Raw genomic sequence first — 57,671 nt, forward strand, 5'->3', positions numbered from 1 at the left:
GAAAATAATATTTTATCAGTTTAATAAAAAAAGTTTTATAAATATAATTATATAATTTTTTTAAAAAATTAATATTAAAAATATGTAAAGATAACTTAAAAAATATATTTTTATGAAAAACTTACACTTTATAAAAAATTCAATTAAAGTATAAATAAAATTTTTTTAAAAATAGAATATCTAAAATATACTGATAAAAGTAATCGTTTGAGGTAATAAGATGAAATTTTTTATGGAAAAAAATAAAGATGCAGGTCATCGTGTTACAATTAAGATTCCAAAAATAACAGTGAATGATTCTCTTATGAGAGAATTTATAAAAATCAACAAAACGACTAAAATTAATGGATTTAGAAAAGGTAAAACTCCTGTAAAAGTTATACAAGAAAAATATGGTGATTCTATTTATTATGATATATTTAAACAACTAATGCAAAAATTTTTTCATGAGTTCATAAATAAAGAAAAAATAAAAATTATTGGCTCTCCAAAATTTTACATGCATCAAAATGATAATAAAAAAAAAGAAGATTTTGAATATTCTGTGATTTATGAGATGTATCCAGAATTTAAAATAAAAAATATAAAACAATTAAAAGCTAAAAAAGTTAATGTCACAACAACAGATAAAGATATCGAGGAAAATATAAAAAAATATCAAAAAAAAGATATTTGGAACTCAGTGAATAGAGCAATCAAACCCTATGATCGTATAACAATTAATTATTCTATTTATGAAAAAAATATAGAAATAAAAAAATTCAAAAAAGAGAATATTGTCTTTATTGTATCTCAAAACACATTGATACCTCAATTAAATTATAAAATAATTAATCATTTTATTAATGATATTATTTTTTTTAACATTAAATTTCATCAATTTCATCCAGAAAAAGAACTTCAAAATAAAGATATAACATTTAAAATAAAAATCGTTAAAATAGAAAAAAAACAAGACGTAGAAGAAAATAGAATAAAAAATAAAACAGAAAAAAAATTAACTAAACCAGATTACCAAATCATTAAAAATAATCTAGATACTCAAATTAATATCATAACTGAAAAATATTTAGAAGATCAAATCATACAAAAAATAATCGAAAAAAATATTATATTAATACCTCAACTTTTATTTCAAGAAGAAGTGAATATTTTATATAGAGAATATAAAAAAAAATATAAAGAAGAAAGTTCTAATATTTTAGAAAAAAAATACCATTTTAATATTGATTTGCAAGCAAAAAAAAGATTATATCATCGCATGATAATCGAAAAAATAATTTCTGATAATCAATTGTTTATAGACGAAGATAAGATACAAAAATTAATTAAAAAAATATCCTTAAATCACAAAAAACCAATAGAAATTATTAATTTATATAATAAAAATAAAAATTTAAAAAACACGGTAAAAAATATAGAATTAGAAAATCAAGCCATGAGTTTATTGAAAAAAAGCATTCAAATTGAAAAAGAACATTGGACTTTTGATAAATTCATAAATTACAACTGGACAAATCATGAAGAACTAATTCTATAACTAATAATAAGATTGTATGGTAACAGAAAATTTTTTTAATTTATCAATCTTAAAAAATAATAATTAATATTATTAAATAATTTAAAAAACAAATTATTACAAAATGATATTGGGTATTTTCAGGAATAAAACATGCTATATAATAATCAAAAAAATTTGTGCACAACTTTAATTCCGATGGTTGTAGAACAGCATTCTAAAGGAGAACGCTCATATGATATATACTCAAGATTATTAAAAGAACGTATAATTTTTATGATAGGAACTATTGAAGATAATATGGCTAATAATATTGTAGCTCAAATATTATTTTTAGAAGCTGAAAATCCAGAAAAAGATATATTTTTATACATTAACTCTCCAGGAGGCATCATTACATCAGGCATGTCTATTTATGACACGATGCAATTTGTTAAACCAGAAATAAGTACTATTTGCATGGGTCAAGCATGTTCAATGGCTGCCTTGTTATTAACATCTGGAACTAAAGGAAAAAGATTTTGTTTACCTAATTCGAAAGTTATGATTCATCAACCATTAGGTGGATATCAAGGACAGGCTTCAGATATCGCTATTCATGCTAGAGAAATAATGGAAATGAAAAAAAAATTAAATAAACTAATGTCATTTCATACCGGTCAATCTATAAAAAAAATAAATAAAGACACAGAACGTGATTGTTTTTTATCAGCAGACGAATCTGTAAAATATGGACTAATCGATTTTATTTTAACTCGGCGTCAATAAAAAATTAAATTCATAAATTTTTTTATAAAACATTATATAAAAACATATAGAATCTATTTACTCAGAAATATATAACGTGTACAAAAAGAGGTTAAACATGACAGATAAGAGTAAAGAAAATTCTAAAAAGCTAATTTATTGTTCTTTTTGTGGTAAAAATCAACAAGAAGTACAAAAGTTAATAGCTGGTCCAACAGTATATATATGCAATGAATGTGTACGATTATGTAATGATATCATTACTGAAGAAAATTCCAAAAACAAAATAACTGATTCTGAAAATAAAATCAATTATTTACCGACACCACGTGAAATAAAAAAACATCTTGATAATTATGTAATTGGACAAGATCATACAAAAAAAGTCCTATCTGTTGCGGTTTATAATCATTATAAACGTCTTTATAACTTTAATAAAAACACAGATTTAGTTGAATTAGGTAAAAGTAATATTTTATTGATTGGCCCAACAGGTAGTGGAAAAACACTATTAGCACAAACATTAGCTAAATTATTAGACGTGCCCTTTACTATTGCAGATGCAACAACTCTAACTGAAGCCGGATATGTAGGAGAAGATGTTGAAAACGTAATACAAAAATTATTACAAAAATGTAAATATAATGTGAAAAAAGCAGAATTAGGAATTGTTTATATTGATGAGATAGATAAAATAGCAAGAAAATCTGATAATCCTTCTATTACTAGAGATGTATCTGGAGAGGGAGTACAACAAGCTCTATTAAAGTTGATCGAAGGAACATTAGCTTCTGTTCCTCCTCAAGGAGGACGAAAACATCCACAACAAGAATTTTTGCAAGTTAACACATCAAATATTTTATTTATATGTGCTGGTGCATTTTCAGAATTATCTAAAATTATCTCTAAAAGACTCGATACAGGAACAGAGATAGGTTTTAACGCTGATGTTAAAGGTAATAAACAAAAAATATCAGAAAATGTTTTATTAAAACAAGTAGAACCTGAAGATTTAATAAAATTTGGATTAATTCCAGAATTTATTGGCCGTTTACCAATAATAACTATATTAAAAAAATTAACTGAAGATGCATTAGTCAATATATTATGCAAACCTAAAAACGCATTAATTAAACAATATCAAACGTTATTTGACTTAGAAAAAGTACAATTGGAATTTAATACAGAATCTATTATAGCCATTGCAAGAAAAGCTATGAATAAAAAAACAGGTGCAAGAGGATTAAGATCTATTATTGAAAGTATATTACTCAATATAATGTACGAATTGCCATCTATGGTTAATGTAGAAAAAGTATTAATTAACAAGTCTGTTGTAAACGCTAATTCATCACCAGAAATAATATATGGAAAGAACAAATCAAAAAAAGCATCAGGTGAATAAAGAAAACATCTGATGATCTAAAAAATAAAAGCAATGAGCTTTTATTTTATCAAACGCTTAGCATTAAACGTCAAGCGACCATTCCGATATACTTGGCTGATCATAAGTGTAACTGCATGTTTTATTATATCGTGCAGTTTTTAAATATTATTAACATCAGTAAATCCAACTAAGAGAGAGCTCTATGAATTCTGAGCGTTCTGAACGCATTAAAATCCCTGTCTTACCATTAAGAGATGTAGTTATATATCCTTATATGGTGATTCCATTGTTTGTAGGTCGTAAAAAATCAATCCAATGCATTGAAACATCTATGAATAATGATAAAAAAATTATGTTAATTGCACAAAAAGAAGCCTCTAAAGATGAACCTACTACAGATGATTTATTTAATATAGGAACTATCAGTTCAATTTTACAAATGTTAAAATTACCAGATGGTACAGTAAAGGTACTAATTGAAGGATTACAACGTGCCTGTATTAAAAATTTAAAAAATAATGGAAAACATTTTATTGCAGAAGTAGAATTAATTGTTTCTCCTACTATTTTAGATAAAGAACAAGAAGTATTAATTCGTACAACAATTAATCAATTTGAGTCTTACATTAAACTTAATAAAAAAATTCCATCGGAAATATTAAACACTCTTAATAATATTAAGAGTTCAGAAAAATTAGCAGATACTATTGCTGCTCATATGCCATTAAAATTAAACGATAAACAATCAGTTTTAGAAATACATAATATAAATGAGAGATTAGAGTTTTTAATGGCTATTATGGAAACTGAAATAGATTTACTGCAAGTTGAAAAAAGAATTAGAAACCGTGTTAAAAAACAAATGGAAAAAAGTCAAAGAGAATATTATTTAAATGAACAAATAAAAGCTATACAAAAAGAACTTGGTGATATGGATGAAATTCCAGATGAAAATAAAATATTAAAACGTAAAATTAAAGCCTCAAAAATGCCAAAAGAAGCAAAAGATAAAACAGAATCAGAACTTCAAAAATTAAAAATGATGTCACCTATGTCAGCAGAAGCAACAGTAGTACGTAGTTATATTGATTGGATGATACAAGTGCCTTGGCATGTCAGAACAAAAATAAAAAAAGATATTCAACAAGCTAAAAAAATTCTTGATATTGATCATTTTGGTCTTGAAAAGGTTAAAGATCGAATCTTAGAATATTTAGCGGTACAAAGCCGAAAAAATAAAATCAAAGGTCCTATTTTGTGTCTGATTGGACCACCTGGAGTAGGAAAAACATCGTTAGGAAAATCTATTGCGAGATCTACAGGTAGAAAATATGTAAGAATGGCTTTAGGAGGAATAAGGGATGAAGCAGAAATTAGAGGACATAGACGTACATATATAGGTTCTATGCCTGGAAAACTAATTCAAAAAATGGCAAAAGCAAAAGTTAAAAATCCTCTTTTTTTACTAGATGAAATTGATAAAATGTCTCGTGATATAAGAGTGGATCCAGCATCTGCTTTATTAGAAGTATTAGATCCAGAACAAAATGTAACTTTCAATGATCATTATCTAGAAGTAGATTATGATCTTTCAGATGTTATGTTTGTAGCCACGTCAAATTCTATGAATATACCCGCACCATTACTTGATCGCATGGAAATTATTCGTCTCTCTGGTTATACTGAAAACGAAAAACTAAATATAGCTAAACGATATCTATATCCTAAACAACTAGAAAGAAATGCACTAAAAGAAGATGAATTAACAATTACTGATAATGCAATAATGAGTATTATTCACTATTATACTCGTGAAGCAGGTGTCAGAGCTTTAGAACGTGAAATTTCTAAAATATGTCGAAAAGTAGTAAAAAATTTACTATTAGATAAATCTTTAAAACACATCGAAATAAATAGAAAAAATTTAAAAAAATTTTTAGGAATCAAACGTTTTGATTATGGAAAAAGCAATAAAACTAATCAAATCGGACAAGTAATTGGATTAGCATGGACTGAAGTAGGTGGAGAATTACTAACAATTGAAACAGCATGCGTATCAGGAAAAGGGAAGCTTACATATACAGGTTCTTTAGGCGAAGTTATGCAAGAATCAATTCAAGCGGCATTAACTGTCGTTCGCTCCCAAGCTAATAAATTAGGAATCAAAAAAGATTTTCATGAAAAACATGATATTCATGTTCATGTTCCTGAAGGTGCGACACCAAAAGATGGTCCAAGTGCCGGTGTAGCAATGTGTACAGCTATAGTTTCATCATTAACAAAAAATCCTGTTAAATCTAATGTTGCGATGACAGGTGAAATAACTCTGCGTGGACAGATATTGCCTATCGGAGGATTAAAAGAAAAACTATTAGCAGCACATCGTGGAGGAATACAAAAAGTATTAATACCCTATGAAAATAAACGTGATCTAGAAGAAATACCTCAAAATATTATTAAAGGATTGCAAATATATCCAGTAAAAAAAATCGAAGAAGTTTTAAATTTAGCATTAGAAAATGCACCTTATGTTTTAATGCAGAAAAATAATATTATATAAATAAAATAAAATTTGGCTGACAAAAAATTGTCAGCCTTTATATTTAATAACAATAAAAAATTTTTTATTTTTACTCAATATTAAAAACATATAGGATCGTTATATCATGACAAAATATTTACAAGCGCGATCAACTCGTATTATAGTTAAATGTATTTTAGGGATAATTATTTTATCTTTAATATTGAGTACCATGACTAGTTATATCAATAAAGATTTTGAAAAATATATAGCAACAGTAAATGGTGAAAAAATTAGTTTCAATGTTTTTAAAAAAATGTATTTCATCGAAAGAGAGAAACAAAAAAAGATACTGGGAAAAAATTTTTTTGAACTTAGTCATAATGAAATATTTATAAAAGAAACTTATAATTACATTTTATCTCAATTAATTAATAACGTTCTTTTGGAACAATACGCAAAAAAAATGCAATTTCAAGTTGATGATGATAAAATAAAAGAAATAATATTAAATGCTCCTATATTTCAAAAAAATCAAAAATTTAGTAAAGAACGATATTTTAATTATCTAACTTCTGTAAACTTAAATAATCATGACTATATAAATATAATTAAGAGAAAAATTAATACTGAAAATTTAATAAATACCATTAATAACAGTAATTTTATTTTAGAAAATGAAGAAAAAAACATTATCAAACTACTGTCTCAAAAAAGAATAATTAAAAAATCAATAATTAAAATAAGTTCTATGATTGATAAGCAAAATATAACTGATGTGGAAGCGAAAAATTATTTTCATAAAAATAAAAAAAATTTTTACGATCCAGATAAATTTAAAATTAATTTTGTTCAATTAAAACTAGATAATTTTAAAGCAACTTGTAATAATAAAGAAATTCAGGAATGGTATTTAAAAAATCTTACACGATACTCAACACAAGAAAAAAGAAAATATAGTATTATTCAAACTAAAAATAAAAATGAAGCATTATCAATATTATCCAGACTACAGAATACACCAGAAGATTTCTCAAGAATAGCCAAAGAAAAATCGACAGATCCTATTTCATCAAAAAAAGGTGGAGATATCGGATGGCTATCAATCGATGTCATACCTAATGAAATTAAATATGCACATTTAAATAAAAAAAACCAAATATCTAATATTATCCCATTTCATGATGAATTTTTAATAGTCAAATTAAATGAAATTTTAATTGGAAAACAAAAAAAAATACATGAAGTATTTGATGTTATTAAAAATGAAATACTAGCTAAAAAATCATTAGATTTGTATACAAGAATAAAAAATCAAATATCTAATAATATCAAAAAAAATCCAGATAAAGTTGAATTCATTCTTAAAAAAAACAATATATCAAGTGAAGAAACTGATTGGTTTGATAAAAAATCAATTCCTACAGTCTTAAACATGCCTGTTTTAAAAAAAATTATTTTTAATAAAAAATTATTTCAAAAAGATATAAAAGTAAAACCAAAGCTACATTTTGTCATTTTAAAAAACAATCAATCTTTTTTAATCAAACATCAAGATTTTAGAAATAAAACAATGCAAAAATTTAAAAATGTTAAAAAAAATATTATAAAAAAATTAAAATTTATAAAAGCAGAACAAGAAGCAAAACAAAAATCAGAAAAAATTATTGATCAATTAAAAAAAGGAAAAAAAGATTTATTTCACAAATTAAATCTTCATTTTTCCAATCCTGAAATTATATCTCGTTACGATCAAAATTCTATTACGCCAATAGTTTTTTCTTTACCACATCCAGAAAAAAATAAAAAAATATATACTGTATATCAAGACAAAAATAAAAATTTTATAATTATTTCATTTGAAAAAATATATAATACAAATTTCTCAAAAAAAGAAAAAAATATTATTATTGAATATTTAGAAAAAAATAATACTGAAATAATTTTTAATTCTATTCTCAAAGATCTTCGTGAAAAATCAACTATTAAATATGAAAAAATAGAAACAATATAACCCACACCTAAAAAAGTTATTCGATATAAATATATTTTCTATCAATACGAATAACTTTACAAAAAACTATAACTTAATTGAAAAAACATTTAAAATTAATTATAATATTTTTCATTTTCTTACTTTTTATAGATAGAAAAAATAATTCAGTTATCATTTTTTCAAGTTTTTCCTTTCTAAAGAAAAACTATTAAATATTTTAATACAACCTTTTTTAATTAAATACTATTATAAAAGTAATTATCTTTTTTAAAAAAATATTACCATTAATATTTAATATAATAATATCATTTATTATTTTAAAAAATTCATCTCTAAAATTTAAATAATCAAAAAAATTATTTTTACTTATATCTAAAACTACTGATTCTATTTTCTTAATAGAAAGTATATATACAAGATACAGTTAAAAATATAATATTACGAATAATTATAAGATAAGTATCTAATAAAAAAATGCTATAAATTAGTATATTCTTAATCAAGATGCTTCTAAATACATTTTAAAAATCGTTAATATATCAAACTATATATTTTTTTTTAATAAAAACGAAAGAGATATATTTCAAATTTCTATAATTTTTTATAATTTATTGTTTTTTTAATTAGTATTATTCTATAAAATAAAAAATATATAATATTAACTATAAATTAATAAAAAATTAATATTAAGATTAAAAAGATAAAAATATTTTTTAATTTAAAATATTTCAGTTTTAAAAACACCTTTTTAATATTTAAAAATTAGGATTTTTTGTGAAATTGTTTAATCAGTTAAGATGGTTTTTCGTACGAGAATGGAAAAGATATTTAGGGGCAATTTTATTATTAATAATAATTGCTACTTTACAGTTATTACCACCTAAAATAGTTGGTATCTTAATAGATTTAATTATAAAAAAAAATATGCATGGCTTGCAAATATTGCCTTGGATTTCGATTATTCTTTTAGTAGCCATAACTGTATATATATTACGTTATTTATGGAGAATACTACTATTTGGAGCTTCTTATAAATTAGCTACAGAACTTCGTGTAAAATTTTATTCTTATCTTAGTCAACAAAGTCAAATATTTTTTTTAAAAAATAGAACTGGAGATTTAATAGCTAGAGCAACTAACGATGTTGATCGTGTAGTTTTTGCTGCAGGAGAAGGTGTTTTAACACTTGTAGATTCATTAGTTATGGGTTTTTCTGTTTTAATAGTCATGAGCACTCAAATTAGTTTTTTATTAACAATAATTTCTTTAATACCGATGCCAATAATGGCTATATTAATCAAAAAATATGGAAAAGAACTACATGATACTTTTCGTCATGCTCAGATTGCTTTTTCTTCATTGAATAATCAAACACAAGAAATATTTACAAGTATTCGAATGATTCGAGCCTTTGGACTAGAAAAAAATCAATCAAATAAATTTGATACAATTGTAACTAAAACAGGAAAAAAAAACATGGAAGTAGCTAAAATAGATGCTCGTTTTGATCCAGTAATTTATTTATCAGTAGCTTTTTCTAATTTATTAGCAATAATAGGCGGAGGATGGCTTGTATGGAATAATCAGATTACTATAGGACAACTAACCAGTTTTATTATGTATCTTGGACTAATGATTTGGCCAATGTTAGCGCTTGCATGGATGTTTAATATCGTTGAAAGAGGCAGTGCGGCTTGGGATCGAATATATTCGATTATAAATAAAGAATTATATATTAAAGACGGAAATAAAACTATTCCGCTATCTCCTGGGATATTAAGTATCAATATTAATAAATTCTGTTATCCAAACAATCACATTCCATCTTTAAAAAATATAAATATTATTATCAAACCAGGCAATACTCTAGGTATTTGCGGTCCTACAGGATCTGGAAAAAGCACTTTATTGAAACTTATCCAAAGACAATTTCATTTTAATAAAGAGGAAATAGTTTATCATTCTTCATCATTATTAGAACTAAAAATTGATGATTGGAGAAGTAGAATTGCAGTGATAAATCAAACTTCTTTTTTGTTTTCCGAAAGTATAGCTAATAATATTTCTTTAGGAAAAACTAATGCCTCTCAAAAAGAAATTGAAGAAGTAGCGAAATTAGCTGACGTGCATGAAGATATTCTCTGTTTACCCAAAAAATATGAAACACAAGTAGGAGAACGTGGTGTCATGTTATCTGGTGGTCAAAAACAGCGTATTTGTATAGCTCGTGCATTATTATTAAATTCAGAAATATTAATATTAGACGATGCACTCTCTGCTGTTGATGCTCAAACTGAAAATAATATCTTAAAAAATATTAATAAATGGAAAAAAAAGGGACACTCATTAATTATTACAGCACACCGTCTATCTTCATTAATTAACTCAGATGAAATTATAGTAATAAAAAATGGTTTAATTATACAAAGAGGGAATCATTTTAAATTAATTCAAGAAGAAAATTGGTATAAATCGATGTATAATTATCAAAAATTAACAACAGAACTTGAGGATAACTAAAAAACAGGTGAAAAATTTATAATATGGATCATTTAATTCAGTTTTGGCCGATTTTAAAACGTTTACTAATTTACTTAAAACCTTATCAAAAAAAACTAATTTTAGCATTTGTTTTACTCTTAAGTGGATCAATATCAGAAGTTTTAGGTCCGATTTTAATAAGTTATTTTATTAATAATATTTTATCTAAACATAAATTAGACTTAATAATAATATTAACAATAATCATATTATTTATAATGTTACAAATATTATCAGTTTTTATGAATTATTTTCAAAGTATTTTATTTAATCAAATAGCAGTAAAAAGTATTAATAAATTGCGTCAAGATGTTATGTATGCCGCATTACGACAACCTATTAGCGAATTTGATTCTCAACCTATTGGGCAAATGATTTCAAAAGTAACTAACGACACTGAAGCAGTTAAAGAACTATATGATACAGTTGCACCTACATTATTTCGCAGTACAATATTAATTTTCATTATATTATGCGCAATGTTTGCTCTTGAATGGCATATGGCAATGATAGCTTTATTTATTTTGCCATTAGTAATTACGATCATGTTAGTTTATCAAAATTATAGTACTCCACTTTTAAGAAAAGTAAGATATCACTTAGCTGATATTAACAATAAATTTAATGAAACTATTAATGGAATGAATGTAATTCAACAATTTCGTCAACAACGTAGATTTGAAGAGAAAATAAAAAAAAGCAGTCATTTGCATTATATTTCACGAATGAAAATATTAAGATTAGATGGTTTTTTATTAAGACCATTACTTAGTTTATTATCTGCTATAATATTATGTAATTTTATATTTTTATTTAGTTTTTTTCCTATTGGAGCATTTGAAGTAGGTGTTTTATATGCATTTATCACTTATCTTGGACGACTTAATGAGCCTTTAATTGCTATTACTATTCAGCAATCAGTATTACAACAATCTATTGTTGCGGGAGAAAGAATATTTTCACTTATAGATTCACCAAAACAAAAATATGGAAAAAACAAAGATGTATTAAAAAGTGGGAAAATAAATATAAAAAATGTTAATTTCCACTATCCAAACTCTAAAAAAAATATATTAGAAAACATCAATATTAATATTCCGTCTAAAAGTTTTGTAGCATTCGTAGGACATACTGGTAGTGGAAAAAGTACCTTAGCGAATTTGCTAATGGGGTACTATCCAGTAAAAAACGGAAGAATATATTTAGATAATAAATCTATTGATTCAATAAGTCATGGTACATTAAGAAAAAATATATTAATGGTACAACAAGATCCAATAATTCTCTCAGATACTGTATTATATAATATAACCTTAGGAAGAAAAATATCTACAGAAAAAGTGTGGAGCATATTAGATACAGTTCATCTTTCATCTTTAGTAAAATCTATGCCAAACGGCATTTCTTCTGTATTAGGAGAAGAAGGTAATAATTTATCTGTTGGTCAAAAACAACTACTAGCTATTGCCAGAATATTAGTTGCATATCCTAAAGTACTTATACTAGATGAAGCGACTGCTAATATTGATTCTGGTACAGAACAACTAATTCAAAAAACATTATTATCAATTAGAAAAAATTGCACGTTAGTAGTTATTGCTCATAGACTTTCGACTATTATTGAAGCAGATTTAATCGTGGTATTAAAAAAAGGAAAAGTAATTGAATTTGGTACTCATCAACAATTATTAAAGAAAAAAAATTGTTATTGGAAAATGTACAAATTTCAACTATCTAAATTTTAAGAGTTTCTGTTAGCTTTATCATAACACCTGTATTAACTGATGTGGCTGCTTCCTTCCGAACCTGACCAAGTGTTCAACTTTACAGTGTTTGGAGCTAACAGAAAACTCTACTTATATTTTTTATAACAGAAAAAATTAGAATTTCTATTGTATAGGTCAAATTTAAAATTTACAACTAATATTTACGGTTAAATTATATATTCTAAAAAATATTTATTAAATAAAACAAGAGTACTTTCATAATATAATAAATATTGATAGCATAATAATATTTTAATAAAATCATTATAAGATTTATATGAACTATGAAATATTAGCACGAAAATGGCGTCCACAATCTTTTCAAGATATAATTGGTCAAAAACATATTGTAACTGCTATATCCAATGGATTATCTCTTGGTCGTATTCATCATGCATGGTTATTATCTGGTACTAGAGGAATAGGAAAAACTACCATTGCGCGGTTACTTGCTAAAAGTTTAAATTGTCAAAATGGCATTACATCAAGCCCTTGTAGAAAATGTATTATTTGCAAAGAAATAGAAAAAGGATTATGTTTAGATGTATTAGAAATAGATGGCGCTTCTCGTACTAAAGTAGAAGATATACGAGAAATGTTAGATAATATTTATTATGCTCCAACAAAAAGCCGTTTTAAAGTGTATTTAATTGATGAAGTTCATATGCTTTCTCGTCATAGTTTTAATGCACTTCTTAAAACGCTTGAAGAACCTCCTAAACATGTTAAATTTATTTTAGCAACCACAAATATAGAAAAAATTCCCAAAACTATTATTTCTCGTTGTTTGTATTTTAAGTTGCAGATAATATCTGAAGAAAAAATTTTTAATTTTTTAAAAAAAATTTTAATTAAAGAATCTATTAATACTGACGAATATTCTTTAAAAAAAATCTCTTATCATGCTAAAGGGAGTATACGAGATGCACTTAACTTACTAGAACATGCTATAAATCTCGGAAATGGTCATGTTTATATAAAAAACATAAATGAAATGTTAGGAATTCCACCTGAAAAATATTCTTTTTTATTGACTGATGCTGTTTTAAAAAAAGATTCAAAAAAAACAATGCTATTGTTAAATAAAATAAGTGCTATAGGAGTAGAATGGGAGGAAGTTTTAATAGAAATGTTACATTTTTTATATCATATTTCTATATCACAAAATTTTCCATTAGTATGGGAGAAATTTTTTTCTGGAAAATATCAGAATCAGATAAAAAAAACAGCTCAAGATATCAACAAAAAAGATATTCAGTTATGTTATCAAGTGCTATTAAATGGAAGAAAAGAACTTAAGTTTGCTCCAAGTCAAAAAATAGGAGTAGAAATGTCTTTATTACGTGCAATTACTAAAATAAAAAAAAATAAAAATATTTTATTAAGATAATTTGAGTATTGAAAAAAATGAATGAAACAATAAACTCGGTATTAAAAAATAGAAAAGAATTGCTTGAAAATAAAAAAAAAATAACAGCTCTAAAAAATAGCAAAAAAAAAGAAACTTATATGAAAAAAATAAAATCAATATCTAAAAAAAATTATTTTTAGTTAAACATTGAAAAAAATAAAAAATCATTAATTATATTAAAAAAAAAATTAAAAACCAGATTCTTGATATACAGAAACATACAGCTTAAACAATTTAACAATCAATGCCAAACAATTAGTAATGCATACCTTACATGAAAATTTCTTAAAATTTTAGTATGTGCATTTAAATAATAAAAAAAATCTAATACAGTTGAATATATAAATAATTTTAAAAGAGAACTTCATAAAATAACTAAAAAAAATTCAACTAATCATAAGAAAAAAGAAAATATATACATTAAATCCTTATAAATAGTTTTGCAAAATATATTAAAAAAAGAATATTAAAAAAAGTATTTATTATTAAAAAAGTATCTTAATATTAAAACATTAAAAAAATTCTTTAACATAGAGTTTCATAAGAAAATATTATTCTAATTTAAATCGACTAAAAGAGAAAAAATATCATTTTTATATCATAAAAAGAGAGATCAAAATATATGTTTACTAAAGGTGGTTTAGGTAATTTAATGAAACAAGCGCAACAAATGCAAGAAAAAATGGCAAAAATACAAGAAGAAATAGCTCAAATGGAAGTTACAGGAGAAGCAGGAGCTGGATTAGTTAAAGTAACTATTAATGGAGCACATAATTGTAGACGTGTCGAAGTAGATCCTAGTTTGCTTCAGGATGATAAAGATATGCTAGAAGATTTAGCCGCAGCTGCATTTAATGATGCAACCAGAAGAATATCTGAAGTACAAAAAAAGAAAATGTCTGCTATATCTACAGGTATGCAGCTTCCAAATGGATTTAATATACCAGTTTAAATTATATAAAAAAATAATATAAAGTAAAAAAATATTATTAATAAAATAATTATAAATTAATTTAAAATTATTAATTTTGTTATAAAAGAAATACTTGTAGAACTATACTTTTTATATTTTAAAAAAAATCACTTTTATGTAAATTTAAAAAGAGATGTCTGTATGAAAACACAAAAAAAAGAAGTCTATAATTTTCAATCAGAAGTAAAACAATTATTACATTTAATGATTCATTCACTATATTCTAATAAAGAAATTTTTTTAAGAGAATTAATATCTAATGCATCAGATGCAATAGATAAACTACGATTTGAATCGATATCATCACCAGAATTATATGAGAATGATAGTAATATAAAAATTCAAATATCTGTTAATAAAGCACAACGAACATTAACTATTAGTGATAATGGTATTGGAATGACTAAACAAGATGCCATTGAAAATCTCGGTACGATTGCTAAATCCGGGACAAAATCATTTCTCAAATCTCTAGAAAAAAAAGAAAATAATAAAAAAAATGAATTAATTGGAGAATTTGGAGTTGGTTTTTATTCGTCCTTTATTGTATCAGAAAAGGTATCAGTTAGAACTAGATTTGCTGGTTTACAATCTGATAAAGGAATATTATGGGAATCTTCAGGAGAAGGAGAATATAATGTTACAAATATTATAAAAAAAACTAAAGGAACGGAAATTACTTTATTTTTAAAAAAAGAAGAAGAAGAATTTTTAGAAATATGGCGTATTAAAAGTATAATTAGCAAATATTCTGATCATATCACTGTTCCAATACATATACAAAATTATGATGAAAAAAATAAAACGTATTTTTGGGAACAAATTAATAAAGCTAAAGCGTTATGGACATTAAATAAATCTTCTATTACTGATAACGATTATAAAGAGTTTTATAAACATCTTACTAATGATCAAAATAACCCGCTTACATGGAGTCATAATCATGTGGAAGGAAATCAAGAATATATTAGTTTATTATATATTCCTGAAAAAGCGGCTTGGGATATATGGAATAGAGATAATAAACATGGTTTAAAGTTATATGTAAAACGCGTCTATATTATGGATGACTCTCAATCTTTTCTTCCTAATTACCTACGTTTTATAAGAGGTTTAGTAGATTCTAGCGATTTACCCTTAAATATTTCTCGTGAAATATTACAAGATAATTCTATAACAGAAAAATTAAGAAAAGCACTAATAAAAAGATCGTTAAATATGCTAGATAAACTAGCACGAGATAACAATGAAAAATATCAAATTTTTTGGAATCAATTTGGTCTTGTGTTAAAAGAAGGTCCAGCAGAAGATCATGAAAATTTAGAAAAAATTGCTAATCTATTACGTTTTGCATCCATAAAAAATAATAATTCAGAGCAAAAAATATCGTTAAAAGAATATATATCTAATATGAATGAAAAACAAGAAAAAATATATTATATTACTGCAGATAGTTATTCAGCTGCAAAAAATAGTCCTCATTTAGAACTGTTTAAAAAAAATAATATTGATGTTTTATTATTATCAGATCGAATTGATGAATGGATGATGAATTATCTTTCTGAATTCGAAGGTAAAAAATTTCAATCTATTAGCAAAGAAGATTTATCATTAAGTAAACTAACAAAAGAAAAAAAAATAAAAAATAATGAAGTTTCAACAGAAATGATTGAGTTTTTAAAAAAAGTAAAAAAAATACTTGGAAATAAAGTAAAAGATGTAAGACTAACTTATAGATTAACAGAAACTCCTTGTGTTTTGCTTAGTGATTCTACTGAAATGACCACACAGATGGCTAAACTTTTTTCTGCAGCAGGACAATCTGTTCCAGAATTAAAATATATTTTTGAAATAAATCCAGAACATCTTTTAATAAAAAAAATATGTTTAATTGACAATGAAGATGATCTTAATCAATGGATTAAATTATTACTAGATCAAGCTTTATTGGCTGAAAAAGGTAATCTAGAAAATCCACATAAATTCATTTCTAGAATAAATAAATTACTCCTCAAATAAAAAAATATGATTACTACTATCATATAGTAGTAATCTTACTATTAACTGATATATCAATAAGAAATAATTATGCGTATTGTTTTACTAGGAGCACCTGGAACAGGAAAAGGAACACAAGCAAAATTTATTATGGAAAAATATAATATTCCTCAAATATCTACAGGTGACATGCTAAGAGAAAGTATTCATTCAAAAAACAAAATAGGGATGATTATTAAAAATATTATTGAAGAGGGAAAACTAGTTTCTGATAAAATTGTATGCAATTTGATAAAAAAGAGAATTAAAAGAGAAGATTGTATTAATGGTTTTTTATTAGATGGTTTTCCAAGAACTATTGCGCAAGCTTTTTACTTATCAAAAAATCAGATCAAAATAGATTATGTATTAGAATTTATAATGCCATATAAATCTATATTAGAACGTATATCAGGTAGACGAATACATGTTCAATCAGGACGTGTCTATCATATAAAATTTAATCCTCCAAAAATTCAAGATAGAGATGATGTAACGGGACAATTATTAATTACAAGAAAAGATGATGCAAAAGAGAGTATTAAAAATAGATTGGAAGAGTATGAAAAAACACATTATCCATTAGTGAAATACTATAGAAATGAAAAAAAATTGGGAAATATAAAATATTTTCGAATCGATGCAACACATTCGTTATCTTTAATTAAAGAACAAATCGAAATAATTTTAAATAAGTAATTTCTGCGTTCTACAGGATTCGAACCTGTGACCTACGGCTTAGAAGGCCGTTGCTCTATCCAACTGAGCTAAGAACGCATTAAATAATTATATTAAAATCTAACATTAATATAATATATATGCAACTAAATTACTATTAATATTATTAAATAATATTAAATTTAATAATGCCAATATGTATTATAGTGATATTTTTATATATAATAATAAACAAAAAATAATTGAGTCACTTGCCAATGCCAGCAATAATTATAGATGGGAACAAAATAGCAAAACAATTACAATTAAATATTTTAAAAAAAGTAAATAAAAGAAAAAAAAATGGAAAAAAAATACCCGGATTAGCTATGATTTTAGTAGGAACTCATACTCCTTCACAAATATATGTCAATAAAAAAAAAATAGCATGTAAAAATGTAGGTTTTTTTTCAGAATGTTGGAATTTTCCTGATAATGTAAGTGAAATAGAAATATTAAATCTTATTTCTAAATTAAATAAAAATAAAAATATAGATGGAATTTTAATACAATTACCCCTTCCAAAACAAATAAATCATATGAAAATTTTAAGTAGTATTGTTCCTGATAAAGATGTAGATGGATTTCATCCATATAATACAGGTTCTTTATGCCAAAGAACACCGAAATTAAGAGCCTGTACACCTAAAGGGATTATTACAATGTTAAAATATAATAAGATAAAAACTCATGGATTACATGCAGTAATGGTTGGTGCATCTAACATAGTTGGAAGACCTATGAGTTTAGAATTATTATTAGCAGGATGTACTACTACTGTCACACATCGTTTTACTAAAAATCTAAAAAATCATGTTCAAAATGCTGATTTATTGATTGTCGCAGTTGGAAAAGCAAATTTTTTAAAAGGAAATTGGATAAAAAATGGATCTATAGTTATAGATGTTGGAATTAATAGATTAAAAAATGGAAAAATAGTAGGAGATGTAGATTTTAAAAATGCATATTTAAGAGCATCTTATATAACCCCTGTTCCAGGTGGTGTTGGTCCTATGACAGTTGCAACATTACTACAAAATACATTAGAAGCCTGTGAAAATTATCATGATTGTTAAAATTTTTTATTTTTACGCCATATAGTCTTATCAGGAAAATCTTCTAAGATAATATCTAAAGACATTAATTTTTTTCGTATGTTATCTGCTTCTTCCCATAATTTTAACTGTCTTGCAAGATTTCTTTTTTTGATTAAAAATTGTATTTTTCTTAATGTAGATGAGTTTAATGTAGTTTTTTTTTGTAAGAAATCTTTTGGGTTTTGTAATAAAAAACCTAAATTGTTAGCTAAATATTTTAATCTAAAAGCAAACTTATTGCTTTTTAATACATCTTTTTTTTTAAAAAAATTAATTTTTCGTGCTATTTTAAAAAAAACAGAAAATGCTTTAGGCGTGTTAAAATCATCATTCATCGCCTGATAAAACTCAAATTCAAAATCAATGCCTTCTTCGTCGTTAGAACAAGGATTAGTATTATATAATGCTGTATATAAATATTGTAATGATATACATGCTTGATCTAAATTTTTTTTACAATAGTAAATAGGATGACGATAATGTGTCAAAAGAAAAAAATACCGTAATACTTCAGGATTATAATCTTTTAAGATACTTCTCAAAAAATAAACATTGCCTAAAGACTTAGACATTTTTTGATTATTTATAATTACCATCCCAGTATGCATCCAAAAATTTATCATTGATTTATTATTAAAGCATATAGATTGAGATCTTTCATTTTCATGATGAGGAAAAAGAAGATCAGAACCACCTCCATGAATATCTATAGAATTATTAAAAAAAACAGTAGTTATAGCACTGCATTCAATATGCCAGCCAGGTCGTCCTTTTCCCCATGGAGAATTCCAAGAATATTTTTTGTCATCAGAAATTTTCCAAAGAATAAAATCTAATGGGTTTTTTTTCATCTCATTTATAGGAATGCGCACTCCAGATTTTAATAATATTAAAGATTGATGAGATAAAGTTCCATAACTAGAATCGCTATCTATAGAAAAAACAACATCACCATTTTTATTTATATATGCATGTTTTTTTTGTAGTAATTTTATAATTATTTTAATTATATTTTGAATATAATCTGTAACACGTGGTTCTTCGTCAGGACGTAAAATTCCTAATAAATCAAAATCTTTATGCATTTCTTTTATCATGGCATTAGTAAAAGAACTGATTTCAGTTTTTTCTTTAACTGATTTTAAAATAATTTTATCATCTATATCAGTGATATTTCGAATATATTTTACTTGAAAACCAGAAAAACGTAAATAACGAACTATTGTATCAAAAACTGTAAAAGTACGTCCATGTCCAATATGACAAAGATCATATACAGTAACACCACATACATATAAATTAATTTTATTGTTTTTAATAGGTTTAAAAATTTCTTTTTTACTAGTAAGTGTATTAAAAATTTTTAACATAATTTATATCCTATAAAATATATTTAAAGAAAATAATATAAAATATGTTATTTTCCATATTACCAATGTGATAAACTGATTGAGTTCTTATTTACTAAAAATATTAATAATATAATATTTTAAAATAAATAAAATAATTATTTATAATATATTTAAAATTAATTGTAATATACATAATAAAACATTAAGATTTTCATAAATTTTATAAAAATAAAAAAATTTTTTATTATAAAAAAATTGGGAATTAATCATGAAAACACAATTACGAGAAATGTTGAAATTCCCTTGTTTTTTTACTTATAAGATTATTGGCTTAGCACAGCCTGAACTTATTGATCAAATAATAAAAGTAATTCAAATACAGATTCCTGGAGATTATACACCTCAAGTAAAATCGAGTAACAGAGGCAACTATCTTTCTGTTTCAATTACAATATGTGCTAAAAATTTTGAGCAAATTGAGATTTTATATCATGAAATTAGTAAAATTAATATAGTTAGAATGGTTTTATAAAAAATTTACAATATATATAAAAAAAATATTTTGTACTAATATAGTACAGCCCTATTAAAGAGCCGTACTATAAAAAACATATTTTTTTACATCAAGAAATATTAACTTATTTTATAAGCTAATAACATTGGCGGCAGATGGCCCCTTTGCTCCTTCAGTGATTTCGAATTCAACACTTTGACCTTCTGCTAAAGTTTTAAACCCATTACTTTGTATAGCTGAAAAATGAACAAAAACATCTTTACTACCATCTTCTGGAGTAATAAAACCAAAACCTTTAGATTCATTAAACCACTTAACATTACCTTTAATCTTGGACATCTATATTACCTTACATGAAAAAATATACTAAATTAAAAAAAATTGATCAATCATTATTAATGATAATATGATTTTAAAATCATAATATAAAAAATTTAAATTCTCAATAGATTAACATGTAAATCTATTGTTAGCTAGAAAGTAATTGAATTTTAAAAAAAATTGTATGATTTTCAATAAAAAATTTTTTATATTTAATAAATACTATACTATTGATCAATAAAAATTGTAATATTCTTTTAAAAATAATTTATTTTAAATATAAAAAAACCCGAAAAAAATTTCGGGTTTTTTATGCCTGGATTTGACCTACTCTCACACGGGGAGACCCCGTACTACCATTGGCGTTATAGCGTTTCACTTCTGAGTTCGGAATGGATTCAGGTGGTACCACTACACTATTGTTACCAGGCGTTTTAATATATTTTTATGTTATTAAAATGCTTTAATAAATTAATTAATTCAGTAAAAACAAGCTTTTTATTAAATTTATTTTAAAAACACCTCTGGTGTTGTAAGGTTAAGCCTCTTGGGTCATTAGTACTAGTTAGCTCAACATATCACTATGCTTACACATCTAGCCTATCAACGTCGTAGTCTTCAACGTCCCTTCAGTAAACATTTCTGTTTCAGGGAAGATTCATCTTGGGGCAAGTTTCGTGCTTATATGCGTTCAGCGCTTATCTTTTCCGCATTTAGCTACCGGGCAATGCCATTGGCATGACAACCCGAACACCAGTGATGCGTCCACTTCGGTCCTCTCGTACTAGAAGCAGCTCCCCTCAATCTTCCAACGCCCACGGCAGATAGGGACCGAACTGTCTCACGACGTTCTAAACCCAGCTCGCGTACCACTTTAAATGGCGAACAGCCATACCCTTGGGACCTGCTTCAGCCCCAGGATGTGATGAGCCGACATCGAGGTGCCAAACACCGCCGTCGATATGAACTCTTGGGCGGTATCAGCCTGTTATCCCCGGAGTACCTTTTATCCGTTGAGCGATGGCCCTTCCATTCAGAACCACCGGATCACTAAGACCTGCTTTCGCACCTGCTCGCGTTATCACGCTCACAGTCAAACTGGCTTATGCCTTTGCACTAACCTCACGATGTCCGACCGTGATTAGCCAATCTTCGTACTCCTCCGTTACTCTTTGGGAGGAGACCGCCCCAGTCAAACTACCCACCAGACACTGTCTCTGTGCCGGATTACGGCACTAGGTTAGAATACCGCATTTTAAAGGGTGGTATTTCAAGTTTGGCTCCATTATAACTAGCGTTTTAATTTCATAGCCTCCCACCTATCCTACACATTAAAATTCAGAATTCAGTGTCAAGCTATAGTAAAGGTTCACGGGGTCTTTCCGTCTTGCCGCGGATATACTGCATCTTCACAGCAAATTCAATTTCACTGAGTCCCAGGTGGAGACAGCCTGGCCATCATTACGCCATTCGTGCAGGTCGGAACTTACCCGACAAGGAATTTCGCTACCTTAGGACCGTTATAGTTACGGCCGCCGTTTACCGGGGCTTCAGTCCAGAGCTTTAAGTTTCCTTTGACCCCTTCGATTAACCTTCCGGCACCGGGCAGGCGTCACACCGTATACTTCCACTTTCATGTTTGCACAGTGCTGTGTTTTTAATAAACAGTTGCAGCCAGCTGGTATCTTCGACTAACTTCAGCTACAAGAGTAAATCTTTTCACTTAATGTTAGCGTGCCTTCTCCCGAAGTTACGGCACTATTTTGCCTAGTTCCTTCACCTGGGTTCTCTCAAGCGCCTTAGTATTCTCTACCTAACCACCTGTGTCGGTTTAGGGTACGATTTAATTTTACCTGATGCTTAGAGGCTTTTCTTGGAAGCGTGGTGTCAGTTACTTCATTACCTTAGTAATTCGTCATCATGCCTCAGATTAAAGATAACCGGATTTGCCTAATTATCATACCTACACATTTAAACCAGGATAACCGTCACCTGGATAACTTAACCTTCTTCGTCCCCACTTCGCAGTAATATTAAGCACAGGAATATTAACCTGTTGTCCATCGACTACGCTTTTCAGCCTCGCCTTAGGGATCGGCTCACCCTGCCCCGATTAACGTTGGACAGGAAACCTTGGTTTTTCGGCGAGCAGGTTTTTCACCTGCTTTATCGTTACTCATGTCAGCATTCGCACTTCTGATACCTCCAATATACTTTACAATATATCTTCTTTGGCTTACAGAACGCTCCCCTACCCAGCAAAAAAATATATTTTTGCTGCCGCAGCTTCGGTGCATAGTTTGAGCCCCGTTATATCTTCCGCGCAGGCCGACTTGACCAGTGAGCTATTACGCTTTCTTTAAATGATGGCTGCTTCTAAGCCAACATCCTGGCTGTTTATGCCTTCCCACATCGTTTCCCACTTAACTATGACTTTGGGACCTTAGCTGGCGGTCTGGGTTGTTTCCCTTTCCACAACGAACGTTAGCACCCGCTGTGTGTCTCCCGTGATAACATTCTACGGTATTCGGAGTTTGCATCGGTTTGGTAAGCCGGGATGGCCCCCTAGCCGAAACAGTGCTCTACCCCCGCAGATGAATTCACGAGGCGCTACCTAAATAGCTTTCGGGGAGAACCAGCTATCTCCCGGTTTGATTGGCCTTTCACCCCTAGCCATAGGTCATCCGCTGATTTTTCAACATCAGTCGGTTCGGTCCTCCAGTTGGTTTTACCCAACCTTCAACCTGCCCGTGGCTAGATCACCGGGTTTCGGGTCTGTACCCTGAAACTTAACGCCTATTTAGGACTCGGTTTCCCTTCGGCTCCCCTATTTGGTTAACCTTGCTACAGAGTACAAGTCGCTGACCCATTATACAAAAGGTACGCAGTCACAAATTATTTAAAAAAAATGCTTCCACTGCTTGTACGTACACGGTTTCAGGATCTATTTCACTCCCCTCGCCGGGGTTCTTTTCGCCTTTCCCTTACGGTACTAGTTCACTATCGGTCAGTCAGGAGTATTTAGCCTTGGAGGATGGTCCCCCCATATTCAAACAGGATTTCTCGTGTCCCGCTTTACTTTTCGAACTCACAATATAAATTATTTTGTATACAGGGCTATCACCTTGTATCGCTGAATTTTCCAAATCATTCTACTATAATTTATATTGATTTTAGTTCTGGGCTGTTCCCTTTTCGCTCGCCACTACTTAGGGAATCTCGGTTGATTTCTTTTCCTCAAGGTACTTAGATGTTTCAGTTCCCTTGGTTTGCTTTATTAACTTATTTAATTCAGTTAATAATGATGCATAAAATTGCATCGGGTTTCCCCATTCGGATATCGACGGTTATTACGCTTCATATCAGCTTACCGACGCTTTTCGCAGATTAGCACGTCCTTCTTCGCCTCTGACTGCCAAGGCATTCACCATGTACGCTTATTTGCTTAACCTTACAACCCACAGGTGTTTTAAAAAATAAGTTATGTGCTTGTTTTCCGAATTTTTAAAGAGCTTATTATTAAATTTTAAATTTACTTTAAAAGTTAAATTTGAGAATAACACAATAATTTAAATTAGTATATAATATTTTAAAAATATTTTTATTTATCGTCCCCTAGGGGATTTGAACCCCTGTTGCCGCCGTGAAAGGGCGATGTCCTAGACCTCTAGACGAAGGGGACTTTTACATAAAATTATTTTCTTAAATTTGATAATATAATAAATAACAGATCAAAAAAAAGAGTCAAGTATTTTCTTTGTTATTAGTTAAAATATTAAAAAAATATAGATTAAATTATTTATTATGTAAAAGATCATTTTATTTCTTTAAAATATCAATAATATAATCTGTCTTTGGAAGTATATTATGCCATAAAAAAAAAGAATGAGCTGCTTGAAAAGCTAACATACCTATTCCATCAGAAAAAAGATTATTTCCCATTTTCAAACACCAATTCATAAACATTTTTTTATCTTTTTGATAATTCATATCATAAAAACATGTTTTTGAAGATACTAACGATACAGGAATAAAATTATTTTTTCTTTCAATAAATTTTGATGTAGCGTTAATAATTAAATCAAAGGATTTTATTTTTGATGAATTTTCATCAAAAACATCTATATTCCCATATTTATAAAATTGTAAAACTAATTTTTTAGCATTTGAAACAGTTCTATTTAAAATAAAAATTGAACACCCAAAAGATAAAAGAGGAAAAAGAACTCCTTTAACAGCACCACCTGCACCAATTATTAATATTGAATAATTTTTTTTTATAAAATTTAATCTTGTTAAATCAGATAATAATCCAATTCCATCTGTATTATCTCCTAAAATGTACTTATTATCTATTTTTTTTAATGTATTAACAGATTGAGCAATCTTAGCTCTTTTAGTTAATTTGTCACAAAAAAAATAAGCTTCTTGTTTAAATGGTGCAGTAATATTTGCACCTTGACCGTCTTGTTTAAAAAAATCTTGTAAAAAAACATTAAACTTATCTAACGGAACGTTAACGGATTTATAAATATGAAGAATACCTGTTTGTTTTGCAAATAAACTGTGAATAATAGGAGATTTGCTATGATTAATAGGGTTTCCGAATACAGCATAATTAAAATTTTGGCATTTAAACATGACGAATTAACTTTCCATTAATAATATTAATAATTTTAGAAGGATTTTTTTCATTACCTATTTTCCCATGTAATAAAGGAAAATCTTTACCAAAACATTTTAATACTTCTTCGGGAGTAAAACATGGAGTAAAATTTGAAATATTAGCACTTGTAGATATTAAAGCTCCTTTAAAAGCATTACATAGTTTTATTATTTCAATATGAGCACTTATACGTACAGCCACAGTGTTAAATTTACCAGTCAACCAATAAGGAACATCAGGATTAGCTGGTAGTAAAAAAGTAAATGGTCCAGGCCAATGAAAAAAAATTTTTTGTTTTTGCTTATTAGATAAGTTATTTTCATTCACATACATTTTTATCTGATTAAAATCTGAAGCTACTAATATAAATCCTTTTTCTATACTTCTTTTTTTTAAAATTAATAATTTTTTTATAGCTTTTTTACTATTAGGATTGCACCCTAATCCAAACATTGATTCTGTAGGGTAAGCAATTACATTATCATCATGTAACATCTTTATACAATGAAGCAGTGAATTTAAAAAACAATGTTTATCCATTAACATCTTCTCATGATAAAAATTATTATTATTCTTCAATTTAAAATAATATTTTTTTAATGAATAATATCTTCTTTAAAATTAAATAATAAATTTTCAAGTTTACGATATACTGGTTTACATCCAGGAATATTAAACAATACAATTAATATAATCCATTTTAAATCTTCAAGATTTAATTCATTAATGTCTAATTCCATAATTCTTTCAATTATTATTTCTCGTGTATCCAATGTTAATATCTCTAACTGTTCTAAAAAAAGTATAAAGCCACGACAATCAACATTTAATTTAAGAGATTCTTCTTGAGTATAAATTCGAGTAGAAATCTGATTCGACAATAAATTCATAGATGGAATAATATTTTTTTTATAAAACGAAAGATTTTTTAACCAACGTAAAGCATTATAAATATCTCGTTTTTGAAAACCTATATCAGACAAATCATTAGTTAAACTATCGTAATCAATAGAATTTTTTGATTCACTATGTACATAATTTTCAAACAAATATATTAATATATCAAACATTACGTCCTCAATCACATATTAAAAAATTTAAATATTTAATAATATATTCTACATATAAGATTATTATGAGTATTTTTAATAAATAATATGCAAAATGTCATAATATAAATAAATTTCTACTAAAAAATATAATATATTTTTTGATTAAAAAACAAAAAACAATAATAGTAAACTTTTAATTATAATAAAAAAGTCTATACTAATATATAAAATTCAACTATTTTACATCTAAAATATATATGTCTTTGTTAAAAATACTATATTATCCTGATACACGTTTAAGACTTATTGCTAAACCTGTAAATGAAGTTAATAAAAAAATAAAAAAAATCGTAAATAACATGATAGATACAATGTATCAAGAAGAAGGAATTGGTTTGGCAGCAACTCAAGTAAATATTCAGTTGCAAATTATAGTCATTAATACAATGGAAGAAGAAAAAAATAATTTAGTACTTATTAATCCTAAAATCATTAAAAAAGAAGGAAATATTAGCATTGAAGAAGGATGTTTATCAATTCCAGAATATCGAGCTTCTATTCCAAGATACAATTATATAAAAGTTCAAGCAATCAATATTTATGGAGAAAAAATAGAAATAGAAGCAGAATCGATATTATCTATTTGCATACAGCATGAAATAGATCATCTTCAAGGTAAGTTATTCATTGATTATCTATCAAAATTTAAAAGAGAAAGAATACAAAAAAAAATTCAAAAAAAAAGAAAAAATATTGATCAAGGAATAAAATAAATTTGAAAAAATTAAAAATTGTTTTTGCTGGAACAGAATATTTTTCTGCCAAACATTTAAATGCACTAATTAGATCTTCACATAAAGTAATTTCAGTAATTACTCAACCAGATAGTTCTTCCGGAAGAGGACAAAAAATTACTTTTTCTCCTGTAAAAATACTATCTATAAATAATCATATTCCTATTTTTCAACCTATAAATTTAAATGATAGAGTTTTTCAAAAAAAACTACTAAAACTTAATGCAGATATAATGATAGTTGTTTCTTATGGGAAAATAATACCAAAAAAAATTCTCTCTATGTTTCCAAATGGCTGTATTAATGTTCATCCCTCACTTTTACCTAGATGGCGAGGAGCAACTCCGATTCAATCATCAATTTTATATGGTGATAAAAATACAGGTATAAGTATTATTAATATGAATGATAAAATTGATTCTGGCACTATAATACATACAGAAACGTGTGATATATCGTCGAAAGATACTACTCAAAGCTTATCCTTAAAATTAGTAAAAATTGGGGAAAAAGCTTTATTAGAAGTATTAGAAAAAATTATATCAAATACAATTATTGAAAAAAAACAAAATGAAAAAAATGTAATTTTATCGAAAAAAATACATAAAAAAGATGCCTTATTAAATTGGAATTTAGAAGCTGAAAAATTAGAACGTTTAATACGGGCATTTAATCCATGGCCGGTATGTTACTTTTTATTAGAAAATAAAGCTATAAAAGTATGGCAATCAACAGTTATTCCTATAATAAAATCAAATTTCTCTATAGGAGAAATTATCTGCTCTAATCAAAATGGAATTCAAATCAATACATCTCATCAAATATTAAATATTGAAAAATTACAATTACCTGGCAAAAAAATTATGGACGTTAAAAATATAATTACTTCTAAGAAAAATTTATTTAAAGTTGGAACTGTTATATAAAGAAATATTAATGTGTTTTTTCTTAAAACTATCTGTGCTATAAAAAAACAAGCAAACGGCATGTTTCCGTTTGCTTTAAAAGCATATCTTATATATTTTTATAAAAAAAATAATATAAATTTTATTGTTCTATAATTTCTTCTTTTTTATTTTTTTTAACACGATCAACTAATTCAATATAAGCCATTGGAGCTTTATCTCCAGATCGAAATCCACATTTTAGAATACGAGTATAACCACCTAATCTACTAAAAAAAGAAGGCCCTAATTTTTTAAATAATTTCGCAACTATCGCATCATCACGAATACGAGAAAAAACTAATCGTCTATGTGCAATAGTATCTGTTTTAGATAAAGTAATAATAGGTTCGACAATACGACGTAATTCTTTCGCTTTAGCTAAAGTAGTTTTAATAACTTCATGCATGAATAACGAACATGCCATATTTTTTAACATAGAATGAAGATGAGCACTATTACGATTTAATTGACGACCACTTTTTCGATGACGCATAAATTTATTCCTTCTATTAAGATCTCAATATAAAATAAAATATAAATTATTCATCTAAAACACTTGATGGTGGCCAATTTTCTAATCTCATACCAAGAGATAAATTTCTAGAAGCTAAGATGTCTTTGATTTCAGTTAAAGATTTTTTGCCTAAATTAGGAGTTTTTAAAAGTTCAACTTCAGTTCTTTGTACCAAGTCACCAATATAATGTATAGCTTCTGCTTTAAGACAATTAGCAGAACGAACTGTTAGTTCTAAATCATCTACTGGACGTAATAAAATGGGATCAAATTCAGGTTTTTCTTCTTTAACTTCAGGTTCGCGAACATCTCTTAAATCAACAAAAGCTTCTAATTGTTCTGCCAAAATAGTAGCAGCTCGTCGAATTGCTTCTTCTGGATCAATGGTTCCATTTGTTTCCATTTCAATAACTAACTTATCTAAATCAGTTCTTTGTTCTACACGTGCGGCTTCGACATTGTAAGAAATGCGATCTATTGGACTATAACAAGCATCTACTAATAAACAACCTATTGGTCGTGAATCTTCTTCCAAATGAACTCTTGAAGATGCAGAAATATAACCTCGTCCACGTTGCACTTTTATTCGCATTTTAATAGAAGCGTTTTCATAAGTTAAATGACAAATTACATGTTCTGGTTTAATAATCTCAACGTCACCATCATGCATAATATCTGCAGCAGTAACACAACCAATTCCAGATTTATTTAATGTAAGAAAGGCCTCATCTTTTCCATATACTTTTACAGCTAATCCTTTTAAATTTAATAAAATTTCTAAAATGTCTTCTTGTACACCCTCTTTAGTGCTATACTCATGAAGTACCCCATCAATCTCAACTTCAGTTACAGCACATCCAGGCATAGAAGACAAAAGAATTCTACGAAGTGCATTTCCAAGAGTATGACCGAATCCTCTTTCTAGTGGCTCTAAAGTTACTTTAGTATGAGTTGCGCTAATTTGTTCAATATCAACTAAACGCGGTTTTAAAAAATCCATGATAGAGTTCTGCATATTATCCTCTTTTTAACAGTAAACTTTATTATTTAGAATAAAGCTCGACAATTAAATATTCATTAATTTCTGCAGATAAATCAGAACGTTCAGGAAATCTTTTAAAAATACCTTCCATTTTAGTTGAATCAACTTCTATCCAAATTGGTTTCTCTCTTTGTTCAACAAGTTCCAAAGCCGCTTTTATTCGTGATTGATTTTTAGATTTCTTCCTAATAGAAATTAGATCATTAGGAGAGACTTGATATGAAGCAATATTAACAACTTTGTTATTAACCATAATAGATTTATGACTAATTAATTGTCTTGATTCAGCACGAGTACAACCAAAACCCATACGATAAACCACATTATCCAATCTAGATTCTAATAAATTTAATAAATTTGCTCCAGTATTACCTTTTAAACTAGCTGCTAATTTATAATATATTTTAAACTGTCGTTCTAAGATGCCATACAAACGACGTACTTTTTGTTTTTCACGCAATTGGACAGCATAATCAGATAGTCTAGGTTTGCGAACGCCATGTTGTCCAGGAGGCTGTTCTAATTTACATTTTGATTCTATTGGACGCAAGCCTGATTTAAGAAACAAATCAGTACCTTCACGTCGACTCAATTTTAATTTAGGACCTAAATATTTTGCCATTTTATTCTCCAAAATTCCTAAAAAATCATACACGACGTTTTTTAGGAGGACGGCAACCATTATGAGGAATTGGTGTCACATCAGTAATATTTGTAATACGAAATCCAGCAGCATTTAAAGCTCTAATAGTAGATTCTCTACCAGGACCTGGTCCTTTAACCATAACTTCTAAGTTTTTTATACCATAATCTTTTACTATTTCTGCACAACGTTCAGCCGCAACTTGTGCAGCAAAAGGAGTAGATTTGCGAGAACCTCTAAAACCAGAACCACCAGAAGTTGCCCAACCTAAAGCATTTCCTTGTCTATCAGTAATAGTGACAATAGTATTGTTGAAAGAAGCATGAATATGAGCTATGCCATCTAAAATTTGTTTTTTCACACGTTTTTTTGTACGAATAGAAGCTGAATTTTTTACCATAATTAATCTTACCTAAATTATTTTTTTATTGGTTTTCGAGGACCTTTACACGTTCTAGCATTAGTTTTAGTTCTTTGTCCATGCACTGGAAGACCTCTACGATGACGTAAACCGCGATAACAACTTAGATCAATTAAACGCTTAATATTTAAAGTTCTTTCTCTTCTTAAATCACCTTCAATTACATATTTTGCAACATGTGTTCTTAAAAGATCAATTTGTTCTTCATTTAAATCTATAATTTTAGAATATTCAGAAATATTAGCAATAGAACAAATTAATCTAGAACGCTTTTTACCAATCCCATATATTGCAGTTAATGCAATTAAAGTGTGTTTATTTTCAGGAATATTAATACCTGCAATACGTGCCATATTATAAAATCCTATAAATGTATTTTAAATGAATCTATAAATCTTAAAATAATAATTGATATTTATAAAAGCTATTAACCTTGACGTTGTTTATGTTTAGGATCATTACTACAAATAACTCTTACAACATTATTTCTTCTTATTATTTTACAATTTCGACAAAGTATTTTTACAGAAGCTTGTACCTTCATTATATTTCCTCAAGTATCCTAATATAAAATGTTTAATTTAAATTGGCTTTTTTTAACATAGATTCATATTGATGAGACATTACTAGTGTTTGAATTTGACTGATAAAATCCATAATGACTACTACAACAATTAATAATGATGTGCCGCCAAAATAAAAAGGAACATTCATAGCACTGCGCATGAATTCTGGAATCAAACAAATAAACGTAATATAAAAAGAACCAATTAGTGTTAATCTTAACATGATTTTATGAATATATTTTGCTGTTTGTTCTCCAGGTCTGATTCCTGAAATAAAAGCTCCTGATTTTTTTAAATTGTCTGCTGTTTCACGAGGATTAAATACTAATCCTGTATAAAAGAAACAAAAAAATACTATTGCAGAAATATATAAAATTAAATATACAGGTTGGTTTGGTTGTAAATAAAACAATATGGTTTGCAACAATTGATTGTTTACTTTACACCAGGATATAATAGTTGCAGGGAATAAAACAACACTAGAAGCAAAAATCGCAGGAATTACACCAGACATATTAATTTTTAAAGGTAAATGAGTGCTTTGCGCACTATAAATGCGACGACCTTGTTGACGTTGTGCATAATGCACAATAATTTTTCTTTGTCCTCTTTCTATAAAAACAACAAGAAAAATTACTAAAAAAATTAATAATAACACAAATAAAAATAATAAAATATGTAAATCTCCTTGTCTGGTTTTTTCGATAGTATTACTAATAGCGGATGGTAGACCTGCAATTATCCCTATAAAAATAATAATTGAAATACCATTACCGATACCATGTTCTGTAATTAATTCTCCCAACCACATCAAAAACATCGTGCCAGTAACCAAACTTATAATAGCAATTAAATAAAAACAAAAATCAGTATTAATTATAATCGTACGCATTCCTGATATATTAGGAAGGGTAGTAGCAATTCCAATAGACTGTATGAGAGCTAATATTAAAGTAGCATATCTAGTATACTGATTGATTTTATGACGTCCAGATTCCCCTTCTTTTTTCATTTCAGATAAAGTTGGGTATACTAATGTTAGTAATTGAATAATAATAGAAGCTGATATATACGGCATAATTCCTAGAGCAAAAATAGAAGCTCGACTCAAAGCACCACCAGAAAACATATTAAACATGTCAACAATAGTGCCTTTCTGTTCATTTAATATTTTAGATAAAATTATAGTATCAATTCCAGGAATTGGAATAAAAGAACCAATACGAAAAATAATGATAGCTACTATTAGAAAAATAATCCTCTGTTTTAACTCACTAATATTTTTTTTGGTATTTTTAAAATTTAATCCTAATTTTTTAACCATTATCTACCGCTTATCCTTCAATTTTCCCACCAGAATTTTCAATTTCAGCACGAGCACCTTTTGTAACAAGTAAACCTCTGATTATCAAAGGAACTTTTAATTCTCCTGAAAGAATTATTTTTGCATGTTTAATATTTTTTTTAATAATATTTTCTTTTTTTAATATATTGATATCAATAATATTCGTAGATAATTTTGATAAATCTGACAAACGAACTTCGGTTGTAATATTTTTTTTTCTAGAATTAAATCCAAATTTAGGAAGTCTACGATGTAAAGGCATTTGGCCACCTTCAAAACCACGACGCATACTGCTTCCTGATCTAGATTTTTGACCTTTATGACCACGACCTGAAGTTTTTCCAAATCCTGAGCCGATACCACGTCCTAATCTTTTTCGATTTTGACGTGCTCCATTTGCTGGAGAAAGAGTATTTAAACGCATATCTCTATTCCTCTTGTATTTTTAAGATATAAGAAATTTTTTTAACCATTCCTTGAATAGAAGGTGTATCTTTACGTATTACAGTATGTCCGATATAACGCAATCCAAGTCCAATTAGAGTTTTTTTATGCTTAGGTAACCTTCCTATAGCACTTTTTATTTGAGTAATTTTAATATTTTTCATTAAATATAATTTATCCTAATATATCTTCAATGCATTTATTTCTTTTGGCAGCTATCATTTCTGGAGATTTCATATTAACTAAACCATTCATAGTAGCGCGTACAACATTAATTGGGTTAGTAGAACCATAAGTTTTAGCTAATACGTTATGTATTCCTGCAACTTCTAAAACTGCACGCATAGCTCCACCTGCAATAATTCCAGTTCCATCAGAAGCGGGTTTCATAAAAACATGTGATCCAGTATGAGAACCTTTTAATGAATGTTGCAAAGTTTTATTAACTAACGGTATAGTAATCATATTACGTCTAGCTTTTTCCATTGCTTTTTGAATAGCAGCAGGTACTTCACGCGCTTTACCATAGCCAAAACCAACTCGTCCATCTCCATTTCCTACTACAGTTAATGCTGTAAAAGAAAATATACGACCGCCTTTCACAGTTTTTGAAACACGATTTACCGTAATTAATTTTTCTTGTAAATCACTGTTGTTTTTTTTTTCAATATTAGCCATTCTATAATTTTCACCTTAAAACTTTAGTCCAACTTCACGTGCAGACTCAGCTAAAACTTGTACACGACCATGGTATTTAAAACCAGATCGATCAAAAGAAACATTATATATTCCTTTTGACAAGGCGCGTTCTGCAATAATTTTACCAATTTTTGCTGCGGCTTCTTTATTTCCTGTATATTTTAAACTACAGTTTATTTTTTTTTCTAATGTCGAAGCAAATGCTAATACTTTTGATTCTATCGAAGAAATTATTTGGGCATATATATGACGTGGAGTGCGATGTATGACTAGTCGAATAGCGCCTAATTTTTTAATTTTACGACGTGTTTTCATAGACCGGCGTATACGGGAAATTATTTTTTTTTTACTGGAAAAAATCATTTTATTTTTTCTTAGCCTCTTTCATACGTACGATTTCATCTGAATATCGTATACCTTTTCCTTTATAAGGTTCTGGCACACGGTAGGAACGTAAATTAGCCGCAATTTGTCCAACTAGTTGTTTATCTATTCCTTGAATAATAATTTCTGTTGGAGATGAGTTTTCCACACTAATACCGTCAGGTAAAAAGTATTCAATTATATGCGAATAACCTAATGACATATTAATTATATTACCCTTTGTTATTGAAAAACGATAACCAACTCCCGATAATTGTAATTTTTTACTAAATTTTTTAGAAACACCTATAATCATGGAATTTACGAGAGCTCTTGAAGTTCCTGCTTGAGCCCAACCATCAGAAAAACCTGAATGAGGTGAAAAAATTATTTTATCATTTAAATATTCAATTTTAACTGATCGATGAATAGTACGTGAAAGATAACCATATTTTCCTGTAATTGATATATTTTGTGAATCTAATTTAATATTAATATCAGAAGGAACAACAATTGGACATTTAGCAACACGAGACATTCTTCCTCCATTAATTCTTAAGATACATAACAAATAACTTCACCACCAAGACCTGCTTGACGCGCCATACGATCTGTCATAACTCCTTGAGAAGTAGAAATTACTGCTATTCCTAAACCAGACATAACTTCAGGTAAATTATTCTTATTTTTATATATACGCAAACTAGGACGACTAACGCGTTGAATCATTTCTACTACTGATTTTCCTTGAAAATACTTTAAAATTATTTCTAATTCTAATTTAGCATTTCCTATAATTTTGTAGTCTTTAATATAACCTTCTTGCTTTAATAATTCGACAATTGATTTTTTTAATCTTGATGAAGGCATTGTAACGGAATTCTTATTAGCCGATTGGCCATTTCGAATTCGAGTTAACATATCTGCTATCGGATCTTGCATACTCATTTTTAAACTCCAAAAACTAAAAAAGTATATTTTACCAACTGGCTTTTTTTAAACCAGGTATTTCACCTTTCATGGCAGCTTCTCTAACTTTAATACGACTCAATCCAAATTTACGCAAAAAAGCATGCGGACGACCTGTTTGACGACATCTGTTTCGCTGACGTGATGGACTGGAGTCGCGTGGGAAAGATTGTAATTTAAGAACTGCATTCCAACGTTCTTCCTCTGAGCAATTCATATTAGAAATAATATTTTTTAATGCATTACGTTGTGTATAAAATTTATTAGCTAATTTTACACGTTTAACTTCACGTGCTTTCATAGATTGTTTAGCCATTGAATAACCTTATTTTTACTTACGAAAAGGAAAATTAAAAGCAGATAATAATAAAAGAGCTTCGTGATCAGATTTAGCGGTAGTAGTAATTGTAATATCTAATCCACGAACTCGATCAATTTTATCATAATCAATTTCAGGAAAAATAATTTGTTCTCGTATTCCTAAACTATAATTTCCTTTACCATCAAAAGAATGACTTGATAAGCCACGAAAATCACGAATACGCGGAACAGCAATAATAATTAGACGTTCAAAAAAATCCCATTTTTTCTGACCACGTAATGTAACTTTACATCCAATAGGATAGCCTTGACGAATTTTAAAACTAGCTACAGATTTACGAGCTTTAGTGATGAGTGGTTTTTGTCCAGATATTGCTGTTAAATCTGAAATAGCATTATCTAAAATTTTTTTATCAGAAGCGGCAGTACCTACACCCATATTTAAAGTAATTTTATCAATTTTAGGCACTTGCATAACAGAACTATAATTCAGTTTAAGCATAAGCTGTTTGATAACTTTTGACTTATAATAATCATACAATGTTGCCATTATATTACTCCAGACTATTGAATCGTTTTTCTATTAGATTTAAAAAATCGAACTTTTTTACCCTTTTCAAATCTAAAACCAATACGATCTGATTTATTAGTTTCAGGATTTAAAATAGCAATGTTTGATATGTGAATAGGAGCTTCTTTTTCTAAAATACCACCACTTTTATTTTGAGATGGAACTGGTTTTTGATGTTTTTTAATTAAATTTAAACCATTAACAATTACTTTATTAACAGATAAAATATCTTTAATAGTACTTGTTTTTCCTTTATCTTTTCCAGTTAATATAATAACCGCATCATTACGACGCAACTTTGATGCCATCTTTTGTTCCTTAAAATTTTTATAGCTAAAGAACTTCAGGAGCTAATGAAATAATTTTCATAAATTTTTCTGTTCTTAACTCGCGAGTTACAGGCCCAAAAATACGAGTTCCAATAGGTTGTTCGTTATTATTCAACACAACACAAGAATTAGTATCAAAACGAATAATAGAACCATCGGATCGTCTGATTCCTTTTTTAGTTCTTACTACTACTGCTTTAAGAACTTCTCCTTTCTTTACTTTCCCTCTAGGTATTGCTTCTTTAACTGTAATTTTAATTACATCACCAATACCAGCATAACGACGACGGGAGCCACCTAAAACTTTAATACACATAGCAGTTCGTGCACCAGAGTTATCAGCTACATTAAGAATAGTTTGTTCTTGAATCATATTTTTAAGGCTCCAATTATTTTAATTAAAATAAAAAATTAATTAAAAATAATTTTATTATAACACTACTTATATGTTATTGATAGAAAACATGAGCAGACCTGAGTTTGTTCATGTTTTGGTTTTTTTTAAAAAACTGTTTTTTCAATAATGCGAACTAAAACCCAAGATTTTGTTTTAGAAATCGGACGAGATTCGCGAATTTCTATTAAATCACCTATAGTACATTCATTTTTTTCGTCATGAATATGAAGCTTTGTAGTACGTTTAATAAATTTTCCATAAATAATATGTTTTACAAAACGTTCTATTGAGACAACAGCAGATTTTTGCATTTTATTGCTTATTACACGACCCTGCAAAGTTCGAATTTTTTCCATTATTTTATCTTTTCCTTCTCATCTAACAAAGTCTTTACTTGTGCAATATTTCGTCGGACTTTTCGTAGTAAATGAGGCTGTTTTAATTTTCCAGAAACAGATTGCATACGCAGATTAAATTGTTCTCGTAATAATTGCAAAAGTTCTGCATAAAGATCTTTTTTATTTTTTTTTCTAAATTCTACTATTGCTTTCATTACATCACCATCTTAGTTACAAAAGTAGTTTTAATTGGTAACTTTGCAGCTGCTAGTTTAAATGCTTCACGAGATTCTTCTTCAGTAACTCCATCTAATTCATAGAGAATTTTACCGGGTTGTACTAAAGCGACCCAATATTCAACGTTTCCTTTTCCTTTACCCATTCTCACTTCTAATGGTTTTTGAGTTACAGGTTTATCAGGAAATATACGTATCCACATTTTTCCTTGTCTTTTAATACAACGAGTTATGGCTCTTCGTGCAGATTCAATTTGACGAGCAGTTAAACGTCCTCTATCAACGGCTTGTAAACCAAAAGCACCAAAATTAACATTGGTACCAGACGCCAAACCACGATTCCGTCCTTTATGCATTTTGCGAAATTTAGTACGTTTTGGTTGCAACATTATTATCTTCTCTCTCTTTCTTACTTTCTATTTTTACGATATTGCTTTTTTGTCTGGACAGAAGGTTTTTCTAATCTTTCAATAGTTGCCATACCACCTAATATTTCACCTTTAAAAATCCATACCTTAACGCCTATCACACCATATGTTGTATGAGCTTCTGAAATGCTATAATCAATATTTGCACGTAAAGTATGAAGAGGCACTCTTCCTTCTCTATACCATTCTCTACGAGCTATTTCTGCCCCTCCTAAACGTCCACTAACTTCGACTTTAATACCTTTTGCACCTTGCCGCATTGCATTTTGAACAGATCTTTTCATGGCACGTCGAAACATAACTCTTCTCTCTAACTGAGAAGTAATACTATCAGCTACAAGCTTAGCATCTAATTCAGGTTTACGTACTTCGGAAATATTAATTTGAACTGGCACTTCAGTTATTTTGGAAATAGCAACTCTTAATTTTTCTACATCTTCACCTTTTTTCCCAATAACAATACCAGGTCTAGCAGTATAAATTGTAACTCGAATACTTTTAGCTGGTCTTTCAATGATAATTCGAGAAATTGATGCTTTTTCTAGTTTTTTCATTAAAAATTGGCGAACTTTATAGTCACTATCTAAATGGTCAGCAAAATCTTTAGTATTAGCAAACCAAACAGAATTCCATTTTTTTATTATACCCAATCGCATACCATTAGGATGTACTTTCTGACCCATCACTGATTCTCCTCAATGTTAACGATCAGACACAATCACAGTAATATGACTAGTACGTTTTAAAATACGATCTGCACGTCCTTTAGCACGTGGCATCATTCTTTTCATTGTTGAACCTTCATTAATAAATATTTTTTTGATTCTTAATTTATCTATATCAGCACCATCATTATGTTCTGCATTTGCTACAGCTGATTCCAGTACTTTTTTTACTAAAATAGCTGCTTTTTTATTAGTATAAGTTAAAATACTTAATGCATGTGGAACCTTTTTACCACGAATTAAATTTGCAATCAAACGAACTTTTTGAGCTGAAGAACGTGCTTGACGATGTTGAGCTAAAGTTTCCATTTACTCCTCTTTTTTCTTTCTTTTTTTAATTAGCGTTTTTTTACTTTTTTATCGGCAGTATGTCCTCTATAAGTACGAGTTAAAGAAAATTCACCTAATTTATGTCCTACCATTTCTTCAGTAATAAAAACAGGAATGTGACTACGACCATTATGAATAGATATTGTTAAACCTATCATATTTGGAAAAATTGTTGAGCGTCTTGACCATGTTTTAATCGGCTTTTTATCATTTATTTTTACTGATTTTTCTACTTTTTTTAACAAACTTATATCTATAAAAGGACCTTTCTTAAGAGATCGTGGCATAAAATGATCCTTATCATAATTATTTCTTACGATGACGTAAAATAAATTTTTCAGTACGTTTATTTTTACGAGTTTTCTTCCCTTTTGTCTGAACTCCCCATGGAGTCACTGGATGCTTACCAAAATTTCTACCTTCACCACCTCCATGAGGATGATCAACAGGATTCATGGCTGTACCACGAACAGTAGGACGTACGCCTATCCAACGAGAGGCACCTGCTTTACCTAAAACTTTTAACATATGTTCAGAATTACCTACTTCACCGATAGTAGCTCTACAATTAGATTGAGTTTTTCGCATTTCACCAGAACGCAATCTTAAAGTTGCATACTCTTCATCAAATGCTACTAATTGTACATAACTTCCTGCAGAACGAGCGATTTGACCACCTTTTCCAGGTCTCATTTCTACGTTGTGAACAAATGTCCCTACTGGAATGTTCTTGAGTGGTAAAGAATTTCCTACTTTTATAGGAGCATTCAAACCAGAAACAACGGTATCTCCTATTCTTAAATCTTTTGGAGCTAAGATATAGTTTCTTTTACCATCTTTATACAAGATCAAAGCAATATTAGAAGAACGGTTAGGATCATATTCAAATCTTTCTACAGTAGCTTCTATACTATCTTTATTTCTCTTAAAATCTATAATACGATATGCTCTTTTATGTCCACCACCAATATGACGAGTTGTAATTCTACCATTATTATTACGTCCTCCGCTTTTACTTTTCTTTCTTAATAATGAAGAAAAAGGTTTTCCTTTATGTAGCTGTGCGTTAACAACTTTAATAACGTGGCGACGACCCGGAGATGTCGGTTTGCATTTAACAATTGCCATTGTTTTGTCCTCCGACTACTCTGTATTGCCTATGAAATCTAAATTATACCCTTTTTTAACTTTAATATAAGCTTTCTTCCAGTTACTTCGTTGAATAATACGATTGGACTGACGCTTTTTTTTTCCTTTAACTTTTAATGTTTTTATACTATCAACTTCTACATCAAAGATTTTTTTGACAGCACACTTTATCTCATATTTAGTAACATTATTTAAAACCTTTAACACAATAGTATTAAATTTTTCTGTAGATTTAGATGATTTTTCAGATACATGTGGAGAAAGTAGTATTTTTAATAAACGTTCTTCAGAAATCATGAAAGTATTTCCTCTATTTTTTTCACTGCTTCAACAGTAATAATAACATGCTCAAAAGCAATTAAACTAACAGGATCTATAGAATGAACATCTTTCACATCAACTGAATATAGGTTTCTAGATGCAAGAAATAAATTATTATCTAGTTTATTGGTAATAATAAGAACATTTTTTAAATCTATATCTTGTAATTTTTGTACTAAAAGTTTTGTTTTAGGCAATGTTAATGAGAATTTCTCAAAAACTATTAATCTTTTTTGACGTATTAATTCAGAAAAAATACTTTTTAAAGCACCACGATACATTTTTTTATTGACTTTTTGACTATGTTCTTGTGGTTTGGCAGCAAATGTAACACCACCTGACCGCCAAATTGGACTTCTAAATGATCCTGCTCGTGCACGACCTGTACCCTTTTGACGCCACGGTTTTCTACCTGATCCAGAAACTTCAGCGCGACTTTTTTGTGCCCTCGTACCTTGACGGGTAGATGCTGAATAAGCAATAACGACTTGATGAATTAGAGCTTCATTGAAATCACGACCAAAAATGATTTCAGAAACACTAAGAACACGTTGTACGTCTTTAACTACTAATTCCATGATGCTTTACTCCTCACTGCTCAAACCTTAATAGCTGGTTTAACGATAAGATCACTACCGGTAGCACCGGGAACAGCACCTTTTACCAAAAGAAGATTTTTACGTTCATCGATATGTACTATATTTAAACTTTGCACAGTAACACGATTGTTTCCTAGTTGTCCTGCCATTTTTTTACCTTTAAAAACTCTACCTGGAGTTTGATTCTGACCGATAGAACCTGGTACTCTATGAGATAAAGAGTTTCCATGTGTTGCGTCTTGAGTATGAAAATTCCATCTTTTTACTGTCCCGCAAAAACCTTTTCCTTTAGAAATACCTGTAATATCAACTTTTTTTACATTATTAAAAATATTAATTGTAATACTTTGTCCCACTTTAAAAATTGTATTTTTATCAGTTCTAAATTCCCATAAACCTCGACCAGGAATCACTCCGGATTTTAAAAAATGTCCTGCTTTTGGTTTATTCAATCTATTAGATTTTTTTACACCAGTTGTTACTTGAATAGCACAATAGAGATCAGTATTTATATTTTTTACTTGTGTAATTCGATTTTCTTTTAATTCAATCACTGTTACTGGGATTGAAGATCCTTCATCATTAAAAATACGAGTCATTCCAATTTTCTTACCAACTAAACCAATCATTTATTTAATACCTTAATCATATCTACTTGATTAACCTAAACTAATTTGCACATCTACACCGGCAGCAAGATCTAACCGCATTAGTGCATCAACAGTTTTTTCAGTAGGTTCTACTATGTCAATTAAACGCTTATGTGTACGAATTTCATATTGATCACGTGCATCCTTATTTACATGTGGAGAAACTAAAATAGTAAAACGTTCTTTACGAGTTGGAAGAGGAATTGGTCCACGTACTTGTGCACCAGTTCTTTTTGCTGTTTCAACAATTTCTGTAGTTGATTGATCAATTAATCTATGATCAAAAGCTTTTAAACGAATACGGATTCTTTGGTTCTGCATCAGACCAGAACTCCAATTATTTACAAATTGAAAATTTAATCTGCTCTGAATAAATTTATATTATTCAAGAGTAGATACAATTAAGTATTACTATGTAACTCCAATATCAGGAGTGTTTTTTAAATATATTATAAGAAGAACTTTATATATTTTTTAAAAAATTATTTTTAATTTATAATTTTATTCAAAAAAAATTAATAAATTGTTTTTACTATAAAATAAAATATATAAATCAAGAAAAGAGCATTTTATACTCTTTTCTTAATAAATTCAACTAGATATCAGTATAAAAATGCCGTAAATATAAAATTATTAAAGTAAAACCTTAGATACTACACCGGCTCCAACAGTACGACCACCTTCACGTATAGCAAATCGTAATCCATCAGCCATAGCAATAGGATTAATTAACGTGACAGTCATTTTTATATTGTCTCCCGGCATAACCATTTCAACACCTTCTGGTAATTCAATAGAACCTGTTACATCAGTAGTTCTAAAATAAAATTGAGGACGATATCCTTTAAAAAATGGAGTATGACGCCCACCTTCTTCTTTGGATAGAACATAAACTTCAGACTCAAATGTTGTATGTGGATGAATACTACCTGGTTTAGCTAAAACTTGACCTCTTTCAATTTCATCACGCTTTGTGCCGCGAAGCAAAACACCTACATTTTCTCCAGCACGACCTTCATCTAATAACTTTCTAAACATTTCCACGCCTGTACAAGTAGTTTTAGTTGTTTTTTTAATACCTACAATTTCAACTTCTTCACCTACTTTAATTATACCTTTTTCCACTCGTCCTGTTACTACTGTACCTCTTCCTGATATAGAAAAAACATCTTCTATGGGCAATAAAAAAGGCTGATCTATTGCTCTTTTTGGTTCAGGAATATAGCTATCTAAAAATTTAGATAAATCAATTATTTTTGACTCCCATTCAGGATCACCTTCTAATGCTTTAAGAGCTGAACCGCGAATAATAGGAGTGTCGTCTCCAGGAAAATCATACTGAGTTAATAAATCACGAACCTCCATTTCGACTAGTTCAAGTAATTCTTCATCGTCTACCATATCACATTTATTAAGAAAAACAATAATATATGGAACACCCACTTGTCTTCCAAGTAAAATATGTTCACGAGTTTGAGGCATTGGTCCATCAGTTGCAGCAACAACTAAAATAGCACCATCCATTTGAGCTGCTCCAGTAATCATATTCTTTATATAATCAGCATGACCTGGACAATCCACATGAGCATAATGTCTAAACTCGGTATCATATTCTACATGAGAAGTATTAATTGTAATACCTCTTGCTTTTTCTTCTGGTGCATTATCGATCTGATCAAAAGCACGTGCAGAACCACCAAATTTTTTAGATAAAACCGTTGTAATAGCTGCTGTCAAGGTTGTTTTTCCATGGTCTACATGACCGATAGTACCTACATTTATATGGGGTTTTAAACGTTGAAATTTTTCTTTAGACATTTTTTTTTCCTTATATAAAATATCTATTGCAAATAAAAATATTGTATACACTATAGAAGAAAACTTCTACTTTTCTCTTCTTTCAATGATATCTTTAGAAATATTAGATGGAGCTTCTATATATTTTAAGAATTCCATAGAATAAGAAGCCCTTCCTTGAGTTTGAGAACGTAAATCAGTAGCATAACCAAACATTTCTGATAAGGGAACACATGCATTGATAATTTTGCTAACAGATAAATCTTTCATTCCTTCAATAATACCTCTTCGACGATTTAAATCACCTATAACATCTCCCATATAGTCATCTGGAGTTTCTACTTCTACTTTCATAATGGGTTCTAATAATATTGGTTTTGCTTTTTTAAAACCATTTTTAAACGCTATAGAAGCTGCTAATTTAAAAGCTAATTCAGATGAGTCAACATCATGATAAGAACCAAAATAGAGACGCACTCCAATATCAACCACAGGATAACCAGCTAAAGGTCCAGATTTTAATTGTTCTTGAATTCCTTTATCAACTGCTGAAATATATTCGTTAGGAATAACTCCCCCTTTTATATCATTGATAAATAGATATCCTTCTCCTCCTGGCTCTAATGGAAATAATTCTATAACAACATGCCCATATTGACCTCTTCCACCTGATTGTTTAATATGCTTACCTTCAATATTTTCAACTTTATTAAGAATAGTTTCACGATATGCTACTTGAGGCTTCCCAATATTAGCATCAACACTAAATTCTCGTTTCATACGATCAATGATAATTTCTAAATGTAATTCACCCATACCGGAAATTATTGTCTGATTAGATTCTTGATCAGTTCGTACTCGAAAAGAAGGATCTTCTTTTGCTAATCGTCCCAATGCTAAACCCATTTTTTCTTGATCAACTTTAGTTTTAGGTTCTACAGAAATAGATATGACCGGTTCAGGAAATTCCATACGTTCTAGTATAATTGGTTGATTTAAATCACATAAAGTATCACCAGTAGTAACGTCTTTTAAACCAATTGCAGCGGCTATATCACCTGCATGTACTTCTTTTATCTCTTCTCTTTTATTAGCATGCATTTGAACAATTCTACCAAATCTTTCTCGCTGAGATTTTACAGAATTAAATACAGTGTCTCCAGATTTTACTATTCCTGAATATACACGAAAAAAAGTTAAATTACCTACGAATGGATCATTGGCGATTTTAAAAGCCAGAGCAGAAAAAGGAGCTGTATCATCTGAATTTCTAATAGCAGGAGTGTGTTTGCTATCATTTAAAACACCTTTGATATCTTGAATATCATTAGGTGCTGGCAAGTACTCAATTATTGCATCTAATAAAGCTTGGACACCTTTATTTTTAAAAGCTGAGCCACAAGTAATAAGTACAATCTCACTATTCAAAGCACGTTTTCGCAATGCAGACTTGATTTCAACTTCAGAAAGTTCAACTCCATTCAAATATTTCTCTAAAAGTTCTTCATTAGACTCTACTGCTGATTCAATTAAATTTTGATTCCATTTTTTTGCTAATTCAAGCATTTCTGTAGGAATTTCATTATAAATAAATGTTAAACCTTGATCAGATTCTTTCCAATGAACAGCTTTCATTTTAATAAGATCAATAACGCCAACAAAAGTATCCTCTGATCCAATAGCTAGTTGCAAGGGTACAGGATTAGCTCCTAGACGTTTTTTTATTTGTTTTACTACTTTTAAAAAATTAGCTCCCATACGATCCATTTTATTTATAAATGCTATACGAGGAACATTGTATTTGTTTGCTTGACGCCATACAGTTTCTGATTGTGGTTGTACACCTCCAACTGCACAATAAACCATAACAGCACCGTCTAATACACGCATAGAACGTTCTACTTCAATAGTAAAATCAACATGTCCAGGTGTATCAATAATATTAATTCTATGTGGTTTAAATTGTTTGGCCATTCCACTCCAAAAGGTAGTAGTAGCCGCGGATGTAATAGTAATCCCTCTTTCTTGTTCTTGTTCCATCCAATCCATAGTAGCTGCACCATCATGAACTTCACCAATTTTATGATTGATGCCTGTATAAAATAAGATTCTTTCAGTAGTGGTTGTTTTCCCTGCATCTATATGTGCACTAATTCCAATATTACGATATCGAGAAATAGGTGTTGTACGAGACATTATCTTTCTCTCATTTTTTTAGATTTTAAAAAGTTAGACCTCATAAGCCCAATTAAGATTATTGTCTTAGTACAATTTACAAATAATATAAATAAAACTAAGAATCTAATAATATTACCAACGATAGTGAGCAAATGCTTTATTAGCTTCCGCCATTCGATGTACTTCTTCTCTTTTCTTAACTGCTGTGCCTTTTTTTTCTAAAGCATCATACAACTCATTAGATAAACGTAAAGACATAGATTTATCAGCACGTTTACGCGCAGATTCTACAATCCAACGCATAGCTAAAGCATTCCGCCGTACAGGACGAACCTCTACAGGTACTTGATATGTTGAACCACCAACTCGACGAGATTTTACTTCTACAGTTGGACGTACATTTTCTAAAGCCATTTCAAATGCTTCTAATTCTTTTTTATCTGAACGTTTTGATAAGTTTTGTAGTGCAGTATAAACAATAACTTCAGCAATAGATTTTTTACCATCTATCATAAGAATATTAATAAATTTAGCTAATAATTCCGAAGAAAACTTTGGATCAGGTAAAATTTTTCGAGTGCTGATGATACGACGACGTGGCATAGAAAACTCCATTAAATTAAAAAATATATAAATAATACTTGATTATGATTTTGGTTTTTTAACACCGTATTTAGAACGACCTTGTTTACGGTCTTTAACACCGGCACAATCTAATGAACCTCTAACAATATGATATCTTACTCCAGGCAAATCTTTGACACGACCACCTCGTATTAAAATGACAGAATGTTCTTGTAAATTATGACCTTCACCCCCAATATAAGCAGTCACTTCAAAACCATTAGTTAATCTTACACGACATACTTTACGCAAAGCTGAATTAGGTTTTTTAGGTGTAGTGGTATAAACTCGGGTACAAACACCTCTTTTTTGAGGACTCTTCCCCAAAGCAGGGACATTGCTTTTAACAACTTTTCGTACACGAGGTTTACGGACCAATTGATTTACTGTGGCCATAAAAAACTCCTATTATTCAATGAATTTTCTGAAAAAAAATCAAAATAATATAAATAAAAAAATATTTACTATTATTATGAAAAGTTTTAGGATTTGAGATTTAAATTAAAAACGGCTTAGTATTTTTACCAAGTCATTTGTTTTTTATGTTTAAGTGTTAATGAAACGAAATGAATATAGCTTATCAAAATAAATTTACTTGAAATGTTTTTATGAATTCCTCGTGCATACACGTCTTCTTTTATAAGATACAATTTAACTGAAGACATAATTATACTTTTTAAAAAAATATTATCTTTTAATGCAATTAACACACCGTCTTGAAGTGCTAAAAAATCATCTGATTTTTTTAACATACTTATAATAAGAGAAACGTTAGTCTCAAAAGGAGATTTCATTAAAGTATGTAACATATTTATAAACCTTAAAAATTAATAATGGCATCGCAAACATCTAGTTTTAAGCGAAAAAAATATGAATCTAATATATCTACATTTAATATAAAATTATGATTATTATTTAATCCTCGTTCAATTAATGATGCTTTACAACAATAAAAATCTTTTATATTATAAAAAGATAATATAGAGAAAGAAGATATATAATTACGAGCTAAAATGTTTTCTGATTGATAACTTTTAATTAATTGTAAAACTCCATCGCCAATAAAAAATAGACTTATTTTTTTAAATATTGATGAAATACTTAAAATAGCGTCTAAACCTTCTCTACCAAAACTAGTACCATGTGGAGCATGCGAAAAAACAAAAGCAATCATCTTCATTATGATAAATATACCAAATTAAAATTGTATTATGCGATCACATATTTTTATGGAATTAGCTAATTCGACTAAACCACTTAATTGAAAAAAAAATGCTAAGTTACCTTTTTTGATATTTATATCCAGTAATATTTCATCTTCTATAACACCTCTTCTTAGAGCTGCACTATTACAAACATACAGTTTTACTTTATGTTTTTTATGTAATTCTTGCCATGCTTCAATTAAATTAAATTCATCAATTGCTGGTGTAGTCATTCTATTAGCATTAAGTACTCCATCGCAATAAAAAAAAATACTATGTAATGTATTTTTGGTTTTTAATAAAGATTTGCAAAATAAAAAAGCAGTACTTGAATTTTGTGTCCCATAAGCTGCTCCCGTTACTAATATCGTATAATTCATTTTTAAAATTTTATACCAAGATACTTTAAAATTAATATTTAATCATATCATATTTTAAAAATTTATGATTAATATAAATGTACTATAGTTTCTTGACTGCATCTAATAATTCTATATCAAAAATCAGTGTAGAATTTCCTGGTATACCATTAACTTCTTGGTCTCCATATGCTAAGTTAGGAGGTATGACTAATTTTATTTTACCACCTTTTTTTATGTATTTTAAACCTTCTTGCCAACCCAATATAACATCTTTTAACATTAATGATATAGGTTTACCTCTTCTATAAGAATTATCAAATTCTACACCATTAATTAGGACTCCTTTATAATGTACAGTAATTTTTGTATCATTTGTTAACACTTCACCTTCTCCTTCTCTTTCTATAAGATATAGAAGACCAGTAGATGTTTTCTTGACATTCTTTACTTTAGAAAAATTTTTCATATATAATTCTCCTTGAATAAAATTTTCTTTTGCATTTTTTTCAAACTGAATTTTATTTGCATGTTTTATTTTTTTTTCTAGTTCTTTAAGAAGTAAAGAAATTTCTTGATGTGAAAGCTTTAAATGATCAGAAATTACATCCTGTATTCCTTTTAAAAGATTATTCTTGTCTAATTCAATCCCCATTTTTTTTTGTTTTTCAAAAGATTGGTTAACATAATTACCAATTGAAACACCTAAAGCATAAGCTAATTTTTCGTTGTTATTGTGAAATTTATCTTTTAATTCCGAATTAGAAGCTTGCAAATAAATATCAGAAAAAGGGACTGATGATGAAAACGATTTCGGAATATATAATATTACACATAATAATATTATTTTTTTTAGAATAAAAAAAATCATTTATGACTCCAAAAAAAACACATAAAATATCACATTTTTTATTACTAATATATTTTTTCTGTAGTATACGTTTTTTTAATATATTTTAAATAATTTTTTTAATATAGAAATATAATGAATACTAAACATTTTCTAAAATTTAAATTAATATATTTAATTATTATTTTTTGCGATTGTAAAAAAATAAAAATTTTTGATTTTTTTAAGTAGATAAAATTATAAAACGGTATTTTTTTATGAAATATGTTTAATTAATTTAAAAATAAGAAGTAGTTTATTTAAGATAAACATTTTTCTAAAGCATGATAAAATCGTTTCATACCTTCGATAATATCACATTTCTTAATAATCAATGAAGGCGCCAAACGAATAACATCATGACCAGCACTTAAAAAAATAACGCCTTCTAAAAACGAAAAATTTAATATTTTATTTATTTTATCAGAAATACTTGGTTTCAACACAACACCAATTAGTAATCCTTTACCTCTTATTTCTGTAAAAAATTTAAAACGTTTATTAATAATATTTAATTCACGTATTATTATTTTAGATTTTTTTTCAACTCCCAACAAAATTTTTTCAGTGTTAATAATATCAATAACGGATTCTGCTACTGCGCAAGCAAGCGGATTTCCACCATACGTAGTGCCATGTATTCCAGGTCTCATTACAGATGCTATTTTATTTGTAGTTAACATTGCACTGATTGGAAAACCTCCACCCAAAGATTTAGCAAGAGTTAAAATATCTGGATTCACATCATAATATTCATAAGCAAATAGTTTTCCAGTTCTTCCTATACCAGTTTGTATTTCATCGAAAATTAAAAGTGCGTTATATTGATCACATAATTCTCTTAATTTTTTTATGAAAGAAACATTTGCTGGTATTACACCACCTTCCCCTTGAATTGGTTCTACAACTATTGCACACGTATCGTTATTAATTATTTTTTTTACGCTATTAATATCATTAAATAAAGCATGTATTATGCCTGAAGGTTTCGGACCAAAATTATTAGAATATTTTGATTGTCCACCAACAGAAACGGTAAAAAACGTACGTCCATGAAATGAATTGTGAAAAGAAATAATTTTATTTTTGTTTATACTGTATATTTTAGATGAATAATAACGTGCTAGCTTAAAAGCTGCTTCATTAGCTTCCGCACCAGAATTTGCAAAAAATACTCGTGATGCAAAACTAGAAGAAACTAATTTTTCAGCTAATCTAAGAGCTGGTTCATTAGTAAATACATTACTAATGTGCCATAAAATTTTACTTTGATTGTTTAGTTTTTTATTTAATAAAGAATGACAATGTCCTAAAGATGTAACTGCAATCCCTCCAGAAAAATCAATATATTCTTTTCCTTGTTGATCCCATATACGACTACCTTTACCTTTAACAGGAATAAAAGAAGCTGGTTTGTAAACAGGTAAAATTAACTGGTCAAAAGTATCTCGTGTAATTAACATTTTTTTTGATATCATTAAATAGCCTAAAATATATTTTTTAAAATAAAAAAATTACAGAAAATTATCTTAATAAAAAAAGAAATAATCCTAAAAAATGTATAAAACTTTTAAAACAAAATATACATCATATTTTATTAAAATTAAACTTATTTTATTAAGAATATTTAAAGTATTGATTATTTTTATGTTAAAAATTAAAAGCATAAAACACTATTTAATCTAATATAAATTCTAAATTTAATTATTACATAATATTTTACGTATATTAAAAATATAAAAAACATAATATATTTAATTATATTTTTATAACAAATTTATCAAATAAGGTAGTAAAAAATGAAAGATATAAATCGGATAGGACTTACATGGATTAGTTTTTTATCATATGCATTTACAGGTGCATTAGTTGTTGTTACTGGTATGATTATGGGAAATATTTCTGATTATTTTCATTTATCTGTATCTCAGATGAGCAATACATTTACTTTTTTAAATGCAGGAATATTAATATCAATTTTTGTAAATTCTTGGCTTATTGAAATTATATCATTAAAAAAACAACTAATCTTTGGATTCATACTTACTATTCTAGCTATAACTAGTCTAATTTTCTGTAATAGTATATTTTTATTTTCTATAAACATGTTTATACTTGGATTAGTAAGTGGAATTACCATGTCCATTGGCACATTTATTATTACTCAGCTATACTCAGGATCAAAAAGAGGTTCTCAATTATTATTAACTGACTCTTTTTTTAGCATGTCCGGTATGATATTTCCAATTATTACAGCGTATCTTTTAGAAAAAAAAATTATCTGGTATTGGACTTATGTATGTATAGGAATAATTTATTTATTAATTTTTCTTCTTACAATAAATCTAAATTTTATAAAATTAAAAAATGATATAAAAAATACCAATGAAAAAAAAGAACAATGGAACTGTAATGTATTTTTATTATCCCTTTCAGCATTGCTTTATATCTTAGGACAATTAGGATTTATTTCCTGGGTACCACAATACGCTACTGAAATTATGAACATTGATATAAAAAAAACTGGTGGTTTAGTTAGTAGTTTTTGGATGTCTTATATGATTGGCATGTGGTTTTTCAGTTTTATAATTAAATTTTTCAATTTTTATCGTATGTTCATATTTCTTACAGGTGTTTCTACGATACTAATGTATTTTTTTATACATAGCACAGATTTTTTAAACCAGCAATATATAATTATTAGTTTAGGTTTTTTCTCTAGTGCTATTTATACTATAATTATAACATTAGCATCATTGCAGACGAAAAACCCTTCCCCAAAATTAATAAATTTAATTTTACTATTTGGTACAATTGGAACTCTGCTTACCTTTATTGTAACTGGTCCAATAGTAGAAGAAAAAGGATTATATACGACTTTAATTAGTACAAATATACTATATGGAATAGTATTTTTTCTATCTATTTTAATTTATTTTAATAGAAAAAATAAAAATATTGCATAAAATTGTTTAATATAAAAATATTTTATATAAAAAAAATAAGCTAGAAGAAAAAAATTTTGATTATTTAAAAAAATGGAATTAGACCCAGTTTATCGTGTATGTCTTTTAAAGTTTTTTGAGATCTTAATTGAGATTTAATTGCTCCTTCATAAGCAATTTTTTTTAAATAAGATTCATCATGACGATAATCATTATAAGATTTCTGTAATTTAGATAAAAACTTAGATAAACAATCTACAACAATTTTTTTGAATTCTGCATACATTATACCTTCTAGTTCTTTAAGTAAAATATTAATATCTTTATTAGTGATAGCAGAAAGAATTTCTAATAAATTTGAAATTCCTGGTTTTTTACTTATATCGTAATATATTTTAGATGGCATTTCTGAATCAGTAAGAGCATGTTGTATTTTTAATGCTACACTAGAGATGTCATCTAACAAGAAAATTACATTATTTTTATTAACATCAGATTTAGACATTTTTTTATGTGGTTCTAACAAAGACATAATTTTAGAACCATATTGAGTGATCAATGGCTTAGGTAATGTAAATATATTACCATATAAAGAATTAAAACGATGCGCTATATTTCTTGTTAATTCTACATGCTGTTTTTGATCTCGTCCTACTGGAACAAAATTAGTTTGATATAACAAAATATCTGCTGCCATTAAAATTGGATAATTAAATAAAGCTGCATTTATTTTTTTTGTGCAATCACTTTCTATTTTTCTTTTTATTTTAAATTGTGTCATACGAAGTAATTCTGAGAATTGGCTAAAACAATTTAAGATCCAATTCAGTTGACTATGCTGATAAACATGAGATTGAATAAAAATAATACTTTTATTGGGATCTACACCACAAGCTAAATAAAAAGATAGTGTATCCAATACAGATTTTTTTAAATCGATTTTATTTTCTTGTATAGTTAATGCATGTAAATCAGCAATACAATATAAACACTCATAATTATTTTGCATTTTAGACCAATGACGCATTGTACCTATATAGTTCCCAAGAGTTAGGTTACCAGAAGGTTGTACGGCACTAAACAAAATAGGTTTAGAAAAAATCATTTTATATCCTAAATAAAATATTAATGAATAGATCTAGAATAAGCATGTTGTAATTCTTTACGAATTTTCTCAATTATAAGTTCATAATTAGAATATTTAAATAATCCAGATCCGATTACAAAAACGTTCGCTCCAGCAAATGCAATCTCAGCAATATTTTCTAATTTTACTCCACCATCAACTTCCAAAAGAACATCAGAAAAATTAGTATCAATAATTTTTCTAACTTCACGTAATTTATTCAGTGTAGATGGTAAAAAACACTGATTCCCAAATCCCGGATTTACTGACATTAATAAAATCAAATCTAATTTTTCTAATACATAATCAAGAAAGTTAAGTGGTGTAGCTGGATTAAATGCTAGTCCTGCTTTACATCCATGCTCTTTAATCAAATGTAATGTTCGTTCAATATGAAGAGTTGCTTCCGGATGAAAAGTAATAAAAGTTGCCCCTGCTTTAGCAAACTGAGGAATTAAGTTATCTACTGGTTTTACCATTAAATGAACATCAATAGGTACTGTAATATTATAATTACGTAATGATTCTAAAATCATAGGTCCCATTGTTAAATTAGGTACATAATGATTATCCATAACGTCAAAATGTATTAAATCACTTCCTGCATCTATTACTTTTTTTGTATCTTCTCCTAAACGTGCAAAATCAGCAGATAAAATTGACGGAGCTAAAAAAAACTTTTTCATCTTAACTTTTTTCCCTTTAGGTAAAATTATTTTATTTTAATATTAATTATACCAAGCCAATAATTAATTGGTTTTTTCGAATATTTATAATATAACTAATCAACTATTTATATTTAATGAAATACAAAAAAAGTTTTTTTAATATCATAAATATATTAATAAGATATCTTGATGTGATGCTAAAAAAGGAACGATTTTTTAAAAAATAGATTCTAGTAAGATATACTAATCTTTTATACTCATAAAAATCAAAATGATTAATATAATATCCAGTAAAATTTGAAGTTTTTTAGATAAAGGTAAATAAGGTAGATCATAGTATAATACTGAACCAGAGCTAATTTTTTTCGATATAATATTACAAGAAGAAAAAAAATTCTTTTTAAATATGTTCAGAAAATTAATATAATTCTTTTTATAAAAATATAGTTTTTTATAATTTCTAAAAAGAATATTAAATATTTTTTTGTAAATCATATATACATAATAAAACGGTCTATTTAAATATAAAAAACTGGTACTTTTTAATAATTATTAGGACTTTTATTAAAAATATAGAACGGATGTAGTATAGAATAAGAATCTAATTCGTTAGTACTAGGAGCAAAAAAAACTCATGTATCATACAAAAAATTTTAAAAGCGACTCCTAACAATATTAAATAAATTAAAAATATTACTATTAACATTACTAAAATATAAATATGATAGTTAGTGTTTCGAAATACTCATCCGGTATCTATAAATAATTTAATTAAACAATTTTTATTTAGAAGAATTTTGAGAATATCATTTAATATTAAGTACTTTTCTCTGGATCACTTTAAAAAAACTTTTTTTTATAAAATATTTACATATTCTGATTCAACATATTAAAGTAATAATATTTTTACTTTCTATAATTTTATTTTTATAATTTAAAATATATTAATTGTAGAATATTTTATATAACTATTATATTAAAAATATAAAATATATAATCTTTTAAAAAACTATAGAAGAGCAAAAAAATAGTTAAAAACCATATAGAATAAATTTAATATTCTAGATCATTAAAATCTTATTGCGAATTTTTAATGGCAGTTAAAATAATATTTTTATCTATATTACTATAAATTTCTGCTTTTCCAATTGATAGAGGTAGAACTAATCTAATCTCTCCTGAGAGGACTTTTTTATCTCGCATCATATAAGGAATATATGAAGCAGCAGACATATTTTTTGGTCCTTTTATAGGCAAACCGGTTCTTTTTAATAGTGTAAGTATTCTTTTAAAGTCTATTGCTTTTAAATATCCTAATAATTCAGCAGTACGTGCAGCCATAACCATGCCTACTGATATCGCTTCACCATGCAGCCAGTTACCATAACCTGCATGAACTTCAATAGCATGACCATATGTATGACCAAGATTTAATAATGCTCTAAAATTATTTTCTCTTTCATCTAAAGAAATTAACTGTGACTTTAATTCACAACATTTTTTTATACAATAAGACATTGCTTTATGATCAAGACATAAAATAGATTCAATATTTTCTTCTAACCAAGAAAAAAATATTTCATCAAAAATAATAGCGTATTTAATTACTTCCGCCATACCAGATACTAATTCATTATAGGGAAGTGTTTTTAAACAATCAATATCAATAATTACAGAAGATGGTTGCCAAAAAGAACCAATCATATTTTTACCAAGTAAATGATTAACAGCTGTTTTTCCACCAATAGAAGCATCAACTTGAGATAAAAGAGTAGTTGGTATTTGAACAAAACGCACACCTCTTTGATAAACAGAAGCAGCAAAACCAGCTAAGTCACCTATTACTCCTCCACCTAATGCAATTAAAGTTGTATCACGAGCATGCTTTTTTTCTAATAAAGCAGAAATAATTAATTCCATTTCATTCAATGTTTTATACTGTTCACCATCTGATAAAATCACTTGATCTATTTTAATACCAGATTTTCTTAAATTATAAAAAACTTTATCTTTTAAAAGATTGGCTAGTGTTTTATTAGTCACTAGCATTGCTTGATCACCAGGTTTTAAAGGCCAAAAAATATTGTCTTCTTGAATAATTCCAGAGCCTATACTAATAGGATAACTACGTTTTCCTAGAACAACTTTTAATCGTTCCACAATTTTCATACTCCATCAATTCTTTATTATATTTCTTCTAATAAACGAATTATATTAAAAGCTACAGATTTAGCACTTTGATCATCAGTTTGGACTTTTATATCTGCGATTTCTTCATACAAAGGATTTCTTTCATAAGCTAAATTTTCTAGTACAACACGATTTGAAGTAGCAGATTGTAATAATGGTCTTGTTTTATCTCTTTTAGTACGTGTTAATTGTTTTTCAATTGTTGTTTCCAAGTAAACGACAATACCACGAGATGATAGAAAATTACGAGTTTCTTTAAACGTAACTGAACCTCCACCTGTAGCTAGAACAATGCCCTGTTTAATAGTTAATTCATCAATAATTTTTCGCTCTCTCAAACGAAAACCATCTTCACCTTCTAAATCAAAAACCCAACTTATATTAGCACCAGTACGCTTTTCAATTTCTTGATCAGAATCAAAAAATTCCATATTAAGTTGTTGAGACAATTGACGACCGATAGTACTTTTTCCAGCACCCATAGGTCCAACTAAAAAGATATTTCGTTTTTCTGCCATGTTTTTATTATTACTAAGATAATTCGTTAATAATACCAATGCTGGCAAATTTTACCAGCAAAACATAAACGCACGTTGAAAATAGAACAAAGTTAATTATTTATTCTATATTAACGATTAATACATATTTTAAAAATATTTTGTATTATTTTTTCATTAATTAATTTGATCCTTTCAATTAATATCGCAAAAATATAAAAATAACTATTTTTTAAAAAACATATAAAGTATATTCTATCAGAATCGTTATCATTTTTTCTATTTTTATTTTAAAAAAAAATATTTTTTCTACTTGATAAAAAAATATCAAATATATTTAAAAAAAAACAATCCAGATAAGTAAAAACTTGACGCCGTTTATTTTTTTATATTAATATATCAAAAATAATTTTTTAGTTTTCTTTTTTTTATATAATAATAAAAAAACCGGTGAGATGTCCGAGAGGCTTAAGGAGCACGCTTGGAAAGCGTGTATATGGAAACGTATCAAGGGTTCGAATCCCTTTCTCACCAAAAAAACATATGTTATACTTCAATACGTCATATTTTAAACATAAAATGTTTTTTATAAAGTAGATTCTAAAGCCAGTTTAATCATATCATTAAAACTTGATTCTCTTTCTGTTGATGAAAGATGTTCTTTATTTATAATATGATCAGATACTGTGCATATAGATAATGCTTTCGCCTTAAATTCAGCAGCAACACTATATATCCCTGCAGTTTCCATATCAACTCCGATAATATTATATTTTTTTAAAATATCTAGCATCTTATTATCATCATTGTAGAAAGAATCTGTTGTAAAAAAATTACCGATAGAAACTTTAATATTCATTTTTCTTGAAATTAAAACTGTATTACAAATCATATCAAAATCTGCAATGGCAGAAAAATCATGATTATTAAATTTTATTCTATTTACTTTCGAATCAGTAGAAGCACCCATACCAATTACTATATCACGCAAATTTATATCATCTCGTACAGCACCACAGCTTCCTATACGAATAATCTTTTTTACATTAAATTCAACAATCAATTCTCTTGCATAGAGAGAAGCTGATGGTATTCCTATACCGTGGCTCATTATTGATATTTTTCTATTTTTGTATAATCCAGTATAAGCTAACATTAAACGAGTATTGTTTACTTGAACATAATTATCTAAATATTTTTCAGCAATATATTTTGCTCGTACTGGATCTCCAGGCATAAGAACTATATCTGAAAAATCATTTTTTTTACTGTTAATATGAGGCGTAGACACTGATTTCTTCCTTTTTTAATATAACCAATCATACTTTAACATGTTAAAACATATTTTGACCATAAGGCATATGAGTCAATAAAAAATATTTTGCAATAGTTTGTCCTATATCAGAAAAAGTTTTACGGTGACCTAAAAAACGTT

The 57,671-nt window shown here is 27.8% G+C and carries 65 protein-coding genes, 3 tRNA genes, 2 rRNA genes, 1 other RNA gene and 1 pseudogene (2 of these 72 only partly in view); 19 read left to right on the plus strand and 53 right to left on the minus strand.

The features are described from left to right. The 8 genes and pseudogenes from BAKON_RS02405 to BAKON_RS02440 form a co-directional block, all read left to right on the plus strand. Positions 1-24, plus strand: a pseudogene (locus BAKON_RS02405) (BolA family protein); it begins 298 nt to the left of the window's first position. A 196-nt stretch (positions 25-220) separates the two neighbouring features. Further along, complete coding sequence (gene tig / locus BAKON_RS02410; RefSeq protein WP_014499610.1) at positions 221-1,540, plus strand: trigger factor; 1,320 nt, start codon at positions 221-223, stop codon at positions 1,538-1,540. A 132-nt stretch (positions 1,541-1,672) separates the two neighbouring features. Next, the gene (gene clpP / locus BAKON_RS02415) at positions 1,673-2,287 is read left to right on the plus strand and encodes an ATP-dependent Clp endopeptidase proteolytic subunit ClpP (protein ID WP_014499611.1); all 615 of its coding nucleotides are present in this window, start codon (positions 1,673-1,675) and stop codon (positions 2,285-2,287) included. 97 nt (positions 2,288-2,384) lie between these two features. Then, positions 2,385-3,671 (plus strand): ATP-dependent Clp protease ATP-binding subunit ClpX, encoded by a 1,287-nt coding sequence (gene clpX / locus BAKON_RS02420; protein WP_014499612.1) that lies wholly within the window; start codon positions 2,385-2,387, stop codon positions 3,669-3,671. Positions 3,672-3,855: 184 nt separating this feature from the next. Continuing rightward, a complete protein-coding gene (gene lon, locus BAKON_RS02425) occupies positions 3,856-6,213 on the plus strand; it encodes an endopeptidase La (protein ID WP_014499613.1) in 2,358 nt (785 codons plus the stop codon). A gap of 106 nt (positions 6,214-6,319) precedes the next feature. Beyond that, positions 6,320-8,188: a SurA N-terminal domain-containing protein gene (locus BAKON_RS02430; protein ID WP_014499614.1), complete on the plus strand. Its 1,869-nt coding sequence runs from the start codon at positions 6,320-6,322 to the stop codon at positions 8,186-8,188. A 756-nt stretch (positions 8,189-8,944) separates the two neighbouring features. Further along, positions 8,945-10,690: a SmdA family multidrug ABC transporter permease/ATP-binding protein gene (locus BAKON_RS02435; protein ID WP_014499615.1), complete on the plus strand. Its 1,746-nt coding sequence runs from the start codon at positions 8,945-8,947 to the stop codon at positions 10,688-10,690. A gap of 23 nt (positions 10,691-10,713) precedes the next feature. Then, positions 10,714-12,456, plus strand: a complete 1,743-nt coding sequence (locus BAKON_RS02440; protein WP_014499616.1) for a SmdB family multidrug efflux ABC transporter permease/ATP-binding protein — start codon at positions 10,714-10,716, stop codon at positions 12,454-12,456. A gap of 4 nt (positions 12,457-12,460) precedes the next feature. Here BAKON_RS02440 and ffs read toward each other — a convergent pair. Continuing rightward, positions 12,461-12,556, minus strand: an RNA gene (gene ffs / locus BAKON_RS03210) — signal recognition particle sRNA small type. 198 nt (positions 12,557-12,754) lie between these two features. Here ffs and dnaX point away from each other — a divergent pair. From dnaX to adk, 5 genes are all read left to right on the plus strand, one after another. Beyond that, complete coding sequence (gene dnaX, locus BAKON_RS02445) at positions 12,755-13,867, plus strand: DNA polymerase III subunit gamma/tau (RefSeq protein WP_014499617.1); 1,113 nt, start codon at positions 12,755-12,757, stop codon at positions 13,865-13,867. Positions 13,868-13,884: 17 nt separating this feature from the next. Beyond that, positions 13,885-14,028, plus strand: a complete 144-nt coding sequence (locus BAKON_RS03240) for a hypothetical protein (RefSeq protein WP_158306817.1) — start codon at positions 13,885-13,887, stop codon at positions 14,026-14,028. A gap of 482 nt (positions 14,029-14,510) precedes the next feature. Beyond that, positions 14,511-14,840, plus strand: coding sequence for a YbaB/EbfC family nucleoid-associated protein (locus BAKON_RS02450; RefSeq protein WP_014499618.1), 330 nt, complete (start codon positions 14,511-14,513; stop codon positions 14,838-14,840). Between the two features lie 162 nt (positions 14,841-15,002). After that, positions 15,003-16,880, plus strand: coding sequence for a molecular chaperone HtpG (gene htpG / locus BAKON_RS02455; RefSeq protein ID WP_014499619.1), 1,878 nt, complete (start codon positions 15,003-15,005; stop codon positions 16,878-16,880). A gap of 69 nt (positions 16,881-16,949) precedes the next feature. After that, entirely contained in the window at positions 16,950-17,597 is a 648-nt protein-coding gene (gene adk, locus BAKON_RS02460; protein ID WP_014499620.1) for an adenylate kinase, read from the plus strand. Between the two features lie 4 nt (positions 17,598-17,601). Here adk and BAKON_RS02465 read toward each other — a convergent pair. Further along, positions 17,602-17,675: transfer RNA gene (locus BAKON_RS02465), tRNA-Arg, on the minus strand. A gap of 158 nt (positions 17,676-17,833) precedes the next feature. On the opposite strand from BAKON_RS02465, the gene folD reads away from it, so the two are divergent. Beyond that, positions 17,834-18,691: a bifunctional methylenetetrahydrofolate dehydrogenase/methenyltetrahydrofolate cyclohydrolase FolD gene (gene folD, locus BAKON_RS02470; protein ID WP_014499621.1), complete on the plus strand. Its 858-nt coding sequence runs from the start codon at positions 17,834-17,836 to the stop codon at positions 18,689-18,691. On the opposite strand, the gene cysS is transcribed toward folD, so the two are convergent. Next, entirely contained in the window at positions 18,688-20,082 is a 1,395-nt protein-coding gene (gene cysS, locus BAKON_RS02475; protein WP_014499622.1) for a cysteine--tRNA ligase, read from the minus strand. The two genes, folD and cysS, sit on opposite strands and share 4 nt — an antisense overlap. A gap of 250 nt (positions 20,083-20,332) precedes the next feature. On the opposite strand from cysS, the gene ybeD reads away from it, so the two are divergent. Then, entirely contained in the window at positions 20,333-20,596 is a 264-nt protein-coding gene (ybeD, locus tag BAKON_RS02480; RefSeq protein ID WP_014499623.1) for a DUF493 family protein YbeD, read from the plus strand. Positions 20,597-20,707: 111 nt separating this feature from the next. Here ybeD and cspE read toward each other — a convergent pair whose 3' ends face one another. From cspE to BAKON_RS02515, 7 genes are all read right to left on the minus strand, one after another. Then, complete coding sequence (gene cspE / locus BAKON_RS02485; RefSeq protein ID WP_009874442.1) at positions 20,708-20,917, minus strand: transcription antiterminator/RNA stability regulator CspE; 210 nt, start codon at positions 20,915-20,917, stop codon at positions 20,708-20,710. Positions 20,918-21,213: 296 nt separating this feature from the next. Continuing rightward, positions 21,214-21,329: ribosomal RNA gene (gene rrf, locus BAKON_RS02490) — 5S ribosomal RNA — on the minus strand. Between the two features lie 104 nt (positions 21,330-21,433). Further along, positions 21,434-24,350 (minus strand): 23S ribosomal RNA (locus BAKON_RS02495). A 158-nt stretch (positions 24,351-24,508) separates the two neighbouring features. Further along, positions 24,509-24,581 (minus strand) — tRNA-Glu (locus BAKON_RS02500). Between the two features lie 137 nt (positions 24,582-24,718). After that, entirely contained in the window at positions 24,719-25,540 is an 822-nt protein-coding gene (gene aroE, locus BAKON_RS02505; RefSeq protein ID WP_014499624.1) for a shikimate dehydrogenase, read from the minus strand. Then, the gene (locus BAKON_RS02510; protein ID WP_144011083.1) at positions 25,533-26,060 is read right to left on the minus strand and encodes a Sua5/YciO/YrdC/YwlC family protein; all 528 of its coding nucleotides are present in this window, start codon (positions 26,058-26,060) and stop codon (positions 25,533-25,535) included. Before BAKON_RS02510 ends, aroE begins: the two co-directional genes overlap by 8 nt. A 101-nt stretch (positions 26,061-26,161) precedes the next feature. After that, positions 26,162-26,635 (minus strand): DUF494 family protein, encoded by a 474-nt coding sequence (locus BAKON_RS02515; RefSeq protein ID WP_014499626.1) that lies wholly within the window; start codon positions 26,633-26,635, stop codon positions 26,162-26,164. Between the two features lie 239 nt (positions 26,636-26,874). Between BAKON_RS02515 and def the strand changes: the two genes are divergently transcribed. Further along, entirely contained in the window at positions 26,875-27,390 is a 516-nt protein-coding gene (gene def, locus BAKON_RS02520; RefSeq protein WP_014499627.1) for a peptide deformylase, read from the plus strand. Between the two features lie 2 nt (positions 27,391-27,392). Further along, positions 27,393-28,337 (plus strand): methionyl-tRNA formyltransferase, encoded by a 945-nt coding sequence (gene fmt / locus BAKON_RS02525; RefSeq protein WP_014499628.1) that lies wholly within the window; start codon positions 27,393-27,395, stop codon positions 28,335-28,337. Positions 28,338-28,458: 121 nt separating this feature from the next. Here the strand turns inward: fmt and rplQ are convergent, their stop codons facing one another. The 37 genes from rplQ to BAKON_RS02710 form a co-directional block, all read right to left on the minus strand. After that, positions 28,459-28,851: a 50S ribosomal protein L17 gene (gene rplQ / locus BAKON_RS02530; RefSeq protein ID WP_014499629.1), complete on the minus strand. Its 393-nt coding sequence runs from the start codon at positions 28,849-28,851 to the stop codon at positions 28,459-28,461. Positions 28,852-28,897: 46 nt separating this feature from the next. Beyond that, complete coding sequence (locus tag BAKON_RS02535) at positions 28,898-29,887, minus strand: DNA-directed RNA polymerase subunit alpha (RefSeq protein WP_014499630.1); 990 nt, start codon at positions 29,885-29,887, stop codon at positions 28,898-28,900. 28 nt (positions 29,888-29,915) lie between these two features. Continuing rightward, entirely contained in the window at positions 29,916-30,536 is a 621-nt protein-coding gene (gene rpsD / locus BAKON_RS02540; RefSeq protein WP_014499631.1) for a 30S ribosomal protein S4, read from the minus strand. A gap of 25 nt (positions 30,537-30,561) precedes the next feature. Then, positions 30,562-30,957: a 30S ribosomal protein S11 gene (rpsK, locus tag BAKON_RS02545; protein WP_014499632.1), complete on the minus strand. Its 396-nt coding sequence runs from the start codon at positions 30,955-30,957 to the stop codon at positions 30,562-30,564. Between the two features lie 17 nt (positions 30,958-30,974). Beyond that, the gene (rpsM, locus tag BAKON_RS02550; protein WP_014499633.1) at positions 30,975-31,331 is read right to left on the minus strand and encodes a 30S ribosomal protein S13; all 357 of its coding nucleotides are present in this window, start codon (positions 31,329-31,331) and stop codon (positions 30,975-30,977) included. A 74-nt stretch (positions 31,332-31,405) separates the two neighbouring features. Further along, positions 31,406-31,522, minus strand: a complete 117-nt coding sequence (rpmJ, locus tag BAKON_RS02555) for a 50S ribosomal protein L36 (protein WP_014499634.1) — start codon at positions 31,520-31,522, stop codon at positions 31,406-31,408. A gap of 32 nt (positions 31,523-31,554) precedes the next feature. Then, positions 31,555-32,868 carry a preprotein translocase subunit SecY gene (secY, locus tag BAKON_RS02560; protein ID WP_014499635.1) on the minus strand — a complete coding sequence of 438 codons (1,314 nt, stop codon included), beginning with the start codon at positions 32,866-32,868 and terminating at the stop codon, positions 31,555-31,557. A 10-nt stretch (positions 32,869-32,878) separates the two neighbouring features. Beyond that, a complete protein-coding gene (rplO, locus tag BAKON_RS02565) occupies positions 32,879-33,313 on the minus strand; it encodes a 50S ribosomal protein L15 (protein ID WP_014499636.1) in 435 nt (144 codons plus the stop codon). Positions 33,314-33,317: 4 nt separating this feature from the next. Beyond that, entirely contained in the window at positions 33,318-33,497 is a 180-nt protein-coding gene (gene rpmD / locus BAKON_RS02570; RefSeq protein ID WP_014499637.1) for a 50S ribosomal protein L30, read from the minus strand. Between the two features lie 10 nt (positions 33,498-33,507). After that, positions 33,508-34,011, minus strand: a complete 504-nt coding sequence (gene rpsE / locus BAKON_RS02575) for a 30S ribosomal protein S5 (protein WP_014499638.1) — start codon at positions 34,009-34,011, stop codon at positions 33,508-33,510. A 15-nt stretch (positions 34,012-34,026) separates the two neighbouring features. Continuing rightward, positions 34,027-34,395, minus strand: a complete 369-nt coding sequence (rplR, locus tag BAKON_RS02580; protein ID WP_014499639.1) for a 50S ribosomal protein L18 — start codon at positions 34,393-34,395, stop codon at positions 34,027-34,029. Between the two features lies 1 nt (position 34,396). Further along, positions 34,397-34,933, minus strand: a complete 537-nt coding sequence (gene rplF / locus BAKON_RS02585; RefSeq protein ID WP_014499640.1) for a 50S ribosomal protein L6 — start codon at positions 34,931-34,933, stop codon at positions 34,397-34,399. 17 nt (positions 34,934-34,950) lie between these two features. Beyond that, positions 34,951-35,343, minus strand: a complete 393-nt coding sequence (rpsH, locus tag BAKON_RS02590; protein ID WP_014499641.1) for a 30S ribosomal protein S8 — start codon at positions 35,341-35,343, stop codon at positions 34,951-34,953. 31 nt (positions 35,344-35,374) lie between these two features. Beyond that, positions 35,375-35,680, minus strand: coding sequence for a 30S ribosomal protein S14 (rpsN, locus tag BAKON_RS02595; RefSeq protein ID WP_014499642.1), 306 nt, complete (start codon positions 35,678-35,680; stop codon positions 35,375-35,377). Between the two features lie 15 nt (positions 35,681-35,695). Then, entirely contained in the window at positions 35,696-36,235 is a 540-nt protein-coding gene (gene rplE / locus BAKON_RS02600; protein ID WP_014499643.1) for a 50S ribosomal protein L5, read from the minus strand. 14 nt (positions 36,236-36,249) lie between these two features. Further along, a complete protein-coding gene (gene rplX, locus BAKON_RS02605) occupies positions 36,250-36,564 on the minus strand; it encodes a 50S ribosomal protein L24 (RefSeq protein WP_014499644.1) in 315 nt (104 codons plus the stop codon). Positions 36,565-36,589: 25 nt separating this feature from the next. Next, positions 36,590-36,958, minus strand: a complete 369-nt coding sequence (gene rplN / locus BAKON_RS02610) for a 50S ribosomal protein L14 (protein ID WP_014499645.1) — start codon at positions 36,956-36,958, stop codon at positions 36,590-36,592. Between the two features lie 128 nt (positions 36,959-37,086). Then, entirely contained in the window at positions 37,087-37,341 is a 255-nt protein-coding gene (rpsQ, locus tag BAKON_RS02615; RefSeq protein ID WP_044005643.1) for a 30S ribosomal protein S17, read from the minus strand. Then, positions 37,338-37,535 carry a 50S ribosomal protein L29 gene (gene rpmC / locus BAKON_RS02620; RefSeq protein ID WP_014499647.1) on the minus strand — a complete coding sequence of 66 codons (198 nt, stop codon included), beginning with the start codon at positions 37,533-37,535 and terminating at the stop codon, positions 37,338-37,340. The genes rpsQ and rpmC overlap by 4 nt, the downstream gene beginning before the upstream one ends. After that, positions 37,535-37,945, minus strand: coding sequence for a 50S ribosomal protein L16 (rplP, locus tag BAKON_RS02625; RefSeq protein ID WP_014499648.1), 411 nt, complete (start codon positions 37,943-37,945; stop codon positions 37,535-37,537). Before rplP ends, rpmC begins: the two co-directional genes overlap by 1 nt. 20 nt (positions 37,946-37,965) lie before the next feature. Beyond that, on the minus strand, positions 37,966-38,667 hold the full coding sequence (gene rpsC, locus BAKON_RS02630) for a 30S ribosomal protein S3 (RefSeq protein ID WP_014499649.1): 702 nt from the start codon (positions 38,665-38,667) through the stop codon (positions 37,966-37,968). An 18-nt stretch (positions 38,668-38,685) separates the two neighbouring features. Next, positions 38,686-39,018, minus strand: a complete 333-nt coding sequence (rplV, locus tag BAKON_RS02635; protein WP_014499650.1) for a 50S ribosomal protein L22 — start codon at positions 39,016-39,018, stop codon at positions 38,686-38,688. A 29-nt stretch (positions 39,019-39,047) separates the two neighbouring features. Then, positions 39,048-39,326 (minus strand): 30S ribosomal protein S19, encoded by a 279-nt coding sequence (rpsS, locus tag BAKON_RS02640; protein WP_014499651.1) that lies wholly within the window; start codon positions 39,324-39,326, stop codon positions 39,048-39,050. 19 nt (positions 39,327-39,345) lie between these two features. Next, positions 39,346-40,167, minus strand: coding sequence for a 50S ribosomal protein L2 (rplB, locus tag BAKON_RS02645; protein ID WP_014499652.1), 822 nt, complete (start codon positions 40,165-40,167; stop codon positions 39,346-39,348). 15 nt (positions 40,168-40,182) lie between these two features. After that, on the minus strand, positions 40,183-40,485 hold the full coding sequence (gene rplW / locus BAKON_RS02650) for a 50S ribosomal protein L23 (RefSeq protein ID WP_014499653.1): 303 nt from the start codon (positions 40,483-40,485) through the stop codon (positions 40,183-40,185). Next, positions 40,482-41,087, minus strand: coding sequence for a 50S ribosomal protein L4 (gene rplD / locus BAKON_RS02655; protein ID WP_014499654.1), 606 nt, complete (start codon positions 41,085-41,087; stop codon positions 40,482-40,484). The genes rplW and rplD overlap by 4 nt, the downstream gene beginning before the upstream one ends. A 20-nt stretch (positions 41,088-41,107) precedes the next feature. Further along, positions 41,108-41,737 (minus strand): 50S ribosomal protein L3, encoded by a 630-nt coding sequence (gene rplC / locus BAKON_RS02660; RefSeq protein ID WP_014499655.1) that lies wholly within the window; start codon positions 41,735-41,737, stop codon positions 41,108-41,110. Positions 41,738-41,767: 30 nt separating this feature from the next. Next, positions 41,768-42,079 carry a 30S ribosomal protein S10 gene (rpsJ, locus tag BAKON_RS02665; protein ID WP_009874476.1) on the minus strand — a complete coding sequence of 104 codons (312 nt, stop codon included), beginning with the start codon at positions 42,077-42,079 and terminating at the stop codon, positions 41,768-41,770. 312 nt (positions 42,080-42,391) lie between these two features. Next, the gene (gene tuf / locus BAKON_RS02670) at positions 42,392-43,576 is read right to left on the minus strand and encodes an elongation factor Tu (RefSeq protein ID WP_014499656.1); all 1,185 of its coding nucleotides are present in this window, start codon (positions 43,574-43,576) and stop codon (positions 42,392-42,394) included. 66 nt (positions 43,577-43,642) lie between these two features. After that, complete coding sequence (gene fusA, locus BAKON_RS02675) at positions 43,643-45,751, minus strand: elongation factor G (RefSeq protein ID WP_014499657.1); 2,109 nt, start codon at positions 45,749-45,751, stop codon at positions 43,643-43,645. Positions 45,752-45,865: 114 nt separating this feature from the next. Next, positions 45,866-46,336, minus strand: a complete 471-nt coding sequence (gene rpsG / locus BAKON_RS02680) for a 30S ribosomal protein S7 (protein WP_014499658.1) — start codon at positions 46,334-46,336, stop codon at positions 45,866-45,868. A 42-nt stretch (positions 46,337-46,378) separates the two neighbouring features. Next, positions 46,379-46,753, minus strand: coding sequence for a 30S ribosomal protein S12 (gene rpsL, locus BAKON_RS02685; RefSeq protein WP_014499659.1), 375 nt, complete (start codon positions 46,751-46,753; stop codon positions 46,379-46,381). 125 nt (positions 46,754-46,878) lie between these two features. Then, the gene (gene tusB, locus BAKON_RS02690) at positions 46,879-47,166 is read right to left on the minus strand and encodes a sulfurtransferase complex subunit TusB (RefSeq protein WP_014499660.1); all 288 of its coding nucleotides are present in this window, start codon (positions 47,164-47,166) and stop codon (positions 46,879-46,881) included. Positions 47,167-47,177: 11 nt separating this feature from the next. Continuing rightward, the gene (gene tusC, locus BAKON_RS02695) at positions 47,178-47,537 is read right to left on the minus strand and encodes a sulfurtransferase complex subunit TusC (RefSeq protein ID WP_014499661.1); all 360 of its coding nucleotides are present in this window, start codon (positions 47,535-47,537) and stop codon (positions 47,178-47,180) included. Positions 47,538-47,555: 18 nt separating this feature from the next. Continuing rightward, a complete protein-coding gene (gene tusD / locus BAKON_RS02700) occupies positions 47,556-47,942 on the minus strand; it encodes a sulfurtransferase complex subunit TusD (protein ID WP_014499662.1) in 387 nt (128 codons plus the stop codon). Positions 47,943-48,024: 82 nt separating this feature from the next. Further along, a complete protein-coding gene (gene fkpA / locus BAKON_RS02705; protein ID WP_014499663.1) occupies positions 48,025-48,792 on the minus strand; it encodes an FKBP-type peptidyl-prolyl cis-trans isomerase in 768 nt (255 codons plus the stop codon). Between the two features lie 278 nt (positions 48,793-49,070). Next, positions 49,071-50,288: an aspartate aminotransferase family protein gene (locus BAKON_RS02710; RefSeq protein ID WP_014499664.1), complete on the minus strand. Its 1,218-nt coding sequence runs from the start codon at positions 50,286-50,288 to the stop codon at positions 49,071-49,073. Positions 50,289-50,609: 321 nt separating this feature from the next. On the opposite strand from BAKON_RS02710, the gene tsgA reads away from it, so the two are divergent. After that, entirely contained in the window at positions 50,610-51,776 is a 1,167-nt protein-coding gene (tsgA, locus tag BAKON_RS02715; RefSeq protein ID WP_014499665.1) for an MFS transporter TsgA, read from the plus strand. Positions 51,777-51,840: 64 nt separating this feature from the next. Here tsgA and trpS read toward each other — a convergent pair whose 3' ends face one another. From trpS to aroK, 4 genes are all read right to left on the minus strand, one after another. Continuing rightward, positions 51,841-52,860, minus strand: coding sequence for a tryptophan--tRNA ligase (trpS, locus tag BAKON_RS02720; protein WP_014499666.1), 1,020 nt, complete (start codon positions 52,858-52,860; stop codon positions 51,841-51,843). 20 nt (positions 52,861-52,880) lie between these two features. After that, entirely contained in the window at positions 52,881-53,567 is a 687-nt protein-coding gene (gene rpe, locus BAKON_RS02725) for a ribulose-phosphate 3-epimerase (protein ID WP_014499667.1), read from the minus strand. Positions 53,568-54,626: 1,059 nt separating this feature from the next. Beyond that, the gene (aroB, locus tag BAKON_RS02735) at positions 54,627-55,718 is read right to left on the minus strand and encodes a 3-dehydroquinate synthase (protein WP_014499668.1); all 1,092 of its coding nucleotides are present in this window, start codon (positions 55,716-55,718) and stop codon (positions 54,627-54,629) included. 17 nt (positions 55,719-55,735) lie between these two features. Further along, positions 55,736-56,257 (minus strand): shikimate kinase AroK, encoded by a 522-nt coding sequence (aroK, locus tag BAKON_RS02740; RefSeq protein WP_014499669.1) that lies wholly within the window; start codon positions 56,255-56,257, stop codon positions 55,736-55,738. 428 nt (positions 56,258-56,685) lie between these two features. Here aroK and BAKON_RS02745 point away from each other — a divergent pair. Continuing rightward, positions 56,686-56,770 (plus strand) — tRNA-Ser (locus BAKON_RS02745). Between the two features lie 52 nt (positions 56,771-56,822). On the opposite strand, the gene deoD is transcribed toward BAKON_RS02745, so the two are convergent. Together deoD and BAKON_RS02755 are read right to left on the minus strand one after the other, a co-directional pair. After that, a complete protein-coding gene (gene deoD, locus BAKON_RS02750; protein WP_014499670.1) occupies positions 56,823-57,527 on the minus strand; it encodes a purine-nucleoside phosphorylase in 705 nt (234 codons plus the stop codon). 43 nt (positions 57,528-57,570) lie between these two features. Next, positions 57,571-57,671 carry the 3' end of a phosphopentomutase gene (locus BAKON_RS02755; RefSeq protein ID WP_014499671.1) on the minus strand. 1,123 nt of this gene lie beyond the right edge of the window, so 101 of the gene's 1,224 nt are visible here — the last part of the coding sequence; the start codon falls outside the window, past its right edge; it ends in the stop codon at positions 57,571-57,573.

The organism is Buchnera aphidicola str. Ak (Acyrthosiphon kondoi), from assembly GCF_000225445.1.
GTDB classification, from domain to species: Bacteria; Pseudomonadota; Gammaproteobacteria; order Enterobacterales; family Enterobacteriaceae; genus Buchnera; species Buchnera aphidicola_A.

Coding starts and splice junctions, on each gene's coding strand:
- rplW (WP_014499653.1), bottom strand. CDS start 40,485: ATGATTTCTGAAGAACGTTTATTAAAAATACTACTTTCTCCACATGTA.
- BAKON_RS02535 (WP_014499630.1), bottom strand. CDS start 29,887: ATGCAGAACTCTATCATGGATTTTTTAAAACCGCGTTTAGTTGATATT.
- rplN (WP_014499645.1), bottom strand. CDS start 36,958: ATGATTCAAGAACAAACTATTCTTAATGTAGCTGATAACTCTGGTGCA.
- ybeD (WP_014499623.1), top strand. CDS start 20,333: ATGAAAACACAATTACGAGAAATGTTGAAATTCCCTTGTTTTTTTACT.
- cysS (WP_014499622.1), bottom strand. CDS start 20,082: ATGTTAAAAATTTTTAATACACTTACTAGTAAAAAAGAAATTTTTAAA.
- lon (WP_014499613.1), top strand. CDS start 3,856: ATGAATTCTGAGCGTTCTGAACGCATTAAAATCCCTGTCTTACCATTA.
- clpP (WP_014499611.1), top strand. CDS start 1,673: ATGCTATATAATAATCAAAAAAATTTGTGCACAACTTTAATTCCGATG.
- BAKON_RS02430 (WP_014499614.1), top strand. CDS start 6,320: ATGACAAAATATTTACAAGCGCGATCAACTCGTATTATAGTTAAATGT.
- rpmC (WP_014499647.1), bottom strand. CDS start 37,535: ATGAAAGCAATAGTAGAATTTAGAAAAAAAAATAAAAAAGATCTTTAT.
- BAKON_RS03240 (WP_158306817.1), top strand. CDS start 13,885: ATGAATGAAACAATAAACTCGGTATTAAAAAATAGAAAAGAATTGCTT.
- rplF (WP_014499640.1), bottom strand. CDS start 34,933: ATGTCTCGTGTTGCTAAATGTCCAATTGTTGTTCCTTCTGATATTAAT.
- tusB (WP_014499660.1), bottom strand. CDS start 47,166: ATGTTACATACTTTAATGAAATCTCCTTTTGAGACTAACGTTTCTCTT.
- cspE (WP_009874442.1), bottom strand. CDS start 20,917: ATGTCCAAGATTAAAGGTAATGTTAAGTGGTTTAATGAATCTAAAGGT.
- rpsG (WP_014499658.1), bottom strand. CDS start 46,336: ATGCCACGTCGTCGTATCATCAGCACTCGAAAAATTTTACCTGATCCA.
- aroB (WP_014499668.1), bottom strand. CDS start 55,718: ATGAAAATTGTGGAACGATTAAAAGTTGTTCTAGGAAAACGTAGTTAT.
- dnaX (WP_014499617.1), top strand. CDS start 12,755: ATGAACTATGAAATATTAGCACGAAAATGGCGTCCACAATCTTTTCAA.
- def (WP_014499627.1), top strand. CDS start 26,875: ATGTCTTTGTTAAAAATACTATATTATCCTGATACACGTTTAAGACTT.
- clpX (WP_014499612.1), top strand. CDS start 2,385: ATGACAGATAAGAGTAAAGAAAATTCTAAAAAGCTAATTTATTGTTCT.
- BAKON_RS02710 (WP_014499664.1), bottom strand. CDS start 50,288: ATGATATCAAAAAAAATGTTAATTACACGAGATACTTTTGACCAGTTA.
- rpsJ (WP_009874476.1), bottom strand. CDS start 42,079: ATGCAGAACCAAAGAATCCGTATTCGTTTAAAAGCTTTTGATCATAGA.
- secY (WP_014499635.1), bottom strand. CDS start 32,868: ATGGTTAAAAAATTAGGATTAAATTTTAAAAATACCAAAAAAAATATT.
- rpsD (WP_014499631.1), bottom strand. CDS start 30,536: ATGGCAAAATATTTAGGTCCTAAATTAAAATTGAGTCGACGTGAAGGT.
- rpsE (WP_014499638.1), bottom strand. CDS start 34,011: ATGGCTAATATTGAAAAAAAAAACAACAGTGATTTACAAGAAAAATTA.
- aroK (WP_014499669.1), bottom strand. CDS start 56,257: ATGGCAGAAAAACGAAATATCTTTTTAGTTGGACCTATGGGTGCTGGA.
- folD (WP_014499621.1), top strand. CDS start 17,834: ATGCCAGCAATAATTATAGATGGGAACAAAATAGCAAAACAATTACAA.
- htpG (WP_014499619.1), top strand. CDS start 15,003: ATGAAAACACAAAAAAAAGAAGTCTATAATTTTCAATCAGAAGTAAAA.
- rplP (WP_014499648.1), bottom strand. CDS start 37,945: ATGTTGCAACCAAAACGTACTAAATTTCGCAAAATGCATAAAGGACGG.
- rpsC (WP_014499649.1), bottom strand. CDS start 38,667: ATGGGTCAGAAAGTACATCCTAATGGTATGCGATTGGGTATAATAAAA.
- rpmJ (WP_014499634.1), bottom strand. CDS start 31,522: ATGAAGGTACAAGCTTCTGTAAAAATACTTTGTCGAAATTGTAAAATA.
- rpsS (WP_014499651.1), bottom strand. CDS start 39,326: ATGCCACGATCTCTTAAGAAAGGTCCTTTTATAGATATAAGTTTGTTA.
- rplX (WP_014499644.1), bottom strand. CDS start 36,564: ATGGCATCAAAGTTGCGTCGTAATGATGCGGTTATTATATTAACTGGA.
- rplE (WP_014499643.1), bottom strand. CDS start 36,235: ATGGCAACATTGTATGATTATTATAAGTCAAAAGTTATCAAACAGCTT.
- rpsN (WP_014499642.1), bottom strand. CDS start 35,680: ATGGCTAAACAATCTATGAAAGCACGTGAAGTTAAACGTGTAAAATTA.
- tig (WP_014499610.1), top strand. CDS start 221: ATGAAATTTTTTATGGAAAAAAATAAAGATGCAGGTCATCGTGTTACA.
- rpsL (WP_014499659.1), bottom strand. CDS start 46,753: ATGGCCACAGTAAATCAATTGGTCCGTAAACCTCGTGTACGAAAAGTT.
- BAKON_RS02510 (WP_144011083.1), bottom strand. CDS start 26,060: ATGTTACATGATGATAATGTAATTGCTTACCCTACAGAATCAATGTTT.
- rplC (WP_014499655.1), bottom strand. CDS start 41,737: ATGATTGGTTTAGTTGGTAAGAAAATTGGAATGACTCGTATTTTTAAT.
- tusC (WP_014499661.1), bottom strand. CDS start 47,537: ATGAAGATGATTGCTTTTGTTTTTTCGCATGCTCCACATGGTACTAGT.
- rpsK (WP_014499632.1), bottom strand. CDS start 30,957: ATGGTAAAAAATTCAGCTTCTATTCGTACAAAAAAACGTGTGAAAAAA.
- BAKON_RS02450 (WP_014499618.1), top strand. CDS start 14,511: ATGTTTACTAAAGGTGGTTTAGGTAATTTAATGAAACAAGCGCAACAA.
- trpS (WP_014499666.1), bottom strand. CDS start 52,860: ATGATTTTTTCTAAACCTATTTTGTTTAGTGCCGTACAACCTTCTGGT.
- tusD (WP_014499662.1), bottom strand. CDS start 47,942: ATGAATTATACGATATTAGTAACGGGAGCAGCTTATGGGACACAAAAT.
- rplO (WP_014499636.1), bottom strand. CDS start 33,313: ATGCGTTTAAATACTCTTTCTCCAGCAAATGGAGCACGTCAAAATCGA.
- rplB (WP_014499652.1), bottom strand. CDS start 40,167: ATGGCAATTGTTAAATGCAAACCGACATCTCCGGGTCGTCGCCACGTT.
- BAKON_RS02515 (WP_014499626.1), bottom strand. CDS start 26,635: ATGTTTGATATATTAATATATTTGTTTGAAAATTATGTACATAGTGAA.
- rplV (WP_014499650.1), bottom strand. CDS start 39,018: ATGGAAACTTTAGCTCAACATCGTCAAGCACGTTCTTCAGCTCAAAAA.
- rpsH (WP_014499641.1), bottom strand. CDS start 35,343: ATGAGTATGCAAGATCCGATAGCAGATATGTTAACTCGAATTCGAAAT.
- adk (WP_014499620.1), top strand. CDS start 16,950: ATGCGTATTGTTTTACTAGGAGCACCTGGAACAGGAAAAGGAACACAA.
- tsgA (WP_014499665.1), top strand. CDS start 50,610: ATGAAAGATATAAATCGGATAGGACTTACATGGATTAGTTTTTTATCA.
- rpsM (WP_014499633.1), bottom strand. CDS start 31,331: ATGGCACGTATTGCAGGTATTAATATTCCTGAAAATAAACACACTTTA.
- BAKON_RS02440 (WP_014499616.1), top strand. CDS start 10,714: ATGGATCATTTAATTCAGTTTTGGCCGATTTTAAAACGTTTACTAATT.
- rplD (WP_014499654.1), bottom strand. CDS start 41,087: ATGGAATTAGTAGTTAAAGACGTACAACGTGTTCTTAGTGTTTCTGAA.
- rpe (WP_014499667.1), bottom strand. CDS start 53,567: ATGAAAAAGTTTTTTTTAGCTCCGTCAATTTTATCTGCTGATTTTGCA.
- fusA (WP_014499657.1), bottom strand. CDS start 45,751: ATGTCTCGTACAACACCTATTTCTCGATATCGTAATATTGGAATTAGT.
- aroE (WP_014499624.1), bottom strand. CDS start 25,540: ATGTTTAAATGCCAAAATTTTAATTATGCTGTATTCGGAAACCCTATT.
- rpmD (WP_014499637.1), bottom strand. CDS start 33,497: ATGAAAAATATTAAAATTACTCAAATAAAAAGTGCTATAGGAAGGTTA.
- tuf (WP_014499656.1), bottom strand. CDS start 43,576: ATGTCTAAAGAAAAATTTCAACGTTTAAAACCCCATATAAATGTAGGT.
- fkpA (WP_014499663.1), bottom strand. CDS start 48,792: ATGATTTTTTTTATTCTAAAAAAAATAATATTATTATGTGTAATATTA.
- rplQ (WP_014499629.1), bottom strand. CDS start 28,851: ATGCGTCATCGAAAAAGTGGTCGTCAATTAAATCGTAATAGTGCTCAT.
- rplR (WP_014499639.1), bottom strand. CDS start 34,395: ATGATTTTTTCCAGTAAAAAAAAAATAATTTCCCGTATACGCCGGTCT.